Genomic DNA, 57,671 nt, shown 5'->3' with positions numbered 1-57,671 from the left:
GTGAAAGCCTTTGTCGTCCTGCGGGATGATGTGGATCACCAGGATCCGGAATTGATTCCGGCCCTACAGCAGCATGTTAAAGACTTAACAGCACCTTACAAGTATCCACGTAAGATTGAATTTGTGAAAGAATTGCCGAAAACAACTTCTGGCAAGATCAGGAGAATTGAGCTAAGACAAAAAGAAATGAGTTCAGTTAAAAACTAGACAGGAATAGGGAGCCAATAGGGCTCTCTATTTTTTATGGGGACTATACACCTTTCCCCTTTCAGAATCTTCCTATAATATGGTACATTTGAAAAATAGACTTTTTATGAAGAAAGGAAAAACATCATGGGCACTTTATGGAAAAACGGAATCATTTACACAATGGAAAACGAAGGACATCATGTTGAAGCAGTTTACACGGAAAATGGAGTCATCAAAGGGCTTGGCTCATCCGACGAACTGGAACAGAATGAACAATTCACGATTGAGTCCGTAGTAGATCTTGGGCAAAAAGTGATGTTCCCGGGGTTTGTCGATAGTCATATGCATCTGATCGGTCATGGAGAAACGTTAATGAGGCTGGACCTTTCCAGTATGAATAGTAAGCAGGAAGTGCTAGAGGCAATTAAAGAGAAAGCAAAGGGCCTTGAGAAAGGTCAATGGGTCATTGGCGAAGGCTGGAACGAAAACCTCTGGAGTGATGCAGAGGTTTTAACAAAGCAGGAAATCGATGAAGTCGTACCGGATCATCCCGTCCTTCTAAAACGTATTTGCCGTCATGCCATGGTGGTGAATTCACCCGCTTTAAAAAATGCAGGAATCGATGAAGGCACTCCAAATCCTTCTGGAGGATTAATTGAGAGAGACGACAGTGGTGCACTAAACGGTTTGTTAAAGGATAAGGCTCAGGATCTGATGATCGATTCATTACCCCCAATCTCATCCGAATATCTGGTAGAAGCCCTGACAAAGGGGATCGAAAGCTGCTGGGAAAACGGATTGGTCGGTGGTCATACAGAAGATTTAAGTTATTATGGAAACTTTAAGAAAACGTATGATGCATTTGTAAAAACGATCACCGAAGGCAAGAAAAAATTCAGGTCTCACCTACTGGTTCATCATGAAGTGATTGAAGATTGGAAGGAAGATGGACACCACTTCCAGAGCGGCAATCAATATATTGAATTCGGTGCCATGAAGATCTTTGCTGATGGCGCTTTAGGCGGAAGGACTGCCCTGTTAAGCTATCCATATGCCGATGATCCAAGTACGACCGGTGTCAGTATCCATACAAACGAAAAACTTCTTGAGCTTGTGAAGAAAGCTAGAAAGTACGATCTTCCGATTGCCGTTCATACAATTGGTGATCAGGCTTTTGAAAATGTAGTGGATGCCATCATGGAAGAGCCCTCTCACTTTGGAAGACGGGATCGACTCATCCATGCACAAATCCTGCGGAAAGAACTGATCGAGAAAATAAAGGATCTTCCGTTAATACTTGATATTCAACCCAGGTTTGTCGCGTCGGATTTCCCTTGGGTCATTGATAGATTAGGTAAAGAAAACATGAAATATAACTATGCGTGGAAAACCCTGCTTGAAGAAGGCATTCCATGTGCCGGTGGATCTGATGCGCCGATCGAACCGATTAATCCGCTGTGGGGAATTCATGCGGCGGTTACGAGAACGAATCCATTGGACCCTGACAAAACAGTATATCGCCCGGAAGAAAAACTGACAATGTATGAAGCTATTTCCCTGTTTACAAAAGGAAGTGCCTATGCCTGTCATCATGAACAGGACAGAGGCCTCATACTCGAAGGCTATACAGCGGACTTTACCGTTTTAGACATCGACCCCTTCAAAGTGGATGCCGATCAATTATTAAACAAAGTGGTAGATATGACGGTTGTAGACGAGACCATCGTTTATAAAAAAAATAAATAATCATTGCCCCCAAAACTTTTCATGGATATAATGGAGATATTTCGGAAATAGAAATAGTTTTGGGGGTGTTTTTATGAAGCACGATCAAGCTGGAATCGTCTATACAGCTTTTTCTTATTTTTTATGGGGAATTCTCCCGATCTATTGGAAATGGTTAAATCATGTATCGGCAGATGAAATCCTTGCTAACCGCATTTTTTGGTCCTTTTGGTTTATGCTCTTATTCTTAGTCGTCAGTAAACGTTGGAAGGACTTTCAGGCATATATAAAAACATCGCTCACGAAAAAGAAGCAGCTGTTTGCCCTGCTGCTGGCTTCTTTATTGATTAGTACAAATTGGTTCATTTATATCTGGGCCGTCAATACAAATCAAATGGTGGAAGCGAGCCTCGGGTATTATATCAATCCCCTAGTCAGTGTGCTATTAGGGGTATTCATCCTGAAGGAGAGCTTGTCGAGGGCTCAAATGGTCTCCTTTGGATTGGCGGCGATCGGGGTTCTGATCCTAACGATATCCTACGGTGACTTCCCATGGATCGCTATTGGTCTAGCATTCTCCTTCGGCTTATACGGATTAGCCAAAAAACTCATCCAAGTCGAATCATCCATCGGACTGACCCTGGAAACCATGACCATAGCGCCATTATCACTACTCTACCTCGGCTACATGTTCAATGAAGGATCCCTGTCCCTTTTCCATGTATCATTAGGGACGGACCTCTTATTAATGGGTGCCGGTGCGGCAACAGCCATCCCTTTATTATTCTTTTCAAAGGGTGCTCAACAAATCCCGCTCTACATGGTCGGATTCCTGCAATACATTGCCCCGACCATCACGTTGATACTCGGCATATGGGTCTATAATGAAACCTTCTCATTCACCCATCTCATTTCGTTTACGTTCATATGGCTCGCACTAACGATTTTCACCGCTTCCAGAGTGCAATACGCCAGAAAGCGAAGACGTGAAGCGAGATTGTCCGCTTGATAAAATGCGAAACGCTCCAGCATGTGCTGGAGCGTTTTTTATAGGGACGGACCTTGCACTTGTTCACAGGTAATAGGGACGGACCTTGCACTTGTTCACAGGTAATAGGGACGGGCCTTGCACTTGTTCACAATTTGGCACAACAAACTGCAAAAGTGGCACAACAACCGATCAAAGTGGCACAACACCCGGTCAAACTGCCGCAACAAGAAACTTATTACACAATAATAATGCTAACGACTATCTTAATCGTTAAGAAATCCCCAACTATACGCAGACTCCGTTAAAAAAGCTCGCATATGATCAAAAATAACCCCATTCTAATCTATCAAGTACATAAATTCGTTCATAACGTCATTCTAACCACTTAGTAATGGATTCTTATAAAAACGAACGCTTCACTTTCTCCCAGAAGGAATTATCTTTTAATTTTACCGTTTTAATGATTTTATCGCTTAACTTCGCTTCGACTTTTTCCACGTGTTGAATACTGAGAGCCTCATTATCCATCCCCATTGCAGGGTAGTCATTACCGTCCTGAACGATCTTAAGGACCAAGCGGCGCTTATCGCTGAGAATGAAGGAAGACCCGAGGGTACGGTAGCGGTTATTATTCAAGGATGCCATCTCACTTACTTGAATACAAGGCAGCATCGGATCCACCACTGCTCCGCTTACCGATTTATTGTAAGCAGTACTTCCCGTCGGAGTTGCAATGATCATGCCATCTCCCCGGAACGTTTCGAAATGATTATCATCGATGAATACGTCCATGACAAAGGTTTTGATGATGCCGGAGCGGATGCTGAATTCATTCAAGCAATGGAAGGAAGTTTGGTTATCGACGGTTACTTCGATGGTCGGATATTTGCGTACTTCGATTTGCTCCGTTGTCATCGCTTCAATCATTTTAGACGTATCGTCAATATGGAAATCGCAATACATACTCAAAGTGCCACCTGTTGAAATGCCTGCATACAAGCAATCCTGCCTGAAGCCGGTTTGGCGGACGGCTTGAAGAAACGTTCCGTCCCCTCCGATACTGACGATGATGTTCGCTGTCTTTGGAGAATCGACAATGTTGAAATCATAACGCTTGGCAAGCTCGTATAAATGGTCCAGCTTTGCCTGCATCCCTTCCTCATGTAAGGCATAGAAATAAATATTTCGACGGTTATTCATCGTATGTACCTCCCTGAAATAAAAAATAAGATAATTTTTCCCATTTCCATGAAATTTTGCTAGAATCTAACTTAGTGAATATTCTATCATGTTTTTACATGAGAATGATATTCATATCCTTACATAAGATAGGGTAAACAAGGGAGGAATATACAAAATGAATGCAAAAAGATGGACGGCGTTAGGTATTGCTGTTGGGCTATTCTTTGTTTCTGTCGTAGTCAATTTCGCTACATCTGCGGCGACCAGTGATTTTGATAAAGCATTTGAAGATATGTTTGGTGGGACGGAGAATGCTTTCGGTGAAGAAGTGATTGAAGAAGGAAATGCACAGAAACGAATCGCTGTTTTAGAAGTGGAGGGTGTGATTCAGGATACGGGAGGGGCTACATCCTTATTTGAAAGCCCTGGATACAATCATGAACTATTTATGAAAAAGCTTGATGCGGTTCAAGAAGATAAATCTGTTAAAGGAATTATTTTGAAAGTGAATTCCCCGGGTGGCGGAGTAGTGGAGAGTGCTCAAATCCATTCGAAGCTTGTAGAAATTATGGATAAAACCAAGAAGCCGATTTATGTTTCAATGGGAGGTACAGCGGCTTCCGGAGGTTATTACATATCGGCTCCAGCTACGAAGATTTTCGCCAGCAAAGAAACACTGACCGGTTCACTCGGTGTCATTATGCAAAGCATCAACTACTCAGAATTAGCAGAGAAATATGGGGTCGATTTCGTTACCATCAAAAGCGGACCATATAAAGACATCATGAGCCCGACCCGTGAAATGACGGATGAAGAAAGAAAAATAATACAGTCGATGATCGACAATTCCTATGAAGGCTTCGTGGATGTCATTGCGAGTGGACGCGATATGTCTGAAGCAGAGGTCAAGAAAATTGCAGACGGAAGAGTATATGATGGCATCCAGGCGAAAGAAGTCAATTTGATTGATGAATTCGGCTATGTAGAGGATACCATAGAAGCCATGAAAAAAGATCATAAGTTAAAAGGTGCTCAAGTATTTGAATACACTGCAGGCGATCCTTTCTCCGAATTCTTCAGTATGGGTGCAAAGAAAATGATCGGGCAGGACATGGAAGCAGCGGCATTGATGAAGCTGCTATCGAAACCAAATTCTCCACGATTAATGTACCTATACTCTGAATAAGGAAGGGTGAATGAAGTGAGTGACACACAAGATCGTTCTGTATTAAATGATGAGGAACGGGAGCGAATCGAAATTCATTCGCCATCTCCGCATCAATCAGGATCCATGAATCACGATGGATATTACTTAGCAGGATTCTGGATAAGGTTTTGGGCATATTTACTGGACCTTATCGTGATTGGAAGCATTACACGATTAGTCGTGAATCCAATCTTTAAATTAATGGATATTTCCCTTTCAGAGGGCTCGATGTTTGCTCCGATTTCGATCTTAACGAGTATCGTTTTTTATGGATATTTTATTTTAATGACGAAATACTTCAGCCAAACGATCGGCAAAATGGTGTTCGGCATTAAGGTGATCGATTTAAAAGGCCTGAAGCCTTCGTGGGGAACGATTCTATTTAGAGAATTGATCGGTCGTTTTATCTCTACCACGATTTTCATTCTCTATGTGGTTGTAGCCTTTACGAATAAAAAACAAGGGATACATGATCTGTTTGCCGATACGACGGTGGTTCAGGAAAAGAAGAAGCTGGAGTTTAAGCCAGCTCTGTAAATAATTGTTGTTTTGAAACCAAACCTGCTTATATGGGTTTGGTTTTTTGTTTCTAATTAATGTGAAAGGATGCATGGAATTAAAAAATCGATGCAATTAATTGGAAAGAGACGCAATTACGTAGGAGAACGACGCAATAAATCGGAAAAAGACGCAATTACGTAGGGGAACGACGCAATTAATCGGAAAAAGACGCAATTACGTAGGAGAACGACGCAATAAATTGGAAAACGACGCAATTAAGTAGAGGAACGACTCAATAAATCGGAAAAAGACGCAATTCCAAAGGGGAACGACGCAATAAATCGGAAAAAGACGCAATTACGTAGGGGAACGACGCAATAAATGGGAAAAAGACGCAATTAAGTAGAGGAACGACTCAATAAATCGGAAAAAGACGCAATTCCAAAGGGGAACGACGCAATAAATCGGAAAAAGACGCAATTACGTAAGGGAACGATGCAATAAATCGGAAAAAGACGCAATTACGTAAGGGAACGATGCAATAAATCGGAAAAAGACGCAATTACGTACAGGAACGACGCAATAAATGGGGAAAAGACGCAATTAAGTAGAGGAGCGACGCAATAAATCGGAAAGAGACGCAATTACGTAGGGAAACGACGCAATAAATCGAAAAAAGACGCAATTACGTAGGGGAACGACGCAATTAATCGGAAAAAGACGCAATTCCAAAGGGAAACGACGCAATTATTAAAAAGGGGATGTCCCAATTACCCTCGAGTGACCCCGTAATCATTCAATGACCGGAACAAATACAATATCAAAAGTGATTTCTGCAAATAAAGCTCTCTTTATCCCGTTAAACAAGCCCCTTCCCCACACAAAATCTCTCCCCCTTAGTTTATTTTTTCAGGCAAAGGCCATAATAAGAGGTTGAAGGGTGTGAAAATATGAGTTGGTGGATTTGGGCATTAATCATCGTTATGGCACTTATTATGTTTATTTTATTTGTTCTCATTATTACGAAGCTGACCGTTACTCTCTCTTTGTACCACGGGAATGACAATGACCATTTCAAAGTGAAGCTGAGGGCATGGTTTGGCTTGCTAAAATATACAATCGATATCCCGTTAGTCAAACTCGATGACGATGGTCCGAATATCGTGTTAGAAGAAGAACAGAAAAGAGGCAACGAAAGCAATCCATCAAAGACAAAAGCTTCTAAAAAGAAAATCACTCCACAAGATTTTATAGATAGTTTGTATGATACGAAGGAGATCATCATACATGTTCAGTCACTTCACAGAATCATCCGGTCATTTCTCAAAAAGGTCAAACTGGATCATGTGCAGTGGAAAACGTTATTCGGCACTGGCGATGCAGCTTCAACAGGGACGTTAACAGGGACGATATGGGGGATGAAAGGGAGTATCATCGGGATTCTGAGCGGTTATGTGCGCCTTCAATCCATGCCCGTCATAGAGGTGACTCCGATGTTCCAGCACGCTGTGATCCAAACGCAATTTTCATGTATTATCCAGTTTCGGATAGGGAATGCTATCCTAGTAGGTTTCAAGATACTTCGGTACTGGAGAGGCGGTATGGCTAAGTTCAAGACAAAGCCCCTTTCCACACTTTCTGGAGAAAAACATTCAGTTTAATAAGGAGGTCTTTATATGTCAGAACATCCTATTGAAGGTCTAATGACCACGGCAATGGAAAATTTAAAAGAAATGATCGATGTGAATACGATTATCGGTGATCCCGTTGAAACACCCGATGGAAGTGTCATCCTGACAGTATCAAAGGTTGGCTTTGGATTTGCTGCAGGTGGAAGTGAGTTTATCATTGATGGTAAAGGAAAAGAGGATGGTGGCGGAAAAGGCGGAGACGGCGGCAGTGACAAATCATCCCCTAAACAGCAGCCATTCGGTGGAGGTAGCGGGGGCGGTGTCTCGATCACTCCGATCGCATTCTTGATCGTCAGCTCAAAAGGAATCAAGATGCTTCACTTAGATGAAAGCACTCACCTGATCGATCGCCTGCTGGATCTCGCTCCCGGTGCCATCGAAAAGATTCAGGGTATGATGAAAAAGGACGATAACAAGCAGGACAATAATAGTCAGGGTAATCACAATCAAAAACTTGATCTGTAAAAGATGGAGAGCTTACTCGAGTATGAGTGAGCTCATCTTTTTTTTGAAAAGAACCCCTATGATTTGCTTTACCGTATCGTTTTTCTGTACTATAAACATGTACATATTATTATGGAGGAGGAACAAATAATGGCAAATATTACGTTTAAGAACAATCCTGTCACTCTATTAGGTAATGAGGTAAAAGTAGGGGACAAAGCTCCTAACTTCACAGTATTAGCTAATGATTTATCGGAAGTCACACTGAATGATTCCAAAGGCAAGGTGCGTTTGATCAGTGTCGTTCCTTCCATCGATACAGGTGTTTGTGATGCACAAACACGAAAATTCAATGAAGAAGCAACAAAGTTTGATAATGTAGAAGTATTGACGATTTCCGTGGATCTTCCGTTCGCTCAAAAGCGCTGGTGCGGGGCAAACGGTATCGAAAATGTTCAAACTCTATCCGACCACCGCGATCTTTCTTTCGGTGAAGCATTCGGCGTACACATCCAAGAACTACGTCTGCTTGCCCGTGCAGTATTCGTAATCGACAGCAACGATGAAGTGACATATGTGGAATATGTAAGTGAAGCAACAAACCACCCGGATTATGATGCTGCCGTTGAAGCAGTGAAGAACGCTAAATAATTTTGTATTAACTGCACATTTTTTAGACATGCTGACCTCATTATCGGAAGGTCAGCATTGTTTTTTTTACAAACTCCTGGGACAAAGGTAAAATAGATGAATGAAATTGTGATAAAGGAATGAATGCCGATGATTAATTCGCCAGTCGAATCATTATTTGGAATAATCGATGAAACTGCTACACTGCTGCAAGAGGAACTGGCATGCAGTTATTTAGAAGCTGTTGCAGAAACGGGAGAAAACCTTTTTCAGGGGGACGTCCTGCAAGAAGAAGTCAGTGAACTGACTAAGAAACGCCTGAACAAGAAGTATGATGAAGTGAGTCTTTCTCAGCTTGAGAATGAAAATATCCGTAAAGCCTTTCAATTCGCGATCTTAAAAGGAATGAAAGAAAACGTTCAGCCGAATCATCAAATGACCCCGGACTCTCTTGGTTTATTTATCAGCTATTTAGTCAATAAATTCACCCGAGGTATGGACAAACTTACCATCCTGGACCCGGCGATCGGAACAGGAAACCTCCTGACGACGGTTTTGAATCAAATGCCAGGAAAAGAAACACAATCCATCGGGGTGGAAATTGATGAAGTATTGATCAAGCTCGCATACGTGGGGGCCGATCTTCAAAAACACCCATTACAGCTCTTTAATCAGGATTCAATCGAACCTCTGTTCATCGATCCTGTAGACCTTGTGTTATGTGACCTGCCAATTGGCTATTACCCGAACGATTTACGTGCACAGGACTATGAACTGAAAGCAGAAGAAGGCCACTCGTATGCCCACCATCTGTTTATGGAACAAAGCCTGAAGCACACGAAAGACGGAGGATACCTTTTCTTCATCGTGCCAAATGGACTATTCGAATCTCCATACAGCACACAGCTGCAAACGTATTTGAAAGAAAAGGCTGATATCCAAGGCTTCTTACAGCTGCCACTTTCCCTATTCAAAAATAAAAACTCAGCGAAGAGCATCCTGGTCCTTCAAAAGAAAAAAGAAGGCCTACAGCCTCCTAAAGAAGTATTGCTTGCTCAGCTGCCAAGCTTATCGAATCAAAGAGCCCTGCAGGACATCATGTCTAAAATCGATCAGTGGCTTGCACAGAATAAACAATAATATTTTACAGGACTGCCTCTTGGCGGTCTTGTTTTTTTTGTGTGTTTTACTCTTCTTCTTTTACGGGTATGAAGGAAACGAGGCATTCGATTTTGGGTCATCGACCGATATACGGATTTATCAACCTTTATAGGGATATATCGATCGTTATGCACGATTCGACAAAATTTGCACAAGCCCCTATCATCCATCTCCCACCGTTACTTCAAATTCTAACTTTTGCGAAAATATTTAATTTAACATGAAAACGATGTCATTTCAAGCTTTTTCTTGAAATAGATGGTAGTCAGTGATTTAATGGGGAATTGAGAGATAAAAAATGATTCAATGAACAGAATAAATAAGAGTCAAGAGATCGAAAAACAAAAGGAGCGATACAACGTGGCAAAAAAAGTGATTGCAATTAATGCTGGAAGCTCTTCTTTAAAGTTTCAGCTTTTTGATATGCCTGAAGAAACGGTCATTACCAAAGGTCTGATTGAACGTATCGGGTTGAACGATGCGGTTTTCAATATAACAGTGAATGATGAGAAGCGTGAAGAAGTAACAGATATTCCGAACCATGAAGTAGCGGTTAAAATGCTGCTTGAAAAGCTGACAGGCTATGGCATCATCAACTCACTTGATGAAATCGATGGAATCGGTCACCGTGTCGTACACGGCGGAGAAGTCTTCAATGATTCTGTACTGATCACAGACGAAGTCATTACGAAGATCGAAGAACTATCTGATTTGGCGCCTCTTCATAACCCTGCAAACTTAACAGGTATCAAGGCATTCCAAAACGTGCTTCCGAATGTTCCTGCGGTTGCAGTATTTGATACGGCGTTCCATCAATCCATGCCGGAAAGCTCATTCTTATACAGCCTTCCTTATGAGTATTATGAAGATTTCGGAATCCGTAAATATGGTTTCCACGGTACGTCCCATAAGTATGTATCTCAGCGTGCAGCTGAAATGCTTGGCCGTCCGGAAGAGCAAGTGCGCCTGATTTCTTGTCACCTAGGTAATGGTGCAAGTATCGCGGCAATCGAAGGCGGTAAATCAATCGATACGTCAATGGGCTTCACTCCTTTAGCAGGGGTTGCCATGGGTACTCGTTCAGGTAATATCGACCCGGCCCTTATCCCGTTCATTATGGAAAAGACAGGATCAACGGCTGATGAAGTATTAAACATCCTGAACAAGAAATCCGGTATGCTTGGTGTATCCGGGTTCTCAAGTGACCTGCGTGACATCGAACAACAGGCATCTGAAGGGAACGAGCGTGCGGAATTGGCTCTGGAAGTGTTCGCAAACCGTATCCATAAATATATCGGTTCATATGCATCCCGCATGTATGGTGTAGATGCAATTGTCTTCACAGCAGGTATCGGTGAAAACAGTACCCTTATCCGTGAAAGAGTTCTTCAAGGACTGGAATTCATGGGCGTATACTGGGATCCTGCACGTAACAAGGTCCGCGGTAAAGAAGCATTCGTCAACTACCCGCATTCACCTGTAAAAGTCATGATCATTCCGACAAACGAAGAAGTCATGATTGCACGTGATGTAGTGGAAAAAGGGAATATCTAATGTAAGCAAACAGGGTTGCCTTGATGGTGACCCTGTTTTTTATATAGGGGAAACAAATAACAGAGTATTCAAAAGACTATCCTGGTGAGAAAAGAATTGTCGTCTATATATATGGTATACTATACGTAAATTACGGAATGTAAGGAGTGGGAGAAGTGAACTGGTCTGAACGAGATAAACAAGTATGGCAATCCATCAAAGCCTGGAAAGAAGAATTATATGAATACGAAGCGAATGATTTAGAACATACATATGTCAAATGGCTGGATTACGCATTTGAATCAATCCCTGAACATGTTCAGGACCAATTTTTTCAACGCCTTGATGGCTGGTTGTTTCACATGCATTCTCTTATTCAAGGCTCACAGATGCAAAACGACGCCCGTGAGCGCATCCTTGTCACGGCAAGAGCCTTTAATCAGGACGTTCAAACGGTTGAAGATCTTCATTTTTTAACGATTGATCAGCTTCACTACATAGCGGAACAGCATGCTGGCCGTCACCGGATCTATTCATTATTTCAAGGGGGGGTAACGGGAACCGGGGGGCTGGTGGCATTGGGCTCGGATTTGCCTGCCATGGCCGTCATCAATATCCGTTCGGTTCAGCTTATTGCCATCACCTATGGTTTTGATGTACAAACTCCTTTCGAGATGATGACGTCACTGAAGGTGTTTCATGCCTCGACACTTCCTTCCCGACTTCGTGCACTTGCCTGGGAAGATCTAATGGAAGATCTGAATAAAAAGGATTCTAATTACTTTTATGATGGATCAGAACAGCTGACAGACTACACGTGGCTGGAAGGGCCCATGAAACAAGCTCTGAAAGGGTTAGCCATCACAATGTTTAAAGGGAAGAAGTGGTCCGGGTTACCTCTTGTCAGCATCGCCATAGGGGCAGGGGTCAACTATCAGCTTTCGAGAAAGATCACTGATTTTGCGGAAAAATACTATCAATACCGTTATTTGCGTCAAAAGAAGAATCAATAAAAAGTAGAGGGGACGAGGTGGCCACATCGTCCCCTCTTCTTTTTTTAGCACTGGGTTTTTTCCGGGTTGGTTCGATACCAAATCCATAAGTCATTGATTTGTGATGCTCTTTCAGAGATCTCGCCATTAATTCTACATGATTTGTCAAAGTCCTCTTCCTGAGACAATTCTCCTTGAAGTTGTTCAATTTCAACTTCAATTTCATGAATTCTGTCAGGAATGGCTCCTCTCACACGCTCCCATTCCAGTAGAACAGATTCTTGTTCCTGTGACGAATAGGCATGCCATTCATTCGTGAGATATGGAAGATGTATTCTTAACCTTGAATTATATACGAAAAAATCTTTCACCATAAATTGTGAACTCCTTATGATTCATTCTACATTCATCCTACAATATTTACCCTTATAAGCCCAGTACAAAGCGGATTGTGAAATCCTCTTATAAAATATTTATACAAATTCATGAATAAGTATTGATGATTCTCTGATAAACTGCTAATATAAATTCATCCTAAAGAATAATTATTCAATATATATAGATTAACAGGAGGAGATACGGATGAATAAAAAAGTGGTATTAGCCTACTCAGGTGGTTTAGATACGTCGGTTGCGGTTCAATGGTTAAAGGAAAAAGGATATGAAGTGATTGCATGTTGCCTGGATGTTGGAGAAGGAAAGGATCTGGATTTCGTTCAAGCAAAGGCGTTGAAGGTAGGAGCTTCAAAAAGCTATGTCATCGATGCGAAAGAAGAATTTGCGAATGAATATGCCCTTCTTGCATTACAAAGTCACGCTCTATACGAAGGGAAATATCCACTGGTATCTGCTCTTTCAAGACCTTTGATTGCGAAGAAACTTGTGGAAATCGCTGAACAGGAAAATGCTACAGCGGTCGCACATGGATGTACCGGAAAAGGGAATGACCAAGTGAGATTTGAAGTATCCATCGCTGCATTGAATCCTTCCTTAGAAGTGATTGCACCGGTTCGTGAATGGAAATGGTCACGTGAAGAGGAGATTGAATATGCGAAGGATAAAGGGATTCCTATTCCAATCAATCTTGATTCCCCTTATAGCATCGACCAGAATTTATGGGGAAGAAGCAATGAGTGTGGAGTTCTTGAAGATCCGTGGGCCGCTCCTCCAGAGGATGCCTATGATTTAACGTCCAGTATCGAACAATCACCAAACGAAGCGGATGTGGTCGAGATTACATTCTCGCATGGAGTACCTGTTGAATTAGATCACGTCGCATATCCACTTCATGAGATCATTTCCAAACTGAATGTCATCGCTGGTAAGCATGGGGTCGGACGTATCGACCATGTGGAGAATCGCCTGGTCGGGATCAAGTCCCGTGAAGTGTACGAATGTCCAGCAGCCGTCACGCTGTTAAAAGCTCATAAGGAGCTGGAAGATCTCACGCTTGTGAAAGAGCTTGCTCATTTTAAACCTGTGATCGAGAAGAAAATGACGGAATTGATTTATGAAGGATTATGGTTTTCCCCACTGAATAAAGCACTGAAAGCATTCCTTGATCAAACGCAGGTGTATGTGAATGGTGTCGCACGTGTGAAATTATTCAAGGGGCATGCGATCGTGGAAGGAAGAAAATCACCGAATTCTTTATATGATGAGAAACTTGCGACTTACACAAAAGCGGATGAATTCGACCATGATGCTGCCGTTGGATTCATTCAATTATGGGGTCTGCCGACAAAGGTTTCAGCAATGGTCAATGCTGAAAAGAAGGAGAAAGTGACTCTATGAGCAAGCTCTGGGGAGGACGTTTCACCAAGAAGCCGGAAGAGTGGGTGGATGAATTCAACGCATCCATCTCTTTCGATCAGGAGCTCGTTCTAGAAGATATTGAAGGCAGCATCGCCCATGTAAAAATGTTGAAAAAATGCGGGATCCTGACTGACAGTGAAGCAGATCAAATCCTGGACGGACTTCATGTACTCTACGAAAAGGCCGAAAAGAATGAACTTCAGTTTTCTGTCGAGTATGAAGATATTCACCTGAATTTGGAGAAGCAGCTGATTGATCTGATCGGAGAGGTCGGCGGTAAGCTTCATACAGGTAGAAGTCGTAATGACCAGATCGCGACCGACATGCACCTATTTCTAAAGAGACGCGTTGAGGAAATCGTTACACTAGTTGAGGATCTTCAGCAGGCAATCATTGTTCAGGCCGAAGAAAATGTTGAAACGATCATACCTGGGTATACTCATCTTCAGCGTGCCCAGCCGATTTCCTTCGCCCATCACCTTATGTGTTATTTCTGGATGATTAACCGGGATAAGGAACGACTTGTTGACTCTCTTAAAAGAATCGACATATCCCCATTAGGCGCAGGGGCACTGGCTGGGACGACATTCCCGATTGACCGGGAATTTTCAGCCGAGCTGCTTGGCTTTGGGGCATGCTATGAAAACAGTCTGGACGCCGTAAGTGATCGTGATTTCATCCTGGAATTCCTGAGCAACAGCTCGATTCTGATGACCCATCTATCCCGTCTGGCTGAAGAGATGATCCTTTGGTCCACAGAAGAATTTCGCTTCATCGAGCTAGATGACAGCTTTACGACTGGAAGCAGCATCATGCCTCAAAAGAAGAACCCTGATATGGCGGAGCTTGTCAGAGGGAAGACAGGAAGAGTGAATGGGAATCTTATTTCCCTTCTTACCGTTTTAAAAGGCTTGCCTCTTGCATACAACAAGGACATGCAGGAAGACAAAGAAGGTATGTTTGATACCGTTAAAACGGTGGTGGGATCCCTGAAGATTTTCACTGGAATGATCTCTACGATGAAAGTGAACACGAAACAAATGGAGAAAGCGGTAGGGAACGACTTTTCCAACGCGACGGAACTTGCCGATTACTTGGCGACGAAAGGGATTCCGTTCAGACAAGCCCACGAAATCGTCGGTAAGCTGGTTCTCTATTGTATTGAAAAAGGCTGCTATCTGAAGGATGTTTCTTTGGAGGAGTATGGTGAGTTTTCTTCATTGATTGAAGAAGATATTTATTCGATTTTGACTCCATATTCGGCGGTTGAAAGAAGAAAGTCTTATGGTGGTACCGGGTTTGAACAGGTGAAGGTTCAGATTGAGAAGGGGAAATCTCATGTGAAATCCTTCAGTACTCAATCTGTGTAAAAAAAGAGCTGTTGAATGTAGAGTCTATCTCCATTCAACGGCTCTTTTGGTTATGATAATAATTCCTCTTCTAATTCTTCTGTCCGAACTACGAGAACATCACAATGGGCAGCACGTGTGATATGCTCGGACACACTTCCGATAAGGAATCGTTCGACGGCGTTGAGTCCGGTTGCGCCGCATATGATAAGGTCTGCTTTGACGTTCTTCGTTGCTTCTCTGGGGATGATCACTTTCGGGGAACCGTACTCGACATAGGTTTTCACTTTTGTTAAGCCTGCTTCTGCAGCATCTGCTTTGTACTCATCTAACAATTCTTCAGCATACTTGATAGCTCTTTCTCCTACTGTGCGATCATAGGATTCGATCGCCGCAAAGGAACGGGTATCGATGACATGAATCAATGATAATGTTGCATCATTACGTTTAGCGATGGCAATCCCTTTTTTGAACGCCCATTCTGCTTCTTTGGATCCATCAACGGCTATTAATATGTTCTGATATTTTAAACTCATTGTTATCCCCTCCTTACCCTTATCATACTATATTTTTCCACTCATATCTGTAGCTAATTTTCGAACAATAAAAGGGAAACGACTACTTATTTATAAGGGGGAATCGACATGAAGAAGAGGGATCCGAAAGAGCAGTTTTCATATGACGAGCAGGCAAATGAACAGGTGAGCCAGCAGATCATGGATTCTTATACGAGCGGGGTCATTGATACGGAGAATGGTCAATATAGTACGTATGAGAATGAAGAGAATGAGAAGTAGGTAGTAAAGATACCTATTTTCTACAAGCTTTCATGCTTAGTTTAAAATATGTGGAGCTGAATAAAGGCAGTCGAGAGCAAGCAGGATATTTTCCTGCTTGCTTTTTAATGGATGTCATGGACTGATTTTTCTTATATCAATAAGAGAATGTTATGATTGTCCTTTCAGTTTTAATATTATTCGAAAACCCCTTTTTACAGTAAAATGAAAGTGATGGGAAAATATGTTATACAGGAGATTCTACTTTGTTGTATAAGGGAGCTACAATAATGAAAGCAGTTATTCAAAATGAGTTCGGAAAATCAGATGTACTTGTATTCGCTGATGTGAAATGCCCGGAAATAACGGATGATGAAGTGTTGATAAAAACCGCATTTACCAGTGTGAATTATGCAGATATCAAGTCACGGAAAGGTACTAAAGTAGAGGGGAACTTCCCCTTCACTCTTGGATTGGATGTTACGGGAACCATTGTGAGGGCGGCAAAATCGTCTACCTTTTCCGTCGGTGACCGTGTCATCGCCTTTCCCATAGGTGGCTCATACGCAGAATATGTGAAGGCAAATCAACAATTGGTGTTCAAAATCCCTGACAGTCTTCCTCTTGAACAGGCTGCTGCCATGCCGACCGTATCAATCTTGTCTTACCTTCTCTTACATGAAGTCGGTCAAGTGAAAAAGAGCGATACGATCGTCATCCATAGTGCTGCCGGTGGCGTAGGTTCTATGCTTGTACAACTAGCAAAACTTGCTGGGGTAGAAACGATCATTGCAACAGTGGGGAACATTCGGAAAGAAAACTATGTGAAGAACTTAGGTGCAGATTTCGTTTGTACATACGACTCTTTTAAAGAGGAAGTCCTTACGAGCACATGTGATCAAGGAGCAAATGTCATTTTCGATTCAGTAGCAGGTGAAGTCACTTCCAGGAGTCTCGAGTGTTTGGGTCTATATGGAACCCTTGTTCAATTCGGCAACAGCAGTGGAAAAGCCGGTACCTTTAAAACAAGCGATGTTCATAGTTCCTGCAGAAATGTAAAAGGCTTCAGCTTAGGAACGACCAGGAAACATCGACCGGGACTTTTGGCTCCTGTTGCTGATCAGGTAATAAAGTTATTTGCCTCCAAGAAAGTCATCCTGCCCGTCGCACAGATCTTTGAATTGAGAGATGCAGCAAAAGCGCATGAATTGATAGAGAGTCGTGATTATGAGGGGAAAGTGCTGATTAAGGTATAAATCCTTGCTGAGAAAGATGTCTCAGGTTAAAAGATCCGTTACCCTTGAAATTTCTTAGTAGGGAGTTAGAATGATGATGATTAAAGTGATTACGTGTAAAGTGAGCGAGGAAAGGAAGGAAGATTTTTTCGAAGAACAGAAAATTTGGAAAGCGCTGAGTCCGCTGAACGGATTTTTGGGTCAGGTTGGTGGGTGGAGTGATCAGGACCCTTCTACAGCCTGTATTTTTGCTTTTTGGGAAAATGAAGAAGCCTATCAGTATTTTATGGATAATGTACATGACGAAATCCTTCTCCATTCAAATCAATCGAGTACCTATAAGTCTATAGATGTATCATTATATGAGGAGAGTTTTACGGTCCCTGGTTCGGAAAAAAAGATAACTCATGTTTTAGAGAAAGCTAAATATGTTCGAGTGGCCAGGGCACTAGTGAAACCTGGACATGCAGATCATTTTATTGACATGCAAAAGACGATTTGGAATCCAGGAATGAGCGCAGCTGAAGGGTTTCTTGGGGGATCGTTTGCTATTTCTAAAAAGAGAGTGAGAGATTTTCTGGTGTTTACCTGTTGGGGAAATGAGAGATTCCATCAAAAATATGTGGAAAAGCATTTTCCAGCTTTAGTTAAGGAAACCAAAATGCAAACCGATGTGCAGGAGATTATGGGGGAAGAAGTTGTACTTGAAGAAGCGTGGCGAGTACTTCCCTTCAATAATGGTGGTTAATCTATCATAGTGATAAACTCGCCAACCTTTAGTGTGATGTATAGTACAATCTACCAATTTATAAGTAAAGGAATAACTAAAGAGTCTACCCGAAGACGTTATCTAATATTGTCTTCGAGTAGGCTTTTTTGTGAACAATGTCCCTACCTCACCCCCGACAACCCCCGATTAATAAACCGGTGCAAGATCCCCGCCATCTCTTCAGGCGTCTTATCCATGCCATTCTCCACCCAGTTTTTAATGACGTGAATGCTTCCGCTCACCATGAACATATTGATGTATTCATAGGTTTCTTGATCGATCCTGCTGTCGGTGATCCAGTTTTTGAAGATGAATTCATGGGTGATGATCATGCCTTTTTTGAGAAAGTACATATCGCTGTTCTCGCTGAGAAGTGCCTCGCAGATGTCGCTTTTGTCGGCGATGTATTCGAATAGTTTTTCGGTCATTTGGAGGGCTTCTTCTTCTTTTGAAAAGTTGTATTGGCTCAGTGTGACGGTCAGGTCCTCGATGAATTCTTCTTCGATTGCTTCGAGCAGTTCGTATTGATTTGAGTAGTGGGCATAATAGGTGGATCGGTTGATGTCTGCTGTTTCGCAGATTTCTTTGATGGTGATGCTTGAGATTGATTTATCCTGCAGTAGTTTCAAGAGGCTGTCCTTTAAAACCATGCGTGTATATTTTTTTCGTCGGTCCATTTTTGAGTTCAAAGATCAACGTTCCTTTCATGCTTTTTGTGAGATATCCAACACACAAGAATGATGTGTTGAGTATTGAACATTCCTTATGCAACTGTCCGTTGAATATCCAACACGGTGTTTATTATAATGATAAGGTGAAAATGTGAGAGATACAAGTGAGGTTGAGAAATGATAAATTTAGCAGCATGGATCATAAAGCATAAGAAAGCTGTGTTGATTGCGTTTATGCTGGTGACGATCCTGTCAACGGTTGCGCAGTTTTTTGTGAAGGTCAATTATAATATGGTCGATTATTTGCCCGATGATGCCCAGTCGACACAGGCCATGGACATCATGGAAAAGGAGTTCACGGGTGACGTTCCTGATACGCGGGTCATGGTTACGGGTGTGACGATACAGGAGGCACTCGAATTTAAAGAAAAGCTGGAGAACATTGACGGAGTATCGGATGTGATCTGGCTGGATGATATGGTCGATCTGAAGACGCCTTTGGAAGTGGCGGACAAGGAGACGGTCGAGAATTACTATAATGATCAGAATGCGCTGTTTTCCATCAGTGTCGCTACCGGCGATGAGGTCCGGATCACCGATGAAATCTATGAGCTAATCGGTAGTGATGGTGCGATTGCCGGTGAAGCGGCCAATACGGCAAGTTCTCAGAAAATGGCCGGAAGTGAATCGATGTACGCAGGGATGTTACTGGTTCCCCTCATTATTTTGATTCTGGTCGTCTCAACGACTTCGTGGATCGAACCGCTGTTCTTCCTGACTGCGATCGGGGTGTCGGTCCTCATCAACCTGGGAACGAATATCTTCCTTGGGGAGGTTTCCTTCGTCACCCAGTCGGTTGCTCCGATCCTGCAGCTGGCGGTGTCCCTGGATTATGCGGTATTCCTGCTTCACAGCTTCTCCGATTACCGGAAAGTGACGGATGATCCTGAAGAAGCGATGAAGCTTGCCATGAAGAAGTCGTTCCCGGCGATCACGGCAAGTGCGGCAACGACGTTCTTCGGATTTATCGCCCTTACATTCATGGAGTTTCAAATCGGATCGGATCTCGGGGTGAACCTCGTGAAGGGGATCGTCCTGAGCTTCATCAGTGTGATGGTGTTCCTGCCAGCACTGACGTTAGTTTTCTATAAATGGATGGATAAGACGAAACATAAGAGTTTTGTTCCAAGCTTCGCGGGTATCGGGAATAAGGTGCTGAAACTGAAGGTACCGAGCCTGATCTTTGTATTTGCCATTTTGGTTCCTGCCTTCCTGGGGCAAACGAATACGTCATTCATTTACGGGTCAGGTGAGCAGCCGGAAAACACCCGTGTCGGGAGTGACTTCAAGAAGGTGGAGGAGACATTTGGTGAGACGACACCGATCGTTCTTTTAGTTCCAAAAGGAGATACGGCCAAAGAAAAGGAGCTCGTGGAGGACATCGAATCCCTTGATTATGTGACTGGAGTCATGGCGTATGTTAACCAGGTTGGCTCTGAGATCCCTCCTGAGTACCTGGATAAATCGATCACCGATGAATTCTACTCTGAAAATTACAGCCGGATCGTCATTAATACGAATCAGGGTACGGAAGGAGAGGTTCCTTTTTCAATCGTAGAGAAGGTGGAAGAAGCGGCGGCGGATTATTACGGGGATAAAGCTCTGGCGCTTGGGGAGAGCGTGACGCTTTATGACATCAAGAATACCGTCAAAAAGGATAATGTGGTCGTGAATGTGCTGACAGTCGTGACGATTGCCCTTGTGCTTCTGTTCAGCTTTAAATCGATTACGATTCCGGTGGTGCTGCTCATCACGATTGAAGCGGCCGTATGGATCAATCTGTCGATTCCATATTTCACGAATACACCACTCGTATTTGTAGGCTACTTGATCATCAGTACCGTACAGCTTGCCGCGACGGTCGATTATGGGATTTTATTCACAGAGGCTTATACCCATTATCGAAAGGAAATGCCTGCTAAAGAAGCAATGGTGAGAACCCTGGATGAGAAGACATTCTCGATTTCGATTTCGGCAGCGATCCTTTCGAGTGTCGGCTTTATTTTGTGGATCACCTCCTCCAATCCGATCGTTGGATCCATCGGTCTATTGATGGGCAGGGGGGCGCTGCTAGCCTTTATCATGGTCCTCTTTGTCCTGCCGGCGATGCTGTTGGTATTCGATAAAGTCATTAAGAAAACAACGTATAAAGCAAATTATTATGAGGAGAAATGATGATGAGAAAAAAACAATTACGCTATTCTGCACTCGCATTGATGCTATTCTTGCCTTCATTTCTTAGTGTACCCGCCCAAGCGGCAATGGAAGGAAAGGTCACTTCGAAGGATGAAGTCGTGTACGCGACATTGGACGCAGCTGGAGACCTGGATTCGATCTATGTCGTGAATACCTTCGAGGTAGCTCGTGCCGGAAAGATCCTCGATTACGGGGAATTCAGCAGCGTCAAGAATCTGACGGATCTGAAGAAGCTTGAGCTGGAGGGGCAGAAGGTTGAAGTGGATGCCCCTGAAGGAAAGTTCACGTATCAAGGAAACATGAAAGAAGATACAAAGTTACCATGGGATGTGAAGGTATCATATAGCTTGGATGGGAAGAAAATGGATCCATCACAACTTGCAGGAAAAAGCGGACATCTAGAAATCAATATCGATACTGCTGAAAATAAGAATGCAGGTACCGTATTTTATGAAAATTATTTATTGCAGGTTTCCCTGAACCTGCCGAATACGTATGAGAACATCGAAGCGGCAGACGGAATGGTGGCGAATGCTGGGAAGAATAAGCAAATCACCTTTACCGTCATGCCTGGAAAAGAGAAAAAGCTAAGCGTGGAAGCGGATGTAGTGGACTTTGAGTTCGAAGGAGTTCAAATTGCGGCTGTCCCTTCCACACTCCCAATCGATACGACGGGAACAGAAAATATGACCGATGACATGTCGGAGCTATCTGGTGCCATCGGGAAGCTAAATACCGGGGTGGCCGACCTGAAAAATGGTGTGTCCCAATTGAACGATGGGGCATCGAGCCTGCGTGATGGTTCGGCTCAATATAAAAATGGCATCAGTGAATTGAACGGTTCTTCGTCTCAAATTGTCGGAGCCTCGAATTCTATCGGCGATGCACTGCGAACCATCAATCAGTCACTGGCTGCGAATCCTGCCGAAATGGATTTATCAGCTTTGAATGAGCTGCCGGCTGGTTTGGCACAATTGGCAGATGGCCTGACACAAGCCGCGAATGGGTTATCGACCCTGCAGAAGAACTATTCTTCAGCCTACGCTGCATTGGACGGTGCGATGGCGGGAATCCCTTCTTCCGAGCTCTCGGAAGAAGAGATTGCCGCATTATATGAAAGCGGAGCGGAGCCGCAGGTAGTGGATAAACTGGTGGAGTCCCATCAAGCTGCGCAAAAAGTGAAGGGGACCTATGCAAGCGTCAAGGAAGCCTTCGCTGCCGTGGAACCAACCTTGAATCAGGTGAGTGGTTCCGTCAACGAGATGAGCGGACAGCTGACGTCTATCTCGAATAATCTGTCTGCATCCTTGAAAGAAACGGATATGAGCGGGTTTGCTCAGCTGCAAAAAGGACTGGGTGAACTGTCCGCCAACTACGGCGACTTCCACTCCGGACTGGTCCGCTATACAAAAGGCGTGGGTCAGTTATCCACTTCTTACGGGAAGCTTCACTCCGGCATTGCTGAACTGGCTGGAGGAACAAACGAATTAGAAGATGGAGTCGCAGATCTTCACAGTGGAACGAGCAAATTGCATCAGGAAACGAAAAACCTTCCTGACAAAATGCAAGAGGAAATCAATAAGATGATGGCTGAATACGATAAATCGGACTTCAAGCCTGTATCCTTCGTTTCCTCCAAGAACGAAAAAGTATCTTCCGTGCAATTTGTGATCAAGACAGAAAGCATTGAAAAAGAAGAAAGAGAAACAAAGAAGGCAGTGCCTAAGAAAGAAAAAGGGTTTTGGGATCTGCTGATGGATTTGTTTAAATAACCTGAGAGTATTTGCTGATTGACACAAAGGTGGTTGGTTTTAGTAACTACCTTTGTGTCATTTTTTTATTTATTTTCAAGGGCACACTCTCGTTAAACGCTGTTCTCATACTACGCGTGGAATGAATCTAAGCTTCAAACAGGTGATTCATACATAACAAAATCTCCTTTGACATACCTGCTAAAGAAAATTCGACAAGGAGGATCAATTATTCAAAAAGAGGATTAATAAATCCAATCTAGGATTAATAAATCTGGAACAGGATCAATAATCCCAAATTAGGATTGAAATCGGCCAGTCAGGATCAATTCTGCGGCAAAGGGACGCCTCATCTGAATGAACTGCCCCAAATCCGTCCCCATTCATCCGTTAAAGAGCATATTCCAGCTGAAAAAAAGACAATCTACATCATAGGTCTCCAGACTGATATATTTTTATGTAACAGGTCAGAGGAAATCGAAGGCCATCATATGGTACATTCATATCTGCATTCAAAAGAATAAACGATGAAATGGAGTTGAATGGGATTGCGAAAGAAAATTCAAATAATGATAGGCATCCTCCTTATATTGGGAGCATTGATAGCATGGTTCAGTCGTGGAGGAAGTGATACAGTGTATAAAGAAGTCCCTGAAGCAAAACAGTCAAAGGATTATAAACCTGAAATTCTTTGGCCGCGGACAGAGGCAGATAAAGAAATGGCAGGGGAAGCCAGTGGAGTAGCAGTCGATAGTAAAGGAGATATCTATTATTTACATCGGGGAAGTTCAGAATATGGTGGAGAAAGCTTAATACAAGAACCTGCCCTCATTGTGATTGACGGGGAAACAAAAGAGGTGAAAGACCGTTGGGGAAAGAATATGTTTGCATCCCCTCATGGCTTGGAAATCGATGATGAAGATAATGTTTGGATCACAGATATAACGCTGAACAAGGTGTACAAGTTTACACCTGATGGTCACTTACTGGCCACATTTGGAGATGACTATCCATTTTATATGGAGGCTGCTCTGCGGATAAGGAATGTACTTCCAAATCTTCCAACCGGGATGACTAAGTACACATTTGCCCGTCCTACAGATGTCACCGTTATGGAAGATGGTTCATTCGCCGTAAGCGATGGTTATCGTAATAGAAGGATTGTAAAATTTGATTCTGATGGAAATTTCCTTTGGGAGAAGAATGACCTGGGGAACGGTACGGGTGAATTCAACCTTCCTCATGGAATTTCTCATGATCAGAAAGGGAACTTGTTTGTGGCAGATAGAAACAATGCAAGAGTTCAGGTGTTGAACCAGGACGGGGAATTCCTGGATGCGTGGGAACAGAAGGAAATAGGTCGTCCTTTCGGTGTGGAAGTAGGGAATGATGGAAACGTGTATCTCGTAGATGGCGGTGATGCACTTTATCCAAACACAGGAAGAGGATCACATCAAGTAGTGATAGTAAATAAGAATGGTGAAATCATCAACCGATTTGGAAAGTGGGGTTCAAAAGCCGGGGAAATGAAGGTTCCCCACGATGTCGCGGTGAATCAAAATGGGGATATCTTTGTGGCAGAACTTCAGAATAACCGGCTGCAAGTATTCAGGGTCAAGGAATGATGGTAGAAAAGGGCACAGACGTGTGCTCTTTTTTTATTGCTTTGAAAGGGCTTGCGAAATTTCTGAAATCTATTATACTATTAATTAATTAAATGAATTAATTAATTAATTAGGGGGTTATATTAAATGAATATGGTAAAAGCTTTATTGCTTATAGGGGCATTAATAGGTTTAGGTGGATGTGGACCAGAAGAGTCCTCCTCAACTGTAGACGAAAAAAAGATCAATTCAAAACCTGAAAATCTTATTGTTTGGGAGGATATTGGGAAATCAGATGCCTTGGCACCAGCTATTAAGAGCTTCGAAGAAAAGACGGGAATAAACGTAGAAGTTAAAGAAGTAGAAATGTCTTCTCAAATGAAGGAGAGAATCAGGTTGGACGGACCCGCAGGCACAGGACCAGATGTATTTACCCTTCCTCATGATCAGATCGGACAGCTGGCCATCGAAGGAATTTTGAATCCGATTGATGTGAACGAGAAAATACTTAATCAGTTTACTGATTCTTCTATCGATTCCCAGACCTATGACGGGAAGGTGTATGGACTGCCAAAGGCTGCTGAGACACCGGTGCTGATTTATAATAAGAAACTTATGGGTCAGGCACCGGCATCCATGGAAGAATTATATGCCTTATCTAAAAACACAGAACCAGGCCAGTATGGATTTCTAGCAGTTTGGAATAACCTTTACTTTGGCTTTGGAGTCATGGGAGGCATGGACGGTTATATCTTTGACGACGAGGGTGGAAGTCTCAATCGGAAGGATATCGGGTTAAATAATGATGGTTCCGTTAAGGGAGCGGAATATATCAAGAAGTGGTATCAAGAAGGAATATTCCCTAAAGGATTATTCGGTGAAAATGGTGGAGCCACGATGGAAAGCTTGTTTATAGAGGGAAAAGCATCTGCCGTAATGGCGGGTCCCTGGGCGTTTAATAGTTTCAGAGAAGCCGGTGTAAATATTGGTGTGGCTCCTCTCCCGAAACTGCCAAATGGCGAACCGATGAAGACGTTGATTGGTGTCAAGGGTTGGCATGTCAGCAGCTATTCATCTCATGCCAAATGGGCACAAATGCTGGTCGAACATTTGAGTAGTGAAGAAAATGCCAGAATCCGTTTTGAAACGACAGGAGAAATCCCACCTGTCAAAAGCCTCCTGAATGATCCGCTTATCCAAGATAACCAAGAAGCTAATGCTGTTGCGATTCAATCCACATATGGTGTCCCAATGCCGAATATTCCGGAAATGGGAGAGGTTTGGGGACCGATGGGGACAGCGCTTGAGTTGATCACGTTAGATAAGAAGCCAACGGAAGAAGCTCTTGATGAAGCCGTTAAGACGATTCAATCTTCCATAGAAGCAAATCATCAGTAAGGAGGGAGGCGAATCGATGAATAGTGTCAGAAAAGAAGAACTTGAGACCTGTGATCTTACTGAAAAGCCCTCACATTCTCAGAAACAGTCACCGGGCACAAAACATCGAAGGCTTGCTGCGGTGTTATCGATGATACCGGGGCTTGGACAATTTTATAACCGGCAATTTGTAAAAGGCTTGATATTCCTCTTGATGGCTGGCTCGTTCTTTATTGCTTTTCATGATTTATTAGATATCGGGCTTTGGGGATTAGTGACACTTGGATCTGAACTGCCCCGTGATCATTCCATATTCTTGTTGATACAGGGAATCATTGCTTTGGTTGTTACGCTGTTGGGACTGGCGGTATATGGCTTCAACCTATATGATGCGTATCAAACAGGTAAAAAAAGGGACGAACGCCGTTCAATAAGCTCAGTAAAGGAGCAATACCGGAATCTGATTGACTCGGGGTTTCCATATATGATGTTAACCCCCGGTTTTCTCCTTTTGTTGTTTGTTGTTGTGTTTCCAATCATCTTCATGGTGCTCCTGTCATTCACGAATTATGACCTTTATCATTCCCCACCTGCCAAATTGGTAGACTGGACAGGATTTCAGAATTTCATTGATTTAGTAAAAGTAGATATTTGGAGGGAAACATTTCTCAGTGTATTTGCCTGGACCATTATCTGGACCTTTGCAGCGACAACTGGGCAAGTTGTGATTGGGATTCTGTTAGCAATCGTGATACAGCAAAAGGAAATATGGGGGAAGAGAGTATTTCGGACCATCTTTATATTACCTTGGGCGATCCCGGCTTTCGTTTCTGTCTTAATCTTCTCAGGTATGTTCAATGAGAGTTTTGGTGCCATTAATCAGAACATCCTTCATTTCTTTGGAGTTGATGCGGTTCCTTGGCTGACTGAACCATTCTGGACGAAGATTGCGTTAATCTTCGTTCAATGGTGGCTTGGCTTCCCATTCATCTTTGTGATGGTGACAGGGGTTATCCAGTCAATACCCGGAGAGTTGTATGAAGCTGCCGCAATGGACGGGGCTTCACGCTTTAGTCAATTTAAGAACATTACCCTGCCTATGATTCTATTTGCGACCGCTCCCATCTTGATTACACAATATACGTATAACTTTAATAACTTCAATGTAATCTATTTGTTTAATGGAGGAGGTCCTGCTGTTTCCGGTCAGAATGCAGGGGGAACGGATATCCTGATATCGTGGGTGTACGATCTGACTATGGCTTCTGCTCAATATGGTAAAGCCGCGGCCATTACAATGATTCTATCAATCATCGTCATTGTGATAGCTTTATGGCAATTCAGGAGAACAAAATCATTCAATGAAGAGGATATGATGTAATATGAAAGCAGCATGGTGGAATGGAATACGAATAACAATGTCATACGCATTTCTCTTTACAGCAAGCATCATCGTGCTTTATCCGGTCCTATGGGTCATTGGAGCTTCACTGAATCCCGGAGACAGTTTAACAAGCTCTTCCATCATTCCGGACAATTTCACGTTTGCTCACTATCAAACGCTGTTTGACCTTGAGAGTACCCCCTATCTTCTATGGTACTGGAACACCATTAAGATCTGTTTCATCACCATGATACTGGCCGTCATTTCTATTGGGCTGACTGCCTATTCGTTTTCACGTTATCGATTTAAAGGGAGAAAAAACGGCCTCCTTTTATTCCTGATTTTACAAATGGTGCCGAACTTCTCTGCTTTGATCGCGATCTATGTCTTTGCAAATATGACGGGTTTGATCGATACCCACCTTATCTTGATCTTGATATATGTCGGTGGATTGATTCCTATGAATACGTGGCTTGCGAAGGGGTACTTTGACACCATTCCCCAATCATTGGACGAATCGGCCACCATGGATGGAGCCGGTCATCTTCGCATCTTCTGGCAGATCATCATGCCATTGGCTAAACCGATACTTGCGGTGGTGGCTTTATTCAGTTTCATTACGCCTTTCACGGATTTCATATTGGCGACGATCCTGCTTAGATCCGAGGAGAAATATACCCTTGCTGTTGGACTTTATCAATTAATCAGTTCACAGTTTGGTAATTCATATACTCAATTTGCTGCAGGAGCTGTACTGATTGCTATTCCAATCAGTATTCTATTCTTCTCGTTGCAACGTTATTTCACTACCGGATTGACAGCTGGAGGAACCAAAGGATAACGGGATTCCATTGGTGATCAATGAGGAAGTCTGATATATTAGTCATATTAACGTTGGAAAAGGAATGGAATCATGGGATTAAAAGGGCAGAATACGCAAAGAACTAAACAATTTAACCGCTCCCTCGTCTTGAAGACGATGTTGAGAAACGGACCGATCTCAAGGCATCAGATTGCTGAGCTGACCAATTTGACCAGGGGGACCATTACGTATATAACCTCGGATCTTTTAGAAGAGGGCCTGATTCAGGAACAAGGGAGTCTCCCGGTTGAGAAGCAGGGGGCTGGCCGGAAATCCGTAGCCCTTACTCTACGGGATGAAGCCGCATGGGTGATTGGGATGCATATTGGGATGAAAGAAATCTCCATCGGGTTAGTCAGTCTGAACGGAAGGGTGAAGGATGTAGTCAGAAGCACACCTTCCAAAGAGTTTACGGTCGATGCCTACCTCCATTTTATAGTGGAAGAGTTAAAGACTTTCATTCATCGGCATTCAGATAATGTGATTACCGGATTAGGAATCGGGGTCAATGGGCCCGTGGATATTAAGAAGGGGACAGTTCTGGGAAACGAAGAGGAAGGCTGGCCGGAAATTCCCCTTTACGACTATTTACAGAACCACTTTTCGTTCCCGGTTTACGTAGACCGTGATGTCAGCTCCATGACGCTTGCAGAGAAGTTGTTTGGTGAAAGTAAGCATTTCGATCAGTTTATGTTTCTCTATGTGGGCCGCAGCCTTGGATCTGGGCTGGTATTAAATGACACACATTTCCGTAGTGGTATATCAGGTGGGGGAGAATTCGCTCACATGACATACCAACCCGACGGACGGCCATGCTGGTGCGGAAACAAGGGGTGTATCAATGAATATGCATCCTTGCAAGCTCTTGCCGAGGAACGGAAGAGTGACTCCATTGAGGAGTTAACACATTCTATCCTAGAAGGAAACGCAGAATCCATCGCTGCCCTGGAGGCTGCAGGAGAGAAGATTTCAGTTCCGTTATCCTCCTTCATCAATATCATTCATGTTCAGAGAGTGGTGATTGGAGGGCCACTGGAACGATATAATAAGGTTCTTGCCGATTTGATCAGCAGGGAAGTCAACAATCAGGCATACGTAGCTTCCTTACAGAAGGTCGATTTCCAGGCATCCAGTCTCGGCGAATATATTGAAGTCATTGGTGCAGGAAGCCTTGCCCTGCTGAATGGCATCTATCAATACAAAAGTTGAACATGCCATGCACGTGTTCAACTTTTTTTACCACTAATAGTTAATTCATTGAATCAATAAAAGGAGAACGAATTATGAACTCATCTATTCAAACAATTGAAAACGTTTCATCCGTTTATCTAGGCAATACCCGCAATGTCCATATCTACCTGCCCCCAAGTTATAAGGAGGGGAGTAAGCATTATCCAGTATTGTACATGCAAGACGGTCAGAATATCTTCCACACTGCATTTAATGGACAATCCTGGAGGATGCATGAGATAGCGGATGAGTTAATTAAACAAGGGGAAATGGAAGAAATCATTATTGTTGGAATAGAGAATCACCCGACTGAACGTTCCAATGAATACAACTTTTATTTTCATGGAGAGGGGGAAGTAGATGTGCCGTTCTCAACCACGCCTTTTTCTGCAAAGGGAAATCAGTATGAAACATTCCTGATTCATGAAATCAAACCTCTTATCGATCAGACGTACCGGACCAAGAAAACCGCTGAATGTACGGCATTGATGGGTTCATCCATGGGAGGAGCGGTCAGTTATCATATCGGCTTTCGTAACCCGGAAGTATTCAGTATGGTTGGCATCATGTCGCCTTATTTCTATTATCATCATAAGGAATTGAAACGAGAGATAAGCCTGGTGAATAAATTTTCAGAGAAAGTCCCATTAAAGAAAATCTGGATGGATATTGGGGCAGAAGAAGGTCCATTAATTGAAGTTGCTCAAGTGGAAGATATGGCAGCACACCTTCTACGATTGGGATACGAGCATGAAAAAGAATTCCTGTTTCAGATTGATCACTCTGGAAAACATACAGAAGATGACTGGGCGAAAAGGGTTCATGCCCCACTGCTCTATTTCTTTGGAACAGAAAAAGGAAAGGCTGTACTGATTGATGTATTAGAAAAGAAGGAGGAAGTAGGATGCTGAGAGAAGCTGTTTACCACCGTCCAAAAGGAAACTATGCCTATCCGTTGGATCACGACACTCTTCAATTCAGGATCCGAACGAAAAGAAACGATGTAGATTCCGTTTACTTGATATGGGATGATCCTTTCCGTGGTGAAGTTGTCGATCACGTGTGGAGCTGGATTCCTAAACAGATCGAAGAAATGAATAAGTGCGGCTCGACAGAATTATATGATTATTGGACAGTGAGTATCAGGCCCCGGGACAAAAGGGTGAAATATTCCTTCGAGCTTCGGGATTCAAAGGAAGTGCTTTATTTCACTGAGAAGGGCTTCTATCCATCACTGGACGAAGCCATTTCTTCGTTCTTCCTGTATCCTTATTTATTGGAAGAAGACGTATTTGCCGCCCCAGATTGGGTGAAAGATACAATATGGTATCAGATTTTTCCGGAGAGATTTGCCAATGGAGACAAAGGGAATGATATTCAGGGAACACTCCCTTGGGGAAGTGAGGAACCAAGTGAACACACTTTCTTCGGCGGGGATTTCCAGGGAGTCATCAATCATCTCGACTATTTGGATGAGCTCGGTATCACAGGCATCTATTTCACCCCCATCTTCAAAGCTCCTTCCAATCATAAATACGATACGGAGGATTACTTAACGATTGATCCCCAGTTCGGTGATAAAGAGACATTTAAGCGATTGGTGAATGAGTGTCATAAGCGAGGAATCAAGGTTATGCTGGACGCGGTGTTTAATCACTGCGGCTTCACTTTTCCTCCCTTTCAGGATGTTTTAGAAAACGGTGAGAATTCCCGGTTCAAGGACTGGTTCCATATTGACGATTTCCCGCTACAGACAACACCGGTCCCGACATATATGACGTTTGGATACACCCATACAATGCCAAAGTTAAATACGGCGAATGAAGAAGTGCGCAGTTACCTGCTGGAAGTCGGGAGATACTGGGTGAAAGAGTTTGACATTGACGGCTGGAGGCTGGATGTTGCGAATGAGGTTTCCCATGATTTTTGGAGGGGATTCAGGAAAGAGGTCAAAAAGGTCAAACCGGATCTTTATATCCTTGGGGAGATCTGGCACGATGCCTTACCGTGGCTTCAGGGAGATCAATTCGATGCCGTCATGAATTATCCATATACGTCTCCGGCATTAGACTTCTTTGCGAAAGGTTCCATCACAGCCATTCAATTTGCCAATCAGACAACGGATGCTTATTTGATGTATCCGAAACCTGTCATGGATGCTTCTTTCAATCTGCTTGGAAGTCATGATACCCCGCGAATTGCCACTTTATGTGGCAACGATTCGAGAAAGGTTAGGGCATTGTTTACCTTCTTGCTCACTTCTCCTGGTACTCCGTGTTTTTATTACGGTGATGAAATCGGTATGACTGGAGCGATGGATCCGGGGTGCAGAAAGTGTATGGAATGGGATACAGAAAAGCAGGACCGGGAGCTGCTTACCTTTATCACCGAGCTTATTGATTTAAGGAAAAAGCACCGGGCATTAAGCAGTGAAGCAAGTATAGAATTCATTCAAAGCCCTATTGAGGAGGACGTGATTGGCTACAAGCGAAGCTGTGGGGATGAGACTGTCTTATGTTTTCTCAGCCGTTCAGACAGTAGCAAGTCCCTCACAATGCCTGATGACCTGATTGGAAAAACAGTGGAGGATTTACTGACTGGAGAAAATCCATTAACAGTGGCGTCCAAGATGGAGGTGGAGGCTTTCAGTATTAAAATTTTGAGAATCGTAGATGACAGTAAAAGGAGAAATAACTGATGACTGAAAAAGAAAAAATGTTAAATGGAGAGTACTATAATGCAAGAGATCCCGAGTTGATGGAAATGGCCAGGAAAGCAAGGGTTCTGATGGATCAATTCAACTTCTCCCCTCCAGACCAGGCAGAAAGAAAACAGGAGATTCTGGCCGGGCTTCTTGAAGCAATGGGAGAAAATGTGTGGGTGGAAAAGCCGTTCTACTGTGATTATGGACAAAACATTTCAATTGGAAAAAACACGTTTATCAATTTTAACTGTACTATTTTGGATACAAATAAAGTGACGATAGGGGAGAACGTTCTAATTGCACCGAATGTCCAGATTTATTCGGCCACTCATCCTCTCCGGGCATCTGAAAGAATCAATCTCCATCATGGTCCGGATGAAGCCCCTTACCGCACATTGACTAAGCCAATCTCTATTGGAGATAACGTGTGGATAGGCGGTAATTCAGTCATTTTGCCAGGAGTCACAATAGGAAACAATGCAGTTATCGGAGCCGGAAGTGTTGTGACGAAATCAATACCTGAAAACAGTCTAGCAGTGGGAAATCCTTGCAGAGTCGTAAGGGATATTTAGAAAATGAATAAAGAAACACCATAGTAAATCGGAAAAAGGCTGGGACCAGAGTGTTTTGGTCTAAGGAAAACCCGAACAAATCTGTTTAAAAGTAGCCAGGTTTGTTCGGGTTTTATATTTATTTTCGGGACAAGTAATTCCAGCTGTTTAAGAGGTTGGCTGGAGTGCAAGACGAAGACTCCCCCCAAATAGTGCTGTTTTAAATGCAACCACTCCTTTAGTCCCATTAAAAACCCCTATAGCAAATTGGAAAAACAAGTTATAAACTTTTTTCTATAGAATCTCTTGAACTAAATTCAATATACGTGACCTAAAGGAGTGCCAGCACAATGATTGAAGGCAAAATCATCAGCTTCTACCGTGAAAAGAGACAAATGACCCAGCGTGATCTTGGTATTGGGATTTGTTCAAGTACTCATGTCAGTAAGATTGAGAGAGGATTGACAGAGTATTCGATTGAAGTCCTGAACCTATTAGCAAACCGGTTACAGGTGGATCTAAAGAAAGAAATAGAGACTTATTATTCTATTAAATCAATGCTCCATGATTGGATGAATGCCATTATAATGAGGCAGAAAAAAAAGGCTGAGCGCATTAAGCTGCAGTTGGAGGAAATCGAGTTGTTGGAACTCTCTGACTTTCAACAATCCTTCAAGCTTATACATATACGGTACAGCATGCTCATCGGTCATTTTTCTGATGTCCCCTTGATGTTAAGGGAGATGGAGAAGGAAATGAATTTGTCTTCCCTTGATGCTAATTTACTGCTCCATAGTAAGGCGATCTACTTGATGCAATTCAAAAGGGATTATCAACTTGCCATGGTGCTTCTTAGACAAATTGATGAGTCCTCTTATCCTTACCATGAATATTATTATCACCTGGCCCTTAATCATCATTTTCTTAGGCAGCATATTTATGCCTATAAATACGCAAGCAGGAGTCTCGAATATTTTATGAAAACGAATAATTTCGTGCGGATCATCGATGCAAAAATGCTCATTCTGGTATTATTGGAGTATGATCATTTGAATGAGGATAAGGGAGAGGTATATCGATCCATGCTTGAAATGACAGAAACGTTAGGACTGCATGATCAACATTCCTTCATCCTCCATAACTATGCCTATCATCAGCTTGCACATCATCGTTATGGGGAGGCAATGGAATTATATAAACGGTCCATGAGATTGAAAGATCCTCAGAGCTCCGTCTATCTTGAGTCATTGGAAGGCTATGTCCATGCCGCATCCAAGTCAGGAAAGAAATCTGTGAGAATCCTGCTGGAACAGGTGGAGGCAGGATTGGGGTTGGCTGAAGAACTTCAGGATGAACGGCATGTGCACTTATTCAAGCTTCATAGATTCAGGATTTTAGATCAACCTGACGATTACTATGGCTATTTGGAAAACTATGCCTATCCCTATTTCTCAACCAATGGAATGCATCGTCTTAAAGAGTATTACCACATTCAGCTCTACCATCACTTTATGAAGACAGGTCAAATAGAAAAAGCCAATTCCTTTTCACGGTCGTACATAGAACCTGTAAAGCAGTATGATGTGTTTGCTTAAGAGTTCCTCCCCTCATAGTGATGGGAGGTTTTTTACTTCAGTGAGCCATTCATTTTGATAAAAAAACCCAATTTAGAATCACGATGTTAATCAAATAGTCCCAAAATTTCTTCCTTCTTAAGTGATTGACGTAAGAATTTGAGCCGGTAAACGGGAAAAAAGTACAAGAAAAACCCCGATAGGCAATTGTCAGCGCACTGCCTACAATAAACGTAACGTATACATCCGGTGAGCGCATTGAATCTAGTAATCTATCATTACAGGAGGAAATGAGATGAAGAAAAGAAGAATTCCAAAATCGGTAGCGATAGCTCTATCAGCTGCGATGCTTGTCTCCCCGGCTTTCGGTGATGTATGTGCGGAGATACCGGAAAATGTGTTAAATGGACAAGAAGAAGCATTGAGCGCACTTATGAAAGGTGAAGGGGACAACGTTGTATCTTCTGTACAGGGGACGCATCAGATTACACTTATTACCGGCGATGTCGTGACGGTAACGGAAATAGGGGAAGGGAAAAGTGTGATTGAAGTCAAACCCGCTAACGGGATCGAAGACAAGGCACGCATCATCACGGTAGATGATGAAACATTCGTCATCCCGGAAGAGGCTATGCCTTTTGTTGCAGCTGATAAGCTCGATCAGGACCTGTTCAACATCACGGAACTGGTGAAAAACGGGTATACCGACGGGAACGAAGCAACCGTTCCGATGATCGTTCAGTATAAAGAGTCCAAAGTTCGTGCCATTACAAGTACAAGCACACCTAAGGCACCTGAAGGCTCTAAACGGACGCGCGTTCTGGAAAGTATCCGGGGTGCCGCTGTATCGGCTGAGAAATCACAAGCCAAGAAATTCTGGGACGCGGTGACAGATGAAGTGGATCCAGAAGAAGCAACGGGAAATGCACATGCAGAAATTGAATTGGAACAAGGAATCGAGAAGATCTGGCTGGATGGAAAAGTGGAAGCAGCACTTGAGCAAAGCGTTCCACAGGTCGGCGCTCCGATTGCATGGGATCTTGGGCTTGATGGGACAGGGACCACCGTCGCCGTTCTTGATACGGGAATCGACCCCGAGCATCCGGACGTATCCGGAAAGATTAAGGAAAGTAAGAGCTTCGTTCCGGGAGAGGATATCCTTGATTATCATTCCCATGGTACACATGTCGCTTCAATTGTATTGGGAACAGGGGCAGCTTCCGATGGTAAAAAGAAAGGTGTCGCCCCGGGAGCTGATCTGATCGTGGGGAAAGTGTTGAGTAACAGTGGCTCCGGACTGAACTCCTGGATCATTGACGGAATGGAATGGGCAGCTGAAAACGCAGATGTTGTCAATATGAGTTTGGGAAGTAATGAACCAAGTGATGGAAAGGACCCAATGGCCCAAGCATTGAACGAAATCACAGAAGCAACCGGTACTTTATTCGTAGTTGCGGCAGGCAATACAGGAGGTGCGGCCACTATCGGATCTCCGGGGGCAGCCGATAAAGCGCTTACGATCGGGGCAGTATCCAAAACAGATCGACTTGCCAGTTTTTCTTCAAAAGGGCCACGTATTGGAGATCAGGGGTTAAAACCAGATTTATCCGCTCCAGGTGTAGGGATTATTGCGGCGCGATCCCATTATTCAAGTGGCCAAGGCTACTATTCAACGAAGAACGGAACTTCCATGGCAACCCCTCACGTAGCCGGAGCAGCGGCCATTCTTAAGCAGAAGCACCCTGACTGGACAGGGGAAGACATAAAAGAAGCGCTTATGAGCACAACCAAGAAATTGAATTATCTGCCTTATGAGATAGGGACGGGGCGTCTCGACATACCGGCTTCATTAGGAGGAGTCCGTGCGACAGGTTCTATCCACTTCGGATTCTTCGATTGGCCTCACGAAGAGGAAGAAAGCGTCGAACGGATCGTTACGTATACGAATGATGGAGATGAACCGATCACATTAGATCTTACCACTGATTTCAGGGATAAAGAGGGCAACGCTGCACCTGATGGGTTGATCCAGCTATCTCAGGGTCAGGTGACTGTCCCGGCTAACGGAACAGCTTCAATTAGTGTGACAGCTGACGTGGACCTGGCTGCAGCAGGGGCTACCCTACAAGGTCATATCAATGCAGAATCCGAGGGTTCATCTGTTGTCCATACCTCCATGAGTTTAGTGAAAGAAAGGGAACTTTATTCGATGAAGATCCGGGCGATCGATCGGGATGGTTCACCGAATCTGGCTTATGTCACGGTATATTCGCCGACCCTGGGAATCAACTTTGTCAGAGTAGATGGTGAAAAAGAACTTCGTCTTCCGCCGGATACCTATTCCGTCACATCGATGATGGATGTAGATGTAGAAACGGATCACTCAGGTGTTGCATTTGTAGGAAATCCGGAATTAGAGTTGGAACAAGACTCGATTGTTGAACTGGATGCCCGGGAAGCGAATGAGGTAATCGTTAAAACACCTAAAAAAGCTGAAGAAATCTATAAGAGAATGGACTACATCCGTCAGTTTGAAAAAGGGATTGTCGGAGAACAATGGACACTCCCTGTGACGGACGATAAAATATATGCCGTTCCAATCGAAGGGGTGAAGGAAGGCACATTTGAGTATTCCACACGTTGGCGTTTATTCAAACCAACTCTGGATATGAACTTCCGTGGCCGTATACTGGAAGATCTGCCTCAAGCAGGGGTAATCCATCTGGAAGGCAAACACAACCTGAAAGTGGTATATGCAGGAAAAGGGGCAGCTTCTGATTACGAAGGAGTCGACGCTGGTGGGAAAGCCGTGGTTATTGAGCGAAGTGATGACGTCACTCCTTTCGAAAGGGCTAAAGCAGCGATTGCAGCGGGGGCGAAACTACTCATCGTGGTGAATGATACGCCTAAAGAGTTGATAGAGATGTATTTAGATACGAAGGAATCCAAAGAGCACATCCCGCTTGCCGTTACATCCGTCACAAGTGTGGATGGAGAAGAGTTGATCGAAGCAGCGAAAAAAGGGAACCTGGTCCTTCCGTTAGAAGGTTCACCGATATCTCCCTATTCATACGATTTGATTTCAGTCTACACCGATTCCATACCGGATGAAACGTTGGTATATGCACCTACACCTGATGAAATGGCCAAAGTGGAGACTCATTATCATGCAGACCGGGAAGTATGGGGCGAGGAGCACCGTTTTGATTTCCGTCCGGTGCGTAAGGTTGACCGCGTACTCGGAAGGGCTGCCGTGAAACTCCCTCACGACAGGGAAGAATGGGTTTCTACAACTGAAGGAAGCACGTGGTATCAAAAGACAGGCATGTACAATGGTGATTCCTATTGGGAGGTGAGGGACAAGCAGATGGACTACGATGCAGGCGACCGCTTAGAACATAACTGGTTTGGCTCGGTAGTCCGTCCGGCATTTGGACCGGGCATCTTCTATCCTTATCGTCAGGGGAATATCTTCTACTTGAATATTCCCGGCTGGGGAGATTCAGGACCGGGGCATTCAGGCTTCATGGAATCGGATACGATGAAGGATACCAAACTGACGCTCTATCAGGAAGATAAGTTGGTTAAGGAACAATACGGGCAGGCATTGCTCTCTTGGATGCATAACCATCCGACTGAACGAACGAAGTACCGTCTCATTTCTGAGAATGTACGTGATCCGGAACTGTGGAGCACGTCAATAAAAGCCCAAACCGAGTGGACGTTCTGGTCAGAGTACCAAGGACCCGGCAAATCGACTGTACCACTTATAGAGCTTGGATATGACATAAAGACAGACATCGCCAATCGTGTCGAAGCGAACAGATCAATAGAAATGGTCTTATCGGCAGAGCATATTGAAGATGCAGTGGGGATAGGCAATATCGAGGGGGCAACTCTGGAAGTTTCTTTTAATGAGGGACAAACATGGAAAGACGTGGACCTCTCTGTAGAAGGTGCCCAATGGAAAGCTAAAGTCAAGCACCCGAATGATCCGGATGGCTCTGTTTCTCTGCGTGCAAGCGCGTGGGATGATGCCGGTAACTCGGTTAAACAAGAGATCATCAAGGCTTATGAATTGAAATAGCATATGAAACGTGCAGATAGGTTGATGTCTGCACGTTATTTTTATGTTTAAGAGCTCAGATCAAGATGCAATTGGAATAGGGTATGATATGGAATGGTTCTCTCAAAGGCTGCTGACGTCTCCTCGCTATTAAACTCACCCATTTATTCATCGTCTCCTAATCTTCAAACTTCCAAAACCCCCTGGAATTTTATTACTTATAGGAAAAAGGGCCTGATTCCCTGTGTGGATTTCATACGATATTCGATTCTAAAGCTTGATGTTTCGGGACAGATCCACCTCAAAAACCCCGATAGTCAATCATCTGAATATTACCTAAAATAATAATAGTGCCAAACAAAGTAGAATTCTACTAATCTCGTAAGGAGGAAAGAATATGAATACGAAAAGTAAGTTGCCAAAGCCGATCGGACTCGCTTTATCGGCGCTTTTACTTGTATCTCCCGGAATAGGAGCGGGGGCACAGTCTCCGATAAACGTTATGAATGATAGAGAAGACGCGTTAAACTCCCTTATCAAGTCGGAGGAGCATAGTGTTGTTTCCAATTCCATACAAGGAACCCATAAGATCACACTGATTACAGGTGATGTGGTTACGGTAACGGAAATCGGAGAAGGGAAAAGCATAATCGAGGTGGAACCGGCAGATGGGGTGGAGGACCGCACCCGTATCATTACGGTGGATGATGAAACGTTCGTTATTCCGGAAGACGCCATGCCATTTCTAGCAGCGGACAAGCTCGATCAGGATCTATTCAACATCACGGAATTGATTGATAACGGGTATGCAGATGGAGAAAACGCGACCGTTCCGATGATTGTTCAATACAAAGAGTCCATGGCCCGTGCTGTTTCAAGCACACCAAAAGCCCCGGAAGGTTCAAAGGTCACCCATGTCCTGGAAAGTATCCGTGGTGCAGCTGTTTCGGCTGAAAAGTCACAGGCAAAGAAATTCTGGGACTCGGTGACAGATGAAGTAGACGAGCAAGAAATGAAAGAAAGTACAGTAGAGATTGAATTGGAACAAGGGATCGAGAAGATCTGGCTCGATGGAAAAGTGGAAGCGACACTTGATCAGAGTGTTTCCCAAATCGGGGCTCCCAAAGCCTGGGATTCAGGCTTGGATGGGAGCGGGACGACCGTCGCAGTACTTGATTCAGGAATCGATCCAGATCACCCGGACTTTGAAGGAAAGTTAAAGGAGAGTAAAAGCTTCGTTCAGGGTGAAGATATTCTGGATTACAACTCCCATGGAACCCATGTGGCTTCAACCGTTTTGGGGACAGGTGCCGCTTCTGACGGAAAGATGAAAGGCGTGGCTCCGGGAGCAGATTTGATTGTCGGGAAAGTCTTGGCGAATAATGGAACCGGTCTCAACTCCTGGATCATTGATGGGATGGAATGGGCATCAGAAAGAGCCGATGTTGTCAACATGAGCCTTGGCAGCCGTGAACCGAGCGATGGAAGCGACCCGATGTCACAAGCGTTGAATGAATTAAGTGAAGAAAAGGGTACGTTGTTTGTTGTAGCAGCAGGTAACCGCGGCGGTGAAAGCACCATCGGTTCGCCGGGGGCAGCCGAGCACGCACTGACAGTGGGAGCTGTTACCAAAACAGATCAACTGGCGGGATTTTCCTCAAGAGGCCCTCGAATCGGTGACAAAGGTCTAAAGCCTGATGTATCAGCACCAGGGGTCGGGATTGTTGCGGCTCGCTCACAATACATGAGTAATGGAGAAGGTTTTTACACTTCCAAGAACGGTACATCGATGGCAACCCCTCACGTAGCGGGAGCCGCGGCAATCCTTAAACAACAGAATCCTGATTGGAAAGGAACTCAGTTGAAGGAAGCTCTGATGAGTACCACGGAAAAATTGAATTACAAGCCTTACGAAGTAGGAACCGGTCAACTTGATATTCCGGCAGCATTGGGTGATGTAACCGCAACAGGTTCCATTCATTTCGGATTTCTCGACTGGCCACATGATGAAACCGAAAGCATTGAGCGGGTAGTGACGTACACAAATGATGGAGATGGGCCGGTTTCATTGGACCTGTCAACAACGTTCACTGATACAGAAGGAAATGCAGCCGCTGATGGGATGGTGACATTATCCGAAGATCAAGTGACAGTACCCGCTAACGGTGAAGCATCCGTCACAGTGTCAATGGATGTAGAAAAGGCTCCGCCGGGATCAACTTTCCAAGGTCATCTCACGGCAAGTTCACAGGGTGAAAAGGTTGTACATACAAGTATGAGTCTTGTGAAAGAAGAAGAACGTTATAACCTGACGATCCGGGCAATCGATCGGGACGGCTCACCGAATGAAGCGTACGTTCAAATTTATTCACCTCAAAAGGGATTGAAGTTGGTAAGAATCAATGGTGAAGAAGATTTAAGACTTTCTCCAGACACCTATTCCATCACCTCCCTCATGGATGTCGATGCTGATACGGACCACTCAGGTGTGGCTTTTGTCGGGGATCCAGAATTTGAATTAAAGGAAGACGCGGTGATTGAACTTGATGGCAGAAAAGCGAATGAACTTGTCGCCAAAGCACCGAAAGAAACAGAAGAAGTATACAGAAGAATGGATTACATACGTGAATTTGAAAACGGTAGGATCGGCCAGCAGTTCACCCTTCCTTCAACCGATGACAACGTTTACGCAGTACCTGTTGAGAAAGTGGAAGACGGCATAATGGAATTCACTACGCGCTGGCGCCTGGTGAAACCTGTGATCGAGATGAATTTCCGTGGCCAAGTTCTCGATGATCTTCCTCAAATCGGCGTGACACATTTAGAAGGAAATCACAGCCTTCAAGTGGTATATGCTGGTAAGGGGGCTGCATCGGATTACGAAGGTATTGATGCCAAAGGAAAAGCCGTCGTCATTGAGCGTAGTGATGAAGTGGAGTCCTATGATCGAGGGAAGGCAGCCATGGCAGCGGGAGCAAAGCTTCTCATCGTAGTCAACGATGCACCTCAAGAGTTGGTTGAGCCATACAGGAATGTAAATGAGAGTTATGATCCAATTCCCCTTGCCGTTACATCTGTAACGAGTGTGGATGGGAAAGAACTGATTGAAGCTTCACGTACTGGAAATCTGGTCCTGCCTGTTAAAGGGGCTCCAAACTCTCCTTATTCATATGACTTGATTTCAGTCTACACTGATTCTATCCCTGATGGACCACTGGTTTATGCCCCGAAACCGGAGGAACTGGCTAAAGTGGACACTTCCTATCATTCAGATCGGGAGGCTGCAGGAGAAGAATGGCGCTTTGATTTCCGTCCAAACCGTACGGTAGACCGCAAATTCAGGTGGGAACCAATTGAGTTTCCTCATCAAAGGGAAGAATGGATCTCTACGACTGAAGGAAGTTCATGGTATCAAAAAGCTGCCATGACAGGTTCTGATGAAGACTTTTGGGAAATGAGGGATGGGCTAACGGCATATGAAGCAGGTGACCGTTTAGATAAAACCTGGTTTGGTGCAGTGATAAGCCCATCTTTCGGAGAGGGATATTTCTCCCCTTTCCGTGAAAGGAACCGATTCTACTTTAACGTACCAGGTTGGGGCGATTCCGAGGCAGGGCATGCTGGCTCGAACCCCTATACACTTGATGATCAGAATTTAAAATTTTATCAGGGAGATACCCTTATCAAGGAAGCAATAGGACAAGGGCTCTCCACAAGTCATAATAATCCGAGCGAACGTACCCAATATCGACTCGTTTCAGATAACACTCGTAACCCTGAACGTTATGACACATCTGTAAGAACCCATACGGAGTGGACATTCTGGTCAGAGTATCAGGGGTTAGAGGAAACAACAGTACCGCTCATGGAACTTAACTTCAACGTAAAAACAGACATGGCAAATCAAGTAGAAGCCAACAGTACGACACAAATGACCCTATCAGCCGATCATATTGAAGACGCTGTGGGTGCCGGAAACGTGGAGGGAGCTACACTGGAAATCTCCTTTGATGAAGGCCAAACGTGGAAAGCGGTTGATTTGTCAGCTGAAGGTTCACAGTGGAAAGCCAATATCAAACATCCGAATAACCCGGGCGGATCCGTCTCCCTACGAGCAAGTGCATGGGACGATGCGGGCAATACGATCAAGCAGGAAGTCATTAAGGCGTACAGATTAAAGTAGTTGTTAGCTCATTTTATGGTGTTAATCAAATAGACAAAGAAAGGCGGGTAAGGTTGATCCTATGCTCGCCTTTTTGTCATGGAATGGCCAACATATTTAAAGGAAAACAGTAGACAATCAGAGAAAATAATACATGACGGATTCTCTGTGAGAAGGTAATATCTTAGTGTAGCAGACATGATTGCCAGAGGGTGTAGCTATATATCCTCTGACTCAACGAAAAAAAGGGGGGATTTGACGATGAATCTATTATATGAAGTGATTCCGGAAGAAAAGGCAGAATACTGTCGGGACCTGTGCAATGAACTGATGGACTTTCAACAATTAAAGGCTATTATTACTCCAGAACGGTTTGACAGCATGAATTTTGATACCAGGATGCTGCCATCGATCCAAAGTGCGTTACACAATTACATAGTGGTGGTGAAGGATTCTCATAAACATGACGAAATTGTCGCCTATGTGTATTCCAACATATCACCTAAAGAATCGTATTCAAATGACTTTGCCACGTTTTTCGATCTTTCATCGGTTAAGAAAGAGAATGTAGGATGTTTATCCCAATTTTATATTAAAGAGGGGTATCGGCAATTCGGTGTGGGATCCAGGCTTTTTACCATGTCTATGGATTGGTTGAAAACATTCGAGGATGTGGAAGATTATTTTGTGTTTACATCGAATGGGAATCAAGAGGCGTTGGAATTCTATCAGCGGAAAGGGTTCTCGGTTTCTCATGATATCCTGGATGGCTTTATCACGGTTTTACGAAGTCATAGGCGAAGATAGGGCCAATTTTGACTATCCAGTATGTAAAATATATAGTTGAAATCAGATAAGGTTAATCCTGAACGGCATCATTTTAAAGTAGGAGGGAACAAGATGGATGTATTTGCACCATATTTAGCAGGTATCGATAATCCCGACCATCGCAATCGAATGGAGGAAATCCTGAAGTGGATCATGGAGAAATTCCCGCAAATGGAACCAGTGATGAAATGGAATACCCCTATGTTTACTGATCACGGGACATACATCATAGGTATCTCCACTGCGAAGCAACATGTAAGCGTTGCACCCGAGGAAGTAACCATGACGCGTTTTGCCGATGGAATTGAACGAGCCGGCTACAGTGCCACCAAGGGCTTATTTCGAATTAAATGGAAAGACCCTGTGGATTATAAATTGCTTGAGGATATGATTACATATAATATTCAGGATAAAGCAGAATACACGGGATTTTGGCGGAAATAGACAACACTTAGAGTTCAAATAAGAAGGAGTGTTCCATGATGATAAAGCCGAATCGTAAGGTTGATGGATTTATAAAAAAAACCAAGACCTGGAAGGAAGAATTTGAGAGGTTGAGAAGCATCCTTCTTGGCTTTGAGGAGCTGGACGAAGAAATCAAGTGGATGCATCCTTGTTACACGCTAGAGGGTAAAAACATCGTGTTAATGCATGGATTTAAAGACTATTGTGCGCTTCTGTTTCACAAAGGGGCCTTATTAAAGGACCCTGACGGGATTCTCATCCAACAAACGGAGAATGTGCAGGCAGCGCGCCAGATCCGGTTCACGAATGTTCAAGAAATCATAGAAATGAAGCCAATCTTGAAAGCGTATATCCAGGAAGCCATTGAAGTGGAAAAGGCCGGTTTGCAAGTGGAATTAAAAAAGACAGAAGAATACACCATCCCGGAAGAACTTCAAACCAAGTTCGATGAAGTCCCTGCCTTGAAGACGGCTTTTGAAGAATTGACCCCGGGAAGGCAACGAGCCTACATTCTTTATTTCTCTAAAGCCAAACAATCCAAAACCCGCGAATCAAGGATTGAAAAATATATGGAGCATATTCTTGATGGTAAGGGATTGAATGATTAATAGGGACCTGTCCCCTCGTCCCACATGAATAATTAGGACGAAAGCAAAATAGGTATATAGAAAGACTGATGGTACAAGTTCCATCTTGTACTGAGCTCTGGATTGGGGCTGATTCTATGTATCGAAACAGAAATAGAGATAGGCTTGTGAACATCGTCATTTTATCGCTCGTTTGCATCCTTATGTTTCATATCATTCGGATTATCCTTCACGTTAAGGTTTACTTCGTGTATAGCATGGGGATGGGCTATCTTTTATTTATTGGACTAATCATCTTCCTGATTATGTTCCTATATTTGAAAAGATGACGGTCCTCAAGGAAAACGCAATTAATAAGATTGCGTTTTTTTTATTGGCATTTAAAGGGTTTTCACAGGAGTTTAGTAGAATATGAAAAGTGAGGATACAATTTCTGAGAGTGGAGGGATTTCACATGAGGAAACTGCTCGTGTTCGGCGCAAGTGGATTAGTGGGGAAGGCGTTGGTGGAAGAGTGCAAAGATTCCTTTGATGTATTTGGGACCTATGCAACCAGGCCGGTAGATCTTCCAGAAGAAAAACAATTTCAATTAGAAATCAGCGATATGGATAAGATGAAAGAAATCGTTCAGTCCATCAAACCCGATAGCATCATTTCATGTCTAAGAGGTGATTTCGATCAACAGCTTGAATTTCATAGGGAGCTGGCATTGGAAATCGAAAACACAGAAAGAGTACTCTATTATTTTTCAACGGCAAATGTGTTTGATGGGGATTCCACGAAGCATCATTCAGAAGAAGACACTCCTAACGCTGAATCACCTTATGGACAGTTCAAAATGGAGTGTGAAAATATGTTGCAGGAAGTTTTAAAGGAACGTGCGGTTATGATACGAATTCCGCAAATATGGGGGAAAAAGTCTCCGAGGTTGGATCAAGTCAGAAGTGGAATTGAGAATAACTCGATCGATGTATACAGCAATCTGGAGTGCAATCATCTAACGGATGAATTCCTTGCAAAACAGTTGAAATACATCATCCTCCATAAACTTTCAGGAGTTTTTCACCTTGGTGCAGTCGATATGATGTCTCAAGATCGCTTTATTAAAGAATTAGTCAGCACTCTTACAGACAAAGAAATAAAATTTCATTATCGTTTGCTTCAAGATATACCAGATACATATCATTTTGGATTGAAGAGCATTCGAAACGATCTTCCAAGAAGTTTGTTGAAGACGAATAGGGAAATGATAAACGATATAGTTAGTCCAGATGGTTCACGATGAATTATCAGAATGGATAAGAATTTTGTGACCTGAGAATAAAATATAATCATAAATTAAATGGAGCAATGGAACATGAAAGTAGAACGATTACTGGCGATTATCATCAAGTTATTAAATACCAATAGAATAACGGCAAAAAAGCTTGCCGAAGAGTTCGAGGTCTCTGTACGGACGATTCAAAAGGGATATCGAATCAATTAACCTCGCGGGTATTCCGATTGTTTCATATAAAGGTTCTAACGGCGGCTATGGAATTCTTGAGGAATACAAAATCAGTACAGGATTATTTAACGATATAGAATATGAATTGCTGCTCACTGCATTAAATGGTGTCTATAAAACCTATGATGATAGACAATTAAAACAAATTATTGAAAAGCTGACATCCATAAAGTCAAATGGGAACGTTCATCAAACTTCACCCGTTTGGTTAGATTTGGTGGCTGGGGACCGACTGAAAAAAGGAAAGAAAAAATAAATATGATCAAACAATCGATTGAATCCAATAAAGTCATTGCTTTTCAATATATTGATATTAATGGAAGCTATACAGAAAGAGAAATTGAACCTGTTACGTTGATTCTAAAGATCAATAAATGGTATGTGTATGCTTTTTGTAAACTAAGAAATGAATATCGGTTGTTTAAATTAGGAAGAATGCAAAACATGAAACGTACATCTAAACCTATTGAGCAAAGAGAACGAAGCGAACATGAAAGCTTTTACCGGCACAATCGTGAAATGGTTACAATCACACTAAAGTTCACTCAACATGCTTTAAATGAGTTGGAGGATTATTTCGATTTAGATTCTGTAGAATTCGGTGATGACGGGTGGGTTTATCTGACTGAATCATTCCCGGAAGATGAATGGGTCTATCGTATGATCTTAAGTCTCGGCTCCGAAATAGAAGTTCTTGAGCCAGTACATATTAGGGAGATTATGAAAGAAAGAGCAAAGAAAATATATGATAAATATTAAGAAATACGACATAATGGTGTCGGCTTATGTGTGATACGGTATCAATATGAATCAATTCTAATAAATAGGAGGGATCAACATGTCAGTAGTGAATCAATTAGCTTCCCAGCTTAATAGAAATGACGAAGAGCCAAATATTGAGCTGGCACACACGTTAGCTAATGAAGAAAATCATGCAGGTATAGAAGAGGTTATTGAAGGTCTGTCTAGCAAAGATAAAAAGGTTCAACATGACTGTATCAAAGTAATGTATGAAATCGGACAGGTTAAACCAGAACTGATAAGTAAGTATGCCCTGACCTTTATAGAGTTGATGAAAAGCCGTAATAATCGTTTAGTATGGGGTGCGATGACAGCATTATCAACAATTACTGAGGAATCTTCAGAAACGATCATGGCTCACCTTCACACAATAAAGAGTGCCATGAAAATGGGTTCGGTCATTACCATTGATAAAGGTGTTCTAACTCTTGCGAAGCTCGCGGCGGTTAGTAAGGAAAATAATGATGCGATTTTTCCATTCTTACTCCAGCACCTTGAGAATTGTAGAACAAAAGAAGTGCCTCAGCACTCTGAAAGCACAATGGTAGCTGTTACAGGTGAAAATAGAGAGGGATTTCTGAATGTGTTACGAAAAAGAGAACCCTATTTAACGGCCCCTCAACTAAAAAGAGTAAAAAAAATCTATAAAACCTTGGAAGCGTAATGAGGTTAAATAGTGAGGTGATAAAATGAAAGAATATAAGAAATGTCAGAGTTGTGCCATGCCCTTAAAGAAAATGGAAGACCGCGGTACTGAGAAGAATTCAGAAAGAAGTTCGATGTACTGTAAGCATTGTTATCAAGAAGGGGAATTCACCCAAAAAGACATCACAGTAGAAGAAATGAAGCAATTTGTAAAGAAAAAGTGTATTGAAATGGGTTTACCGATGTTTATGGCAGGGATGTATGTAAAAAACCTTCATAAATTGTACAGGTGGCAATAGTCATTATACACTCATGTAAAGAGGATGTTAGAGGGTGCAGCGTCTCTGATGAGTTTAAATATAACCGGCTGTCTTTTTAGTTGGAGTAACTAAACGAGGTGAAAGAGATGGTGAGAAGAATATAGATTGCCTCCTCAATTTGATTTGTATTAAATTTTGGAGGCTAACTAATTAAGCAGGAGTTGGAAATAGTATGAAGCAAAATAAGTATGATGATGTGAATTTTTTTTCTGAATATAAAAATATGGAACGTTCCGTTAAAGGTCTTGAAAGTGCGGGAGAATGGCACGTATTAAAAGAGCTTTTACCCGAACTCCGAAATAAGAGTGTACTTGATTTGGGATGCGGTTTTGGCTGGCATTGTCGCTATGCTCGGGAACAGCAAGCAAAATCTGTTATCGGAGTGGATATATCTGAAAACATGCTTCAGCAAGCCCGCGAAATGACCAATGATCCTTTCATTTCTTACATTAAGATGCCAATCGAAGACATTGATTTTTCTGATTCCCAATTTGATGTTGTGATCAGTTCATTGGCTTTTCACTATATTGAGTCCTTTGCAGCAATCTGTAAAAAGATCTATGATAGTTTACAGCCGGGAGGTTCTTTTATATTTTCAGTTGAACATCCAATGTTCACTTCCCGAAAGGAACAAGATTGGTATTGTGATGACCAAGGGAATCGTTTACATTGGCCGGTTGACCGTTACCAATTAGAAGGCATACGTGAAACAACGTTCCTGACCGAAAATGTTGTAAAATATCACCGGACATTTTCTACTTATGTCAATGACTTACTAAATGCAGGCTTTAATATAAGGAAAATGAAAGAACCAGTTCCCTCTAACGAAATGTTAGAAACTGTGCCTGAAATGAAAGATGAACTCCGCAGACCTATGTTCTTGATCATCTCAGCAGAAAAGTAATGCGTATCATCACTCTTACAAAATGTAGGGGCAATTTTCGCCTTCCCCTAAAGGATCTTCTAGCGGAAGGGTATGCAAGCTTTCTTCCCTTTAAGCAAAGAAGACTCGTCAATTGACGAGTCTTCTTTGCTTATATTTGCTGTCAAACTCTATAAGTATATCATTATAGCTTTGGAGATCGGTTTAAGCACCTCAAAAAGGACCCCCATACCACTTCTTTCTATGAAGTCTTGACAGATTCACTTGATACCATCTTTGAAGGGACTCTGATCCCGGTTTCTTTGATCAGAATGTCAGGCTTGGACTTGAGAAGAGAGAACAATACACATCCTGCTATAACAATGACACTGCCGACAGCTTGTAGCCCATTCATCTTTTCCCCGAGAAAAACAAAGGCCAATAAGGCTGTGAACACAGGGTTGAAGTTCAAGAACAATCCTGAAGTACTCGGCCCCAGGTTATTCACCCCGATATTCCATAAGACCATGCATACAACCGTGGAAATCACGCCGGTATATAAGATGGACTGCACGAAAGAGGCATCAACATTTGTCACCAGGAAAGTAGAAAGGTTAAAAGGAAGAAGGATGAGAAGGCCAAATAGTCCTGAGTATAAAATGGACATCATGGGAGTGACGGTCTTCATTGCCCACTTACTGCAAACGGAATAGATTCCCCACATCACAACCGCAGCCAGCATATAGAGATCCCCTTCATTAAATTGCAAGGAATAGACCATCTCCACTTTCCCTTTGGACAGGACGAGCAACACGCCAAAGAGTGAGATGAACATGGATGACAGTTGAAATGCGTTCATCTTTTCCTTCAGAAAAATAAAAGAGATCCCGGCAATGGAGAACATATTTAACGTAGAGATCAGGCCCACATTGGTGGCAGATGTCTTTTCCAAAGCCATGAATTGCAGTGCCTGAAAAAGGGCTACCCCCGTCAGGCCCATGAAAAATAAGGGCAGGATCGATTGAATGGGTGGAACCAGCTTCTTTTCTTTCCACCAGACAATCGGGAACAGACAGACGATGGCGATTGCCCACCTTAATATGGTCAACGTTCCCGGGGATGCATGTTCCACAAGGGTTTTCCCCACGATGAAATTGCCTCCCCAGAGAAGACTTGTCAGTAACAACAGATAATAATATTTCACGTCATTCAGCCCCTTTTCGAAGAGCCATTGTGCACAATGACATTGTCTATAAGAATAATTTTAACATTTTCCTGATAATACAAAAGAACTTATTGTATAATGATTATTAATCGAAATATATGAAAGTGTAATAGGGTTTTAGGTTATAAAAATTCATATATACATAGTTTTATCAGTGGTTTTTGGAACAATTGAAAAGGGTGGATGGAGCATGGAGACGATTGTAAGCAGGGTTTTGGACCAAATGGATCTCAAGCTGTTGGATTTGCTTCAAAAGGATGGGCAACTCAGTAATCTGGAACTGTCGAAGCGGGTCAATTTATCAGCACCCGCCGTACACGCAAGGATCAAACGGTTGGAAATGGAAGGATATATCAAAAAGCAGGTAGCCATTCTCAACCATGAAAAACTGGGATTTGACTTGTTATGCTTCGTATTTATGAGCACGAATGAACATCGTACAGAAAAACTGGAAGCTGTTGAGGGGACATTGGAATCAATGGAAGAAGTCCTTGAATGTCATTGCTTGACCGGGGAATATGATTACCTCTTAAAAGTGGCATGCAAGGATCGCAAGGGATTGGAACTCTTTATCAGAAGGCTGAATGAAATGGGGATCACCAAGATTCAGACGAGCTTGGCGTTGAGGGAAATCAAGGATTCTACGGTGTTGCCGATACAGGGATAATGAGGGTGACCCTCAGATCTTACGGATTAGTGATGACCATCTCACCTTCGCCATTTACAATCACTTGAGTTGTTAGTGTAGAAGAGCGAATAAATGAATGATGTATTGCCATATAATAATAGTAAGGATTGACAAATTTAACCTGTATCATTTACATTTGTTCTAACATATATTAGATCACTTACATTCCATGACGAGAACGAGTAGATATGGAATCTGTTCTACAGAGAGTTGACGATTTGGTGGAAGTCAACGTTCAGATCATATTGAATATCCTCTCCGAGAAGCAAAGCTGAAGGTACTTTAAGCTTTGACGGGTTTCCGCCGTTAAAAGGAACGCGTATGATTGTACGTTGCATGAGTGCTGTCACGTAAACTTGAAATCGAGTTTATGGATAGAATCAGGGTGGTATCGCGGGTTATAACTCGTCCCTAACATTGGTTAGGGGCGGGTTTTTTTATTTACAAAAAAATAGAGGGTGATGACATGAAAAAGGTGAATGTAAACGAAAAGTCGGTCGAAAGAGAGCAGCGGATCCAGGATTTCTGGAATTCGAATCATATTTTTGAAAAGTCAGTGACAAACCGTGAAGGGCATAAGTCGTTCGTCTTCTATGAAGGACCTCCGACTGCCAATGGGCTTCCACATGCCGGTCACGTCCTGGGGCGTGTGATCAAAGATTTTGTCGCAAGGTATCAGACCATGCGTGGATATCAAGTCAAACGTAAGGCAGGCTGGGACACACACGGTCTCCCGGTGGAATTGGGCGTCGAAAAGAAAATCGGCGTGTCCGGTAAACAAGAAATCGAGGAATACGGTGTTGAGAAATTCATTGAAGAATGTAAAAAGAGTGTTTTCGATTATGAGAGGCAGTGGCGCACCTTTACGGAGGCAATCGGATACTGGGTGGATATGGATGATCCCTATGTAACCCTTCAAAATGATTATATCGAAAGTGTCTGGCACATCCTTTCGAAGATCCATGAGAAAGGTTTGCTCTATCAAGGGCATCGGGTAACCCCATATTGCCCGAGCTGTCAAACGTCCCTCAGTTCCCATGAGGTAGCTCAAGGATATAAGGATGTAAAAGATTTATCCGCGACAGCTAAATTCAAGGTGGAAGGGAAAGAGCATGAATACTTTCTGGGCTGGACGACAACACCTTGGACGCTACCTGCCAATGTGGCGCTCGCCGTCCATGAAGACGTGGATTACGTGAAAGCCAAACGGGGTGAAGAGACGTATATCCTGGCAAAGTACCTTGTGAACGATGTGTTGGGAGACGACTTCGAGTTGGTCAGTGAGCATAAAGGGTGCGAATTTGTAGGGGTTTCGTATCAGCCGCCGTTCAACAATCTCACGCTCGACCGCGGGCATGAAGTGATTTCGGCATCGTTTGTGACCGATGACAGCGGAACCGGGATTGTTCACCTGGCTCCCGCTCACGGTGAAGATGATTACAATGCCATCAAAGAAAGTGGATTGGATTTTGTCAATATCGTGGATGAGAAGGGTTGTTACACCAGAGATTTCAAGCCTCTAGAAGGAGAATTCACAAAGGACAGCGACGTGAAGATCATCAAAATGCTCGCGGATAGCCACCTTCTCTTTTCCAAGGAGAAGTATGAACACAGCTATCCACACTGCTGGCGCTGTGACTCACCACTTCTCTATTACGCAATGGAAGGCTGGTTCATCAAGACAACGGCCGTAAAAGAGACCATCTTAAAGAACAACCAATCCGTCGAGTGGTATCCGGATCATATGAAAGAAGGAAGGTTTGGGAAATTCCTTGAAAATATGGTGGATTGGAACCTGGGGAGGAACCGTTACTGGGGGACTCCGCTGAACGTCTGGGTTTGCGGGGGCTGTGACTATCAGTTCGTCCCTGGAAGCGTTCAGGAGCTGAAAGAACATGCGAAAAGGGGTTGGAGGGACAATCTTGAACTTCATAAACCATATGTCGATGAAGTCATCGTGGAGTGTCCGTCCTGTTCTCATGAAATGAACAGGACGAAAGAAGTCATCGATGTCTGGTTTGACAGTGGTTCGATGCCGTTTGCACAGTATCATTATCCATTTGAAAACAAAGAGTTATTTCATCAGCAATTTCCTGCAGATGTGATTGCCGAAGGGGTGGACCAGACGAGGGGCTGGTTCTACAGCTTGTTGACGGTTTCCTCCCTCTTCACAGGGAAAGCCCCATATAAGCGCGTATTGTCACTCGGACACATACTGGATGAAGACGGACGTAAAATGTCTAAAAGTAAAGGAAATGTCATCAATCCAATGGATCTCGTTGAGAAATTTGGGGCAGATGCTCTCAGATGGGCATTGCTTGCAGATAGTGCCCCGTGGAACAACAAACGCTTTTCAGAAAACGTCGTCGGCCAGGCTAAATCGAAGCTGGTCGACACGCTGAATAACGTTCATTCCTTTTACACCCTGTATGCAGTGATTGATGGTTTCGAACCTCATAAACACGAGGCTGGAACTCCTTCTCTACTCGATCAGTGGATGTTATCACGACTGAATTCGGTTATCAGAAACGTAACGGACCATTTAGATCAATATGACTTTACCGCAGGAGCAAGAGAATTATCCATCCTGGTTGATCAGGTGAGTAATTGGTATATCCGCAGATCACGTGAACGCTTTTGGAGCGAAGGGTTGAATGAAGATAAACTGGCTGCGTTTCATACATTGAATCGAGTATTAGTCAGTGTAAGCCGATTGCTGGCACCATTCACTCCGTTCATTGCAGAGGATATCCATATAAACTTGACCAATGAAAGCGTCCATCTGGCTGATTTTCCTAAAGTAAATCAGGAAGACATCAATCCAGCATTGGAAACGGAAATGGATCGCGTCTTACAAGTAGTCGAACTTGCCCGATCTGCCCGTAATACGACGAATATTAAAACAAAGCAGCCTCTATCCAGGCTTACGATAGTGGGAGCAAAAAATGATACAGAATTACTTAGGAAGTATGAATACATCATTCAAGATGAAATCAATGTAAAGAATGTACAATTGCAGGACCAGGCAGGAGATTCCGTGCAATATGAATTAAAGCTGAACTTCCCGACTGCAGGTCCGAAACTCGGTAAGCTCGTGGGCCTTGTGCAGAAACATTTACAATCGTTAGATCATGAAGAAGCAAGCAAGGTTGTAGAACAAGGCTATCTTGACTTTGAGTCTCCAACTGGAGAAAAGGTTTCAGTGGAGAAAGATGATCTCATCGTTCATCAAAAGACACATCAAGGGTTGGAAATGGTTTCAAACTCAACTTTCAGTGTTTTCCTGGATACGACCATCACAGAAGATCTGCGTAAAGAAGGGAAGGCCCGTGAGCTTGTTCGAGCCGTTCAGCAATATAGAAAAGAATTGAACCTGTCTGTAGAACAGCGTGTGCACCTTGTGCTGGATGTCAATGATTCAATGAAAGAGGTAGTGGAGAAATTTGAAGATTTACTGCAGGGCAGTCTCTTGATCAAGAGCATGACGTTTGAGAAATTAGAAAGCATGAAGACAGTCGAGATTGATGGTGACAGCATAGGGATATTTGTAGGAGTGTAATTATTCACATAACCGTTTTAGGGCTTATCCGAATTTGGGTAAGCCCTTATTTTGTCTTGAGATGTGAATGCTCAGAGATAAATAAGTCTGAGGTATTGTATGGTGATCGCCTTATCTACTTCTGATTATACCCTCGTTCTCCATACGGCTGCAGTTTCTCCAACCACTTTTCCTCCAACTCCTCCAGAGCTTCTTTTTCAGTCACAAATGGATCATCATTCTTTTTCAGTTTTTCCAACAGCTCGAATGCAAAAGCGTCTTTCCCGTACTGGTTCCATTCGGTTTGTAACCCTTTGCTGGTGGTGAATCCATTGTTTTCAAGCATGAACTTGATTCCGTTCAGGGTCTTCAAGTTTTTTGTGCTTCCGATATAGATTTTATTGTTTTGCTGATTTACGATTTGAAAGACACCTGCTTCAATCGGTGTTTCTTTATATTGTTGTTTTAACTCTCTTTTACGATCCATGTTAGGACCTCCTGTTCGTTCTTTACTTCTTTAACCAGTACTTGCTTCCGTCGGATTTACGGTCTATAAACCCATATTCAATGAGATATCTTCTGATGAGCACATAATCGTCATAAATGTCTTTTAATACATGATTTAATTCCTTTTCATCGTACATATCGTTTTTCTTCAACTGTTTCGAAATCTCACGAAGAATGACCAGCCTTTGCTTTTCCTTTGGGGGGAATTTCGTCAATGCCCCGTCAGAGAAGTACTTTTTCACGATCTGCTCCTGTTCGGTCTGTGTAATATTGTACCGTTCGTCCACCATGGTGGCTGTCTTATGAACAGGGACAAACGTCGGGGCATTATCGTCTTTTTCTTTCAGCAATTCCATCATCGCCAGGAAAGTCTTGGCCTGACGCTCCTTTTCTTTTAATGCAAACCGGTGATGGCGGATAGTGGACGCACTTCCGATATCCAATTCTTCCTTGATTTCTTTGTCATTTTTCCCTTGATAAAAGAGGGTCAATAAACGTTTTTGGTGATCGGTAAGACCCGTGAGCTTTTTATCCATTCCAATTAAATAATCGAATACAGATAGGTGCGTACGTTCAATATGAACGCCCATATATTTTTCAGCGAGGTAAAATTTATCTTCGTAAGGATAGACCATGCCTTTTTCAATGATCTCTCCGCACATAAGACAAATAAAGGAATCTTCTTCTTCTATAAAACCTCTTTTCATTTCTTCCAAAGAGGCACTCCAAAACAAGTTGGAAAGCTCCATTCCTTAACACGCCCCTTTCTTTTTATCTTCAACGAAATTATTACACAAACAAATTTTAAACATGTTTGTTATTTTATAAACATAATATAAAATTGTTTGTTATTTGTCAAATGAAATGGTGATGTTCATCCATTTGAGTATTAGGTGATCACAGTCTCCAAATAGATCAATCAGCAGACTTACCCAAAAATCCAATCACAGTGTGGACCTGATGCAAAGGGCGTGGTATCTTCAGATTATCAAGGTATGAAAATCTCTAAATTGAATGGAACGGAGGCCGAAATGGATGAACGACGTGACGAACATTCAATGTGAAAACATAACAGATGATATCATTCAGGAATACCAACAAAAGGGCTATAAGATGGTATTCCAAGAATATGTGATGGAACACTCCTTAACTGATTTCCCCAAAATCGAAGCACCTTTTCCTTTGATTTTCAAAAGTTGGTCACCATCATTGAAAGAACGATTTTATGAAGTTTACGAGGCTTCATTTAAGCACCGACCCGGTTTTCCCGGATGGCCGAGGGAGAAGTGGGTGGAGTGGATATCGTCCGGTTCTGATTTTCTAGCGGAACGGTCCTATATCGCGACTGTCAATGACCAGGCGGTAGGGTTCATTGCGACCGATCAGGAGACTGATACAACCGGGTATATCATTCAAGTGGGTGTAATTCCGGAGTGGCGGGGAAAAGGGGTCGCTGCTGTATTGATTTGCAAATGCTTAGAAGACCTCCGTCATGATGGAATGAAATCCGCCGCCCTTCACGTGAATCAAAACAATCCCGGAGCCATAAAGCTTTATGAACGTATAGGATTCAAGACTGTGCGGAAAAGAGGCACGTTTGGATTGATATCTTAGGGTATCCAGAATGGAAGGATACGCTTATTTTTGCTGTAGTTTAAGGAGAGAATAATGAGAGTAGAATCTAAGTCTTTCAATTGTGTTAGAAATAAGATTGAAATCAAGAAATAAGTGGTGTACGATAAAAAGAATATTTTAAGGATTGCCACTCGGTAGAAAGAAAAAATGAGATACCCATGCAGCGAACTATATGATTTTTCCACAATAGGTGAAGAAATCCTGCATTCGTTTTGTGGAGAGGTCTTTTTTTCATTTAAGGAGGAGGCCGACATGCTACATTACATAAATGGACTAGCGGACTTTTTCTGGCAGCATGATATTTATTTCCGGATCGTAGTGAGTGCGGTATTGGGATTCGTCATCGGATGGGACCGATCAGCGAAGAACAAGCCCGCTGGATTAAAAACATATACGTATGTGTCAGTGGCATGTACGTTGATCACGATCGTATCGATTGAAGGCGCAGAGATGCTCAGTCAGCCGGATAGCGGAAAAATGATGGATCCCTTCCGTCTGGCTGCCCAGATCGTATCAGGGCTCGGGTTTCTAGGTGCAGGCGTGATCCTGAAAGATGGACTGCGGGTGAAGGGACTCACTTCCGCTGCGATGATCTTCTACGTGGGGGGTGTCGGAATCGGAATTGGAGCAGGGTTTTATTCGATTGTCATCTTCGCCACCCTCGTCACTTTCATCATGACGAGGGTTGGAAATTTCTTTGAAGAACGGGAGATCAAAGCCATGAGCCTGCCGAAGATGCGGAAGAAAAACGAGGAAAAAGATGAGAGATGAAGCTTGCAACTCGAGTGATGAGGTTTCTACTTGATGGGGGCACGAAAATGGGGTAAGACCCTCAGCGAGGTGAAGTAGATTACTATGATCCAAACGAGCTTTGCGTTAAGGGAGATCAAGGTTTCTACTGTGTTACCAATACAGGGGTAAAACTAAAATCGTGCGGAAAAAAACTACTATGTTATTGAACGAATAAGGCAATAGCCAGGTGTCTCTGGCCATTGCCTTATTTAGCTTGTTATTTTAGGTATTCTCCTTAAAGTATAGTATTTCGACAAATCCTCATACTACCTTTAGGGAGGATGAAGGATGCCTAAAATAGAAATGTGCCTAAAAGAAAATATAGAACATATAAGGAATACCTTTCACGACACATCTGACCTTATCGTAAGAAATTTAAAGTCTGGCTGCGAAGGTTCCCTTGAAATGAATATTGTCTATTTGGACGGAATTATCGATACGGATGTTATTCAGGATTATGTGGTCAAGCCGTTATTAGAACCATTTGAGACTGAAGGTTTGAATGAATCACTCATCGATCAAATCATGGAAAGAATAGTTGAATCGGCAGATGTGAAAACGACTACTCAGTATCAAGAATTGACCAATGGCATCGTACAAGGAAGTACTGTCTTATTAATTGACGGGTTTCCAGAAGGCATCATAATACCATCTCCTAAGTGGGCAGAAAGAAGCGTCGAAGCGTCAATTGGAGAACGTTCAGTAAGAGGTCCACAAATTGGATTAACAGAAAAGATAAAAACAAATATCAATTTGATAAGAGGTTCATTAAAAACGCCGGATTTGTGTGTGGAAACAGTAGAAATTGGCACCAATTCACCAACATCTGTTTCCATCTTATATATAGATGGTACTGTCGATAACGGGATATTAAAAGAAGTCAAAAAGA

General features: G+C 43.0%; 51 protein-coding genes and 1 other annotated feature (2 of these 52 only partly in view). Of the genes, 44 read left to right on the top strand and 7 right to left on the bottom strand.

Annotation, left to right across the window (positions count from 1 at the left end):
• The 3 genes from AAEM60_RS17980 to rarD form a co-directional block, all read left to right on the top strand.
• Positions 1-207: the 3' portion of an AMP-binding protein gene (locus tag AAEM60_RS17980; RefSeq protein WP_299739290.1), read on the top strand. The gene continues 1,377 nt to the left of window position 1, outside the view; 207 of the gene's 1,584 nt are visible here — the last part of the coding sequence; the start codon falls outside the window, past its left edge; the stop codon is at positions 205-207.
• A gap of 126 nt (positions 208-333) precedes the next feature.
• Positions 334-1,935, top strand: a complete 1,602-nt coding sequence (locus AAEM60_RS17975) for an amidohydrolase (protein ID WP_299739288.1) — start codon at positions 334-336, stop codon at positions 1,933-1,935.
• Between the two features lie 73 nt (positions 1,936-2,008).
• The gene (gene rarD / locus AAEM60_RS17970; protein WP_299739286.1) at positions 2,009-2,923 is read left to right on the top strand and encodes an EamA family transporter RarD; all 915 of its coding nucleotides are present in this window, start codon (positions 2,009-2,011) and stop codon (positions 2,921-2,923) included.
• Between the two features lie 381 nt (positions 2,924-3,304).
• On the opposite strand, the gene AAEM60_RS17965 is transcribed toward rarD, so the two are convergent.
• A complete protein-coding gene (locus AAEM60_RS17965) occupies positions 3,305-4,105 on the bottom strand; it encodes an NAD kinase (protein WP_299739284.1) in 801 nt (266 codons plus the stop codon).
• Between the two features lie 157 nt (positions 4,106-4,262).
• Between AAEM60_RS17965 and sppA the strand changes: the two genes are divergently transcribed.
• The 8 genes from sppA (at position 4,263) to AAEM60_RS17925 (ending at position 12,267) form a co-directional block, all read left to right on the top strand.
• Positions 4,263-5,273, top strand: coding sequence for a signal peptide peptidase SppA (gene sppA, locus AAEM60_RS17960; protein WP_341356829.1), 1,011 nt, complete (start codon positions 4,263-4,265; stop codon positions 5,271-5,273).
• Between the two features lie 105 nt (positions 5,274-5,378).
• Positions 5,379-5,831, top strand: coding sequence for an RDD family protein (locus tag AAEM60_RS17955; protein ID WP_299739681.1), 453 nt, complete (start codon positions 5,379-5,381; stop codon positions 5,829-5,831).
• Between the two features lie 914 nt (positions 5,832-6,745).
• The gene (locus tag AAEM60_RS17950) at positions 6,746-7,456 is read left to right on the top strand and encodes a DUF2953 domain-containing protein (RefSeq protein WP_299739280.1); all 711 of its coding nucleotides are present in this window, start codon (positions 6,746-6,748) and stop codon (positions 7,454-7,456) included.
• Between the two features lie 15 nt (positions 7,457-7,471).
• Positions 7,472-7,951: a GerW family sporulation protein gene (gene ytfJ / locus AAEM60_RS17945; RefSeq protein WP_044339424.1), complete on the top strand. Its 480-nt coding sequence runs from the start codon at positions 7,472-7,474 to the stop codon at positions 7,949-7,951.
• A 129-nt stretch (positions 7,952-8,080) separates the two neighbouring features.
• Positions 8,081-8,581, top strand: a complete 501-nt coding sequence (tpx, locus tag AAEM60_RS17940; RefSeq protein ID WP_149157128.1) for a thiol peroxidase — start codon at positions 8,081-8,083, stop codon at positions 8,579-8,581.
• A gap of 123 nt (positions 8,582-8,704) precedes the next feature.
• Complete coding sequence (locus AAEM60_RS17935; protein WP_299739276.1) at positions 8,705-9,700, top strand: class I SAM-dependent methyltransferase; 996 nt, start codon at positions 8,705-8,707, stop codon at positions 9,698-9,700.
• A gap of 381 nt (positions 9,701-10,081) precedes the next feature.
• The gene (locus tag AAEM60_RS17930; protein WP_341356828.1) at positions 10,082-11,275 is read left to right on the top strand and encodes an acetate kinase; all 1,194 of its coding nucleotides are present in this window, start codon (positions 10,082-10,084) and stop codon (positions 11,273-11,275) included.
• A gap of 155 nt (positions 11,276-11,430) precedes the next feature.
• Entirely contained in the window at positions 11,431-12,267 is an 837-nt protein-coding gene (locus tag AAEM60_RS17925) for an EcsC family protein (RefSeq protein ID WP_299739272.1), read from the top strand.
• Positions 12,268-12,311: 44 nt separating this feature from the next.
• Here the strand turns inward: AAEM60_RS17925 and AAEM60_RS17920 are convergent, their stop codons facing one another.
• Entirely contained in the window at positions 12,312-12,617 is a 306-nt protein-coding gene (locus AAEM60_RS17920; protein ID WP_341358017.1) for a hypothetical protein, read from the bottom strand.
• A 211-nt stretch (positions 12,618-12,828) separates the two neighbouring features.
• On the opposite strand from AAEM60_RS17920, the gene AAEM60_RS17915 reads away from it, so the two are divergent.
• Both AAEM60_RS17915 and argH read left to right on the top strand, forming a co-directional pair.
• On the top strand, positions 12,829-14,040 hold the full coding sequence (locus tag AAEM60_RS17915; protein ID WP_299739270.1) for an argininosuccinate synthase: 1,212 nt from the start codon (positions 12,829-12,831) through the stop codon (positions 14,038-14,040).
• The gene (argH, locus tag AAEM60_RS17910; protein ID WP_341356827.1) at positions 14,037-15,431 is read left to right on the top strand and encodes an argininosuccinate lyase; all 1,395 of its coding nucleotides are present in this window, start codon (positions 14,037-14,039) and stop codon (positions 15,429-15,431) included. Before AAEM60_RS17915 ends, argH begins: the two co-directional genes overlap by 4 nt.
• 50 nt (positions 15,432-15,481) lie before the next feature.
• Here argH and AAEM60_RS17905 read toward each other — a convergent pair whose 3' ends face one another.
• On the bottom strand, positions 15,482-15,946 hold the full coding sequence (locus AAEM60_RS17905) for a universal stress protein (protein WP_299739266.1): 465 nt from the start codon (positions 15,944-15,946) through the stop codon (positions 15,482-15,484).
• Between the two features lie 108 nt (positions 15,947-16,054).
• On the opposite strand from AAEM60_RS17905, the gene AAEM60_RS17900 reads away from it, so the two are divergent.
• The 3 genes from AAEM60_RS17900 (at position 16,055) to AAEM60_RS17890 (ending at position 18,169) form a co-directional block, all read left to right on the top strand.
• On the top strand, positions 16,055-16,207 hold the full coding sequence (locus AAEM60_RS17900; RefSeq protein WP_299739264.1) for a hypothetical protein: 153 nt from the start codon (positions 16,055-16,057) through the stop codon (positions 16,205-16,207).
• A gap of 269 nt (positions 16,208-16,476) precedes the next feature.
• On the top strand, positions 16,477-17,442 hold the full coding sequence (locus tag AAEM60_RS17895) for a zinc-binding dehydrogenase (RefSeq protein WP_341356826.1): 966 nt from the start codon (positions 16,477-16,479) through the stop codon (positions 17,440-17,442).
• 70 nt (positions 17,443-17,512) lie between these two features.
• On the top strand, positions 17,513-18,169 hold the full coding sequence (locus tag AAEM60_RS17890) for a YdbC family protein (RefSeq protein ID WP_341356825.1): 657 nt from the start codon (positions 17,513-17,515) through the stop codon (positions 18,167-18,169).
• A gap of 143 nt (positions 18,170-18,312) precedes the next feature.
• Here the strand turns inward: AAEM60_RS17890 and AAEM60_RS17885 are convergent, their stop codons facing one another.
• On the bottom strand, positions 18,313-18,879 hold the full coding sequence (locus AAEM60_RS17885; RefSeq protein ID WP_299739259.1) for a TetR/AcrR family transcriptional regulator: 567 nt from the start codon (positions 18,877-18,879) through the stop codon (positions 18,313-18,315).
• A gap of 159 nt (positions 18,880-19,038) precedes the next feature.
• On the opposite strand from AAEM60_RS17885, the gene AAEM60_RS17880 reads away from it, so the two are divergent.
• The 23 genes from AAEM60_RS17880 (at position 19,039) to AAEM60_RS17770 (ending at position 48,439) form a co-directional block, all read left to right on the top strand.
• Positions 19,039-21,096: an MMPL family transporter gene (locus AAEM60_RS17880; protein ID WP_341356824.1), complete on the top strand. Its 2,058-nt coding sequence runs from the start codon at positions 19,039-19,041 to the stop codon at positions 21,094-21,096.
• Positions 21,093-22,889: a YhgE/Pip domain-containing protein gene (locus AAEM60_RS17875; protein WP_341356823.1), complete on the top strand. Its 1,797-nt coding sequence runs from the start codon at positions 21,093-21,095 to the stop codon at positions 22,887-22,889. The genes AAEM60_RS17880 and AAEM60_RS17875 overlap by 4 nt, the downstream gene beginning before the upstream one ends.
• Before the next feature lie 527 nt (positions 22,890-23,416).
• Entirely contained in the window at positions 23,417-24,493 is a 1,077-nt protein-coding gene (locus tag AAEM60_RS17870; protein WP_341356822.1) for a peptidyl-alpha-hydroxyglycine alpha-amidating lyase family protein, read from the top strand.
• A 132-nt stretch (positions 24,494-24,625) separates the two neighbouring features.
• Positions 24,626-25,870: an extracellular solute-binding protein gene (locus AAEM60_RS17865; RefSeq protein ID WP_341358016.1), complete on the top strand. Its 1,245-nt coding sequence runs from the start codon at positions 24,626-24,628 to the stop codon at positions 25,868-25,870.
• A 130-nt stretch (positions 25,871-26,000) separates the two neighbouring features.
• Positions 26,001-27,230, top strand: a complete 1,230-nt coding sequence (locus tag AAEM60_RS17860; protein WP_299739675.1) for a sugar ABC transporter permease — start codon at positions 26,001-26,003, stop codon at positions 27,228-27,230.
• A gap of 1 nt (position 27,231) precedes the next feature.
• Positions 27,232-28,074 carry a sugar ABC transporter permease gene (locus tag AAEM60_RS17855; RefSeq protein ID WP_299739253.1) on the top strand — a complete coding sequence of 281 codons (843 nt, stop codon included), beginning with the start codon at positions 27,232-27,234 and terminating at the stop codon, positions 28,072-28,074.
• Positions 28,075-28,146: 72 nt separating this feature from the next.
• Positions 28,147-29,304, top strand: a complete 1,158-nt coding sequence (locus tag AAEM60_RS17850) for an ROK family transcriptional regulator (RefSeq protein WP_341356821.1) — start codon at positions 28,147-28,149, stop codon at positions 29,302-29,304.
• A 74-nt stretch (positions 29,305-29,378) separates the two neighbouring features.
• Complete coding sequence (locus AAEM60_RS17845) at positions 29,379-30,236, top strand: alpha/beta hydrolase-fold protein (RefSeq protein ID WP_299739248.1); 858 nt, start codon at positions 29,379-29,381, stop codon at positions 30,234-30,236.
• On the top strand, positions 30,230-32,023 hold the full coding sequence (locus tag AAEM60_RS17840; protein ID WP_299739246.1) for a glycoside hydrolase family 13 protein: 1,794 nt from the start codon (positions 30,230-30,232) through the stop codon (positions 32,021-32,023). Before AAEM60_RS17845 ends, AAEM60_RS17840 begins: the two co-directional genes overlap by 7 nt.
• On the top strand, positions 32,020-32,601 hold the full coding sequence (locus AAEM60_RS17835) for a sugar O-acetyltransferase (protein WP_299739673.1): 582 nt from the start codon (positions 32,020-32,022) through the stop codon (positions 32,599-32,601). Before AAEM60_RS17840 ends, AAEM60_RS17835 begins: the two co-directional genes overlap by 4 nt.
• 329 nt (positions 32,602-32,930) lie before the next feature.
• Positions 32,931-34,175 carry a helix-turn-helix transcriptional regulator gene (locus AAEM60_RS17830; protein ID WP_299739244.1) on the top strand — a complete coding sequence of 415 codons (1,245 nt, stop codon included), beginning with the start codon at positions 32,931-32,933 and terminating at the stop codon, positions 34,173-34,175.
• A gap of 274 nt (positions 34,176-34,449) precedes the next feature.
• Positions 34,450-38,241, top strand: a complete 3,792-nt coding sequence (locus AAEM60_RS17825) for a S8 family serine peptidase (protein WP_341356820.1) — start codon at positions 34,450-34,452, stop codon at positions 38,239-38,241.
• Between the two features lie 376 nt (positions 38,242-38,617).
• A complete protein-coding gene (locus AAEM60_RS17820) occupies positions 38,618-42,403 on the top strand; it encodes a S8 family serine peptidase (protein WP_341356819.1) in 3,786 nt (1,261 codons plus the stop codon).
• A 240-nt stretch (positions 42,404-42,643) separates the two neighbouring features.
• Positions 42,644-43,189, top strand: a complete 546-nt coding sequence (locus AAEM60_RS17815) for a GNAT family N-acetyltransferase (RefSeq protein WP_341356818.1) — start codon at positions 42,644-42,646, stop codon at positions 43,187-43,189.
• Positions 43,190-43,282: 93 nt separating this feature from the next.
• Positions 43,283-43,654 carry an iron chaperone gene (locus AAEM60_RS17810; RefSeq protein ID WP_341356817.1) on the top strand — a complete coding sequence of 124 codons (372 nt, stop codon included), beginning with the start codon at positions 43,283-43,285 and terminating at the stop codon, positions 43,652-43,654.
• Positions 43,655-43,692: 38 nt separating this feature from the next.
• Positions 43,693-44,283: a YdeI family protein gene (locus AAEM60_RS17805; RefSeq protein WP_341358015.1), complete on the top strand. Its 591-nt coding sequence runs from the start codon at positions 43,693-43,695 to the stop codon at positions 44,281-44,283.
• A gap of 433 nt (positions 44,284-44,716) precedes the next feature.
• Positions 44,717-45,547, top strand: coding sequence for a sugar nucleotide-binding protein (locus AAEM60_RS17800; RefSeq protein WP_341356816.1), 831 nt, complete (start codon positions 44,717-44,719; stop codon positions 45,545-45,547).
• Positions 45,548-45,619: 72 nt separating this feature from the next.
• Positions 45,620-45,748 carry an HTH domain-containing protein gene (locus AAEM60_RS17795; RefSeq protein ID WP_341356815.1) on the top strand — a complete coding sequence of 43 codons (129 nt, stop codon included), beginning with the start codon at positions 45,620-45,622 and terminating at the stop codon, positions 45,746-45,748.
• Complete coding sequence (locus tag AAEM60_RS17790; protein WP_341356814.1) at positions 45,690-46,025, top strand: hypothetical protein; 336 nt, start codon at positions 45,690-45,692, stop codon at positions 46,023-46,025. Before AAEM60_RS17795 ends, AAEM60_RS17790 begins: the two co-directional genes overlap by 59 nt.
• Positions 46,026-46,027: 2 nt before the next feature.
• Positions 46,028-46,528 (top strand): WYL domain-containing protein, encoded by a 501-nt coding sequence (locus tag AAEM60_RS17785; protein ID WP_341356813.1) that lies wholly within the window; start codon positions 46,028-46,030, stop codon positions 46,526-46,528.
• A gap of 79 nt (positions 46,529-46,607) precedes the next feature.
• Positions 46,608-47,234 (top strand): hypothetical protein, encoded by a 627-nt coding sequence (locus AAEM60_RS17780; protein WP_341356812.1) that lies wholly within the window; start codon positions 46,608-46,610, stop codon positions 47,232-47,234.
• Between the two features lie 25 nt (positions 47,235-47,259).
• On the top strand, positions 47,260-47,514 hold the full coding sequence (locus AAEM60_RS17775) for a zinc ribbon domain-containing protein (RefSeq protein WP_341356811.1): 255 nt from the start codon (positions 47,260-47,262) through the stop codon (positions 47,512-47,514).
• Positions 47,515-47,707: 193 nt separating this feature from the next.
• On the top strand, positions 47,708-48,439 hold the full coding sequence (locus AAEM60_RS17770; RefSeq protein ID WP_299739224.1) for a class I SAM-dependent methyltransferase: 732 nt from the start codon (positions 47,708-47,710) through the stop codon (positions 48,437-48,439).
• Positions 48,440-48,659: 220 nt separating this feature from the next.
• Here AAEM60_RS17770 and AAEM60_RS17765 read toward each other — a convergent pair whose 3' ends face one another.
• A complete protein-coding gene (locus AAEM60_RS17765; protein ID WP_341356810.1) occupies positions 48,660-49,601 on the bottom strand; it encodes a DMT family transporter in 942 nt (313 codons plus the stop codon).
• Between the two features lie 211 nt (positions 49,602-49,812).
• Between AAEM60_RS17765 and AAEM60_RS17760 the strand changes: the two genes are divergently transcribed.
• Together AAEM60_RS17760 and ileS are read left to right on the top strand one after the other, a co-directional pair.
• A complete protein-coding gene (locus tag AAEM60_RS17760) occupies positions 49,813-50,289 on the top strand; it encodes an Lrp/AsnC family transcriptional regulator (protein ID WP_299739221.1) in 477 nt (158 codons plus the stop codon).
• A 181-nt stretch (positions 50,290-50,470) separates the two neighbouring features.
• Positions 50,471-50,726 (top strand) — a binding site (T-box leader).
• Between the two features lie 50 nt (positions 50,727-50,776).
• Positions 50,777-53,869 (top strand): isoleucine--tRNA ligase, encoded by a 3,093-nt coding sequence (gene ileS, locus AAEM60_RS17755; protein WP_341356809.1) that lies wholly within the window; start codon positions 50,777-50,779, stop codon positions 53,867-53,869.
• A gap of 115 nt (positions 53,870-53,984) precedes the next feature.
• Here the strand turns inward: ileS and AAEM60_RS17750 are convergent, their stop codons facing one another.
• Together AAEM60_RS17750 and AAEM60_RS17745 are read right to left on the bottom strand one after the other, a co-directional pair.
• Complete coding sequence (locus tag AAEM60_RS17750; protein WP_341356808.1) at positions 53,985-54,335, bottom strand: GIY-YIG nuclease family protein; 351 nt, start codon at positions 54,333-54,335, stop codon at positions 53,985-53,987.
• Between the two features lie 22 nt (positions 54,336-54,357).
• Entirely contained in the window at positions 54,358-55,104 is a 747-nt protein-coding gene (locus AAEM60_RS17745; RefSeq protein WP_299739215.1) for a DUF2087 domain-containing protein, read from the bottom strand.
• A 286-nt stretch (positions 55,105-55,390) separates the two neighbouring features.
• On the opposite strand from AAEM60_RS17745, the gene AAEM60_RS17740 reads away from it, so the two are divergent.
• The 3 genes from AAEM60_RS17740 to AAEM60_RS17730 form a co-directional block, all read left to right on the top strand.
• Positions 55,391-55,969, top strand: coding sequence for a GNAT family N-acetyltransferase (locus tag AAEM60_RS17740; RefSeq protein WP_299739213.1), 579 nt, complete (start codon positions 55,391-55,393; stop codon positions 55,967-55,969).
• A gap of 273 nt (positions 55,970-56,242) precedes the next feature.
• Positions 56,243-56,761 (top strand): MgtC/SapB family protein, encoded by a 519-nt coding sequence (locus tag AAEM60_RS17735; protein WP_299739212.1) that lies wholly within the window; start codon positions 56,243-56,245, stop codon positions 56,759-56,761.
• A gap of 309 nt (positions 56,762-57,070) precedes the next feature.
• Positions 57,071-57,671 carry the beginning of a spore germination protein gene (locus AAEM60_RS17730; protein ID WP_299739210.1) on the top strand. Its footprint extends 845 nt past the window's final position, so the window shows 601 of its 1,446 coding nt (coding positions 1-601); the start codon lies at positions 57,071-57,073; the stop codon falls past the right edge of the window.

This window comes from Rossellomorea sp. y25 (assembly GCF_038049935.1).
GTDB lineage: Bacteria > Bacillota > Bacilli > Bacillales > Bacillaceae_B > Rossellomorea.
This window is presented reverse-complemented; position numbering and strand designations above follow the sequence as displayed.

Coding starts and splice junctions, on each gene's coding strand:
- AAEM60_RS17975 (WP_299739288.1), top strand. CDS start 334: ATGGGCACTTTATGGAAAAACGGAATCATTTACACAATGGAAAACGAA.
- rarD (WP_299739286.1), top strand. CDS start 2,009: ATGAAGCACGATCAAGCTGGAATCGTCTATACAGCTTTTTCTTATTTT.
- AAEM60_RS17965 (WP_299739284.1), bottom strand. CDS start 4,105: ATGAATAACCGTCGAAATATTTATTTCTATGCCTTACATGAGGAAGGG.
- sppA (WP_341356829.1), top strand. CDS start 4,263: ATGAATGCAAAAAGATGGACGGCGTTAGGTATTGCTGTTGGGCTATTC.
- AAEM60_RS17955 (WP_299739681.1), top strand. CDS start 5,379: ATGAATCACGATGGATATTACTTAGCAGGATTCTGGATAAGGTTTTGG.
- AAEM60_RS17950 (WP_299739280.1), top strand. CDS start 6,746: ATGAGTTGGTGGATTTGGGCATTAATCATCGTTATGGCACTTATTATG.
- ytfJ (WP_044339424.1), top strand. CDS start 7,472: ATGTCAGAACATCCTATTGAAGGTCTAATGACCACGGCAATGGAAAAT.
- tpx (WP_149157128.1), top strand. CDS start 8,081: ATGGCAAATATTACGTTTAAGAACAATCCTGTCACTCTATTAGGTAAT.
- AAEM60_RS17935 (WP_299739276.1), top strand. CDS start 8,705: ATGCCGATGATTAATTCGCCAGTCGAATCATTATTTGGAATAATCGAT.
- AAEM60_RS17915 (WP_299739270.1), top strand. CDS start 12,829: ATGAATAAAAAAGTGGTATTAGCCTACTCAGGTGGTTTAGATACGTCG.
- argH (WP_341356827.1), top strand. CDS start 14,037: ATGAGCAAGCTCTGGGGAGGACGTTTCACCAAGAAGCCGGAAGAGTGG.
- AAEM60_RS17905 (WP_299739266.1), bottom strand. CDS start 15,946: ATGAGTTTAAAATATCAGAACATATTAATAGCCGTTGATGGATCCAAA.
- AAEM60_RS17900 (WP_299739264.1), top strand. CDS start 16,055: ATGAAGAAGAGGGATCCGAAAGAGCAGTTTTCATATGACGAGCAGGCA.
- AAEM60_RS17895 (WP_341356826.1), top strand. CDS start 16,477: ATGAAAGCAGTTATTCAAAATGAGTTCGGAAAATCAGATGTACTTGTA.
- AAEM60_RS17890 (WP_341356825.1), top strand. CDS start 17,513: ATGATGATGATTAAAGTGATTACGTGTAAAGTGAGCGAGGAAAGGAAG.
- AAEM60_RS17880 (WP_341356824.1), top strand. CDS start 19,039: ATGATAAATTTAGCAGCATGGATCATAAAGCATAAGAAAGCTGTGTTG.
- AAEM60_RS17875 (WP_341356823.1), top strand. CDS start 21,093: ATGATGATGAGAAAAAAACAATTACGCTATTCTGCACTCGCATTGATG.
- AAEM60_RS17865 (WP_341358016.1), top strand. CDS start 24,626: ATGGTAAAAGCTTTATTGCTTATAGGGGCATTAATAGGTTTAGGTGGA.
- AAEM60_RS17860 (WP_299739675.1), top strand. CDS start 26,001: ATGATACCGGGGCTTGGACAATTTTATAACCGGCAATTTGTAAAAGGC.
- AAEM60_RS17855 (WP_299739253.1), top strand. CDS start 27,232: ATGAAAGCAGCATGGTGGAATGGAATACGAATAACAATGTCATACGCA.
- AAEM60_RS17850 (WP_341356821.1), top strand. CDS start 28,147: ATGGGATTAAAAGGGCAGAATACGCAAAGAACTAAACAATTTAACCGC.
- AAEM60_RS17845 (WP_299739248.1), top strand. CDS start 29,379: ATGAACTCATCTATTCAAACAATTGAAAACGTTTCATCCGTTTATCTA.
- AAEM60_RS17840 (WP_299739246.1), top strand. CDS start 30,230: ATGCTGAGAGAAGCTGTTTACCACCGTCCAAAAGGAAACTATGCCTAT.
- AAEM60_RS17830 (WP_299739244.1), top strand. CDS start 32,931: ATGATTGAAGGCAAAATCATCAGCTTCTACCGTGAAAAGAGACAAATG.
- AAEM60_RS17825 (WP_341356820.1), top strand. CDS start 34,450: ATGAAGAAAAGAAGAATTCCAAAATCGGTAGCGATAGCTCTATCAGCT.
- AAEM60_RS17820 (WP_341356819.1), top strand. CDS start 38,618: ATGAATACGAAAAGTAAGTTGCCAAAGCCGATCGGACTCGCTTTATCG.
- AAEM60_RS17815 (WP_341356818.1), top strand. CDS start 42,644: ATGAATCTATTATATGAAGTGATTCCGGAAGAAAAGGCAGAATACTGT.
- AAEM60_RS17810 (WP_341356817.1), top strand. CDS start 43,283: ATGGATGTATTTGCACCATATTTAGCAGGTATCGATAATCCCGACCAT.
- AAEM60_RS17805 (WP_341358015.1), top strand. CDS start 43,693: ATGATAAAGCCGAATCGTAAGGTTGATGGATTTATAAAAAAAACCAAG.
- AAEM60_RS17800 (WP_341356816.1), top strand. CDS start 44,717: ATGAGGAAACTGCTCGTGTTCGGCGCAAGTGGATTAGTGGGGAAGGCG.
- AAEM60_RS17795 (WP_341356815.1), top strand. CDS start 45,620: ATGAAAGTAGAACGATTACTGGCGATTATCATCAAGTTATTAAATACC.
- AAEM60_RS17785 (WP_341356813.1), top strand. CDS start 46,028: ATGATCAAACAATCGATTGAATCCAATAAAGTCATTGCTTTTCAATAT.
- AAEM60_RS17780 (WP_341356812.1), top strand. CDS start 46,608: ATGTCAGTAGTGAATCAATTAGCTTCCCAGCTTAATAGAAATGACGAA.
- AAEM60_RS17775 (WP_341356811.1), top strand. CDS start 47,260: ATGAAAGAATATAAGAAATGTCAGAGTTGTGCCATGCCCTTAAAGAAA.
- AAEM60_RS17770 (WP_299739224.1), top strand. CDS start 47,708: ATGAAGCAAAATAAGTATGATGATGTGAATTTTTTTTCTGAATATAAA.
- AAEM60_RS17760 (WP_299739221.1), top strand. CDS start 49,813: ATGGAGACGATTGTAAGCAGGGTTTTGGACCAAATGGATCTCAAGCTG.
- ileS (WP_341356809.1), top strand. CDS start 50,777: ATGAAAAAGGTGAATGTAAACGAAAAGTCGGTCGAAAGAGAGCAGCGG.
- AAEM60_RS17750 (WP_341356808.1), bottom strand. CDS start 54,335: ATGGATCGTAAAAGAGAGTTAAAACAACAATATAAAGAAACACCGATT.
- AAEM60_RS17745 (WP_299739215.1), bottom strand. CDS start 55,104: ATGGAGCTTTCCAACTTGTTTTGGAGTGCCTCTTTGGAAGAAATGAAA.
- AAEM60_RS17740 (WP_299739213.1), top strand. CDS start 55,391: ATGAACGACGTGACGAACATTCAATGTGAAAACATAACAGATGATATC.
- AAEM60_RS17735 (WP_299739212.1), top strand. CDS start 56,243: ATGCTACATTACATAAATGGACTAGCGGACTTTTTCTGGCAGCATGAT.